Source organism: Streptomyces sp. NPDC025793 (assembly GCF_055558375.1).
The window spans coordinates 55648-109806 of the sequence record NZ_JBVHMR010000009.1; the positions used below are offsets into that span (position 1 = coordinate 55648).

At 71.8% G+C, this 54159-nt stretch carries 55 protein-coding genes and 4 pseudogenes (2 of these 59 cut by a window edge); 33 read left to right on the forward strand and 26 right to left on the reverse strand.

Annotated features, from left to right (window positions below):
• Positions 1-20, reverse strand: partial view of an acyl-CoA-like ligand-binding transcription factor gene (locus ACZ4MF_RS19110; RefSeq protein WP_467493141.1) — the start only. Its footprint begins 586 nt before the window's first position; 20 of the gene's 606 nt are visible here — the first part of the coding sequence; it begins with the start codon at positions 18-20; its stop codon lies off the left edge, out of view.
• A 327-nt stretch (positions 21-347) separates the two neighbouring features.
• Between ACZ4MF_RS19110 and ACZ4MF_RS19115 the strand changes: the two genes are divergently transcribed.
• The 7 genes and pseudogenes from ACZ4MF_RS19115 (at position 348) to ACZ4MF_RS19145 (ending at position 5065) form a co-directional block, all read left to right on the forward strand.
• Positions 348-1139 (forward strand): VOC family protein, encoded by a 792-nt coding sequence (locus ACZ4MF_RS19115; RefSeq protein WP_467493142.1) that lies wholly within the window; start codon positions 348-350, stop codon positions 1137-1139.
• A 24-nt stretch (positions 1140-1163) separates the two neighbouring features.
• Positions 1164-1430, forward strand: a pseudogene (locus tag ACZ4MF_RS19120) (helicase associated domain-containing protein); the annotation flags it as partial.
• 254 nt (positions 1431-1684) lie between these two features.
• A pseudogene (locus ACZ4MF_RS19125) lies at positions 1685-2086 on the forward strand (cbb3-type cytochrome c oxidase subunit I); the annotation flags it as partial.
• A 3-nt stretch (positions 2087-2089) separates the two neighbouring features.
• The gene (locus ACZ4MF_RS19130) at positions 2090-2443 is read left to right on the forward strand and encodes a hypothetical protein (protein WP_467493143.1); all 354 of its coding nucleotides are present in this window, start codon (positions 2090-2092) and stop codon (positions 2441-2443) included.
• A 273-nt stretch (positions 2444-2716) separates the two neighbouring features.
• The gene (locus ACZ4MF_RS19135; RefSeq protein ID WP_467493337.1) at positions 2717-3484 is read left to right on the forward strand and encodes a dienelactone hydrolase family protein; all 768 of its coding nucleotides are present in this window, start codon (positions 2717-2719) and stop codon (positions 3482-3484) included.
• A gap of 220 nt (positions 3485-3704) precedes the next feature.
• A complete protein-coding gene (locus ACZ4MF_RS19140) occupies positions 3705-4442 on the forward strand; it encodes a hypothetical protein (protein ID WP_467493144.1) in 738 nt (245 codons plus the stop codon).
• Positions 4443-4474: 32 nt separating this feature from the next.
• Positions 4475-5065, forward strand: a complete 591-nt coding sequence (locus tag ACZ4MF_RS19145) for a YdeI/OmpD-associated family protein (RefSeq protein ID WP_467493145.1) — start codon at positions 4475-4477, stop codon at positions 5063-5065.
• Positions 5066-5100: 35 nt separating this feature from the next.
• Here the strand turns inward: ACZ4MF_RS19145 and ACZ4MF_RS19150 are convergent, their stop codons facing one another.
• The gene (locus tag ACZ4MF_RS19150; protein WP_467493146.1) at positions 5101-6267 is read right to left on the reverse strand and encodes an FAD-dependent oxidoreductase; all 1167 of its coding nucleotides are present in this window, start codon (positions 6265-6267) and stop codon (positions 5101-5103) included.
• 1 nt (position 6268) lies between these two features.
• Entirely contained in the window at positions 6269-6739 is a 471-nt protein-coding gene (locus ACZ4MF_RS19155; protein WP_467493147.1) for a hypothetical protein, read from the reverse strand.
• A gap of 73 nt (positions 6740-6812) precedes the next feature.
• On the opposite strand from ACZ4MF_RS19155, the gene ACZ4MF_RS19160 reads away from it, so the two are divergent.
• Positions 6813-7406, forward strand: coding sequence for a PadR family transcriptional regulator (locus ACZ4MF_RS19160; protein ID WP_467493148.1), 594 nt, complete (start codon positions 6813-6815; stop codon positions 7404-7406).
• A 257-nt stretch (positions 7407-7663) separates the two neighbouring features.
• Entirely contained in the window at positions 7664-9514 is a 1851-nt protein-coding gene (gene ggt / locus ACZ4MF_RS19165; protein ID WP_467493149.1) for a gamma-glutamyltransferase, read from the forward strand.
• A 55-nt stretch (positions 9515-9569) separates the two neighbouring features.
• Here the strand turns inward: ggt and ACZ4MF_RS19170 are convergent, their stop codons facing one another.
• Positions 9570-10676, reverse strand: coding sequence for an NAD(P)-dependent alcohol dehydrogenase (locus tag ACZ4MF_RS19170; RefSeq protein ID WP_467493150.1), 1107 nt, complete (start codon positions 10674-10676; stop codon positions 9570-9572).
• Positions 10677-10701: 25 nt separating this feature from the next.
• Positions 10702-12159, reverse strand: coding sequence for an aldehyde dehydrogenase family protein (locus ACZ4MF_RS19175; RefSeq protein WP_467493151.1), 1458 nt, complete (start codon positions 12157-12159; stop codon positions 10702-10704).
• A 221-nt stretch (positions 12160-12380) separates the two neighbouring features.
• Between ACZ4MF_RS19175 and grpE the strand changes: the two genes are divergently transcribed.
• The gene (gene grpE / locus ACZ4MF_RS19180; RefSeq protein ID WP_467493152.1) at positions 12381-12932 is read left to right on the forward strand and encodes a nucleotide exchange factor GrpE; all 552 of its coding nucleotides are present in this window, start codon (positions 12381-12383) and stop codon (positions 12930-12932) included.
• Between the two features lie 514 nt (positions 12933-13446).
• On the opposite strand, the gene ACZ4MF_RS19185 is transcribed toward grpE, so the two are convergent.
• Positions 13447-14400, reverse strand: coding sequence for a DUF998 domain-containing protein (locus ACZ4MF_RS19185; protein WP_467493153.1), 954 nt, complete (start codon positions 14398-14400; stop codon positions 13447-13449).
• A gap of 358 nt (positions 14401-14758) precedes the next feature.
• On the opposite strand from ACZ4MF_RS19185, the gene ACZ4MF_RS19190 reads away from it, so the two are divergent.
• Positions 14759-15280: a GNAT family N-acetyltransferase gene (locus tag ACZ4MF_RS19190; RefSeq protein WP_467493154.1), complete on the forward strand. Its 522-nt coding sequence runs from the start codon at positions 14759-14761 to the stop codon at positions 15278-15280.
• Positions 15281-15789: 509 nt separating this feature from the next.
• On the opposite strand, the gene ACZ4MF_RS19195 is transcribed toward ACZ4MF_RS19190, so the two are convergent.
• Both ACZ4MF_RS19195 and ACZ4MF_RS19200 read right to left on the reverse strand, forming a co-directional pair.
• Positions 15790-16032, reverse strand: coding sequence for a Smr/MutS family protein (locus ACZ4MF_RS19195; protein WP_467493155.1), 243 nt, complete (start codon positions 16030-16032; stop codon positions 15790-15792).
• Between the two features lie 152 nt (positions 16033-16184).
• The gene (locus ACZ4MF_RS19200; protein WP_467493156.1) at positions 16185-16331 is read right to left on the reverse strand and encodes a hypothetical protein; all 147 of its coding nucleotides are present in this window, start codon (positions 16329-16331) and stop codon (positions 16185-16187) included.
• Positions 16332-16805: 474 nt separating this feature from the next.
• Here ACZ4MF_RS19200 and ACZ4MF_RS19205 point away from each other — a divergent pair, with 474 nt between their 5' ends.
• Positions 16806-17003, forward strand: coding sequence for a hypothetical protein (locus ACZ4MF_RS19205; protein ID WP_467493157.1), 198 nt, complete (start codon positions 16806-16808; stop codon positions 17001-17003).
• A 38-nt stretch (positions 17004-17041) separates the two neighbouring features.
• Here the strand turns inward: ACZ4MF_RS19205 and ACZ4MF_RS19210 are convergent, their stop codons facing one another.
• From ACZ4MF_RS19210 to ACZ4MF_RS19220, 3 genes and pseudogenes are all read right to left on the reverse strand, one after another.
• Positions 17042-17338: a hypothetical protein gene (locus tag ACZ4MF_RS19210; protein WP_467493158.1), complete on the reverse strand. Its 297-nt coding sequence runs from the start codon at positions 17336-17338 to the stop codon at positions 17042-17044.
• 234 nt (positions 17339-17572) lie between these two features.
• Complete coding sequence (locus ACZ4MF_RS19215; RefSeq protein WP_467493159.1) at positions 17573-17758, reverse strand: hypothetical protein; 186 nt, start codon at positions 17756-17758, stop codon at positions 17573-17575.
• A 40-nt stretch (positions 17759-17798) separates the two neighbouring features.
• A pseudogene (locus ACZ4MF_RS19220) lies at positions 17799-18779 on the reverse strand (serine/threonine-protein kinase).
• A 227-nt stretch (positions 18780-19006) separates the two neighbouring features.
• Here ACZ4MF_RS19220 and ACZ4MF_RS19225 point away from each other — a divergent pair.
• Together ACZ4MF_RS19225 and ACZ4MF_RS19230 are read left to right on the forward strand one after the other, a co-directional pair.
• On the forward strand, positions 19007-22138 hold the full coding sequence (locus ACZ4MF_RS19225; RefSeq protein ID WP_467493160.1) for a family 78 glycoside hydrolase catalytic domain: 3132 nt from the start codon (positions 19007-19009) through the stop codon (positions 22136-22138).
• Between the two features lie 131 nt (positions 22139-22269).
• Positions 22270-23544 carry an alpha/beta hydrolase family protein gene (locus tag ACZ4MF_RS19230; protein WP_467493161.1) on the forward strand — a complete coding sequence of 425 codons (1275 nt, stop codon included), beginning with the start codon at positions 22270-22272 and terminating at the stop codon, positions 23542-23544.
• Positions 23545-23555: 11 nt separating this feature from the next.
• Here the strand turns inward: ACZ4MF_RS19230 and ACZ4MF_RS19235 are convergent, their stop codons facing one another.
• Entirely contained in the window at positions 23556-25166 is a 1611-nt protein-coding gene (locus ACZ4MF_RS19235; RefSeq protein ID WP_467493162.1) for a purple acid phosphatase family protein, read from the reverse strand.
• A 271-nt stretch (positions 25167-25437) separates the two neighbouring features.
• Between ACZ4MF_RS19235 and ACZ4MF_RS19240 the strand changes: the two genes are divergently transcribed.
• Both ACZ4MF_RS19240 and ACZ4MF_RS19245 read left to right on the forward strand, forming a co-directional pair.
• Entirely contained in the window at positions 25438-25560 is a 123-nt protein-coding gene (locus ACZ4MF_RS19240; protein WP_467493163.1) for a hypothetical protein, read from the forward strand.
• Between the two features lie 266 nt (positions 25561-25826).
• Positions 25827-27566, forward strand: coding sequence for an ABC transporter ATP-binding protein (locus ACZ4MF_RS19245; protein WP_467493164.1), 1740 nt, complete (start codon positions 25827-25829; stop codon positions 27564-27566).
• A gap of 79 nt (positions 27567-27645) precedes the next feature.
• Here ACZ4MF_RS19245 and ACZ4MF_RS19250 read toward each other — a convergent pair whose 3' ends face one another.
• Positions 27646-28311 (reverse strand): nitroreductase, encoded by a 666-nt coding sequence (locus ACZ4MF_RS19250; protein WP_467493165.1) that lies wholly within the window; start codon positions 28309-28311, stop codon positions 27646-27648.
• Between the two features lie 291 nt (positions 28312-28602).
• Here ACZ4MF_RS19250 and ACZ4MF_RS19255 point away from each other — a divergent pair, with 291 nt between their 5' ends.
• On the forward strand, positions 28603-30027 hold the full coding sequence (locus tag ACZ4MF_RS19255; protein ID WP_467493166.1) for an alkaline phosphatase family protein: 1425 nt from the start codon (positions 28603-28605) through the stop codon (positions 30025-30027).
• A 56-nt stretch (positions 30028-30083) separates the two neighbouring features.
• On the opposite strand, the gene ACZ4MF_RS19260 is transcribed toward ACZ4MF_RS19255, so the two are convergent.
• Positions 30084-30704, reverse strand: coding sequence for a dihydrofolate reductase family protein (locus tag ACZ4MF_RS19260; protein ID WP_467493167.1), 621 nt, complete (start codon positions 30702-30704; stop codon positions 30084-30086).
• 76 nt (positions 30705-30780) lie between these two features.
• Complete coding sequence (locus ACZ4MF_RS19265) at positions 30781-31494, reverse strand: SDR family NAD(P)-dependent oxidoreductase (protein ID WP_467493168.1); 714 nt, start codon at positions 31492-31494, stop codon at positions 30781-30783.
• Positions 31495-31568: 74 nt separating this feature from the next.
• On the opposite strand from ACZ4MF_RS19265, the gene ACZ4MF_RS19270 reads away from it, so the two are divergent.
• The gene (locus ACZ4MF_RS19270; protein WP_467493169.1) at positions 31569-32435 is read left to right on the forward strand and encodes a helix-turn-helix transcriptional regulator; all 867 of its coding nucleotides are present in this window, start codon (positions 31569-31571) and stop codon (positions 32433-32435) included.
• 36 nt (positions 32436-32471) lie between these two features.
• Here ACZ4MF_RS19270 and ACZ4MF_RS19275 read toward each other — a convergent pair whose 3' ends face one another.
• Complete coding sequence (locus ACZ4MF_RS19275) at positions 32472-32744, reverse strand: hypothetical protein (RefSeq protein WP_467493170.1); 273 nt, start codon at positions 32742-32744, stop codon at positions 32472-32474.
• A 176-nt stretch (positions 32745-32920) separates the two neighbouring features.
• Positions 32921-33448 carry an NUDIX hydrolase gene (locus ACZ4MF_RS19280; protein ID WP_467493171.1) on the reverse strand — a complete coding sequence of 176 codons (528 nt, stop codon included), beginning with the start codon at positions 33446-33448 and terminating at the stop codon, positions 32921-32923.
• Between the two features lie 231 nt (positions 33449-33679).
• Between ACZ4MF_RS19280 and ACZ4MF_RS19285 the strand changes: the two are divergent.
• Positions 33680-34042: pseudogene (locus ACZ4MF_RS19285) on the forward strand (barstar family protein); the annotation flags it as partial.
• A gap of 25 nt (positions 34043-34067) precedes the next feature.
• Here the strand turns inward: ACZ4MF_RS19285 and ACZ4MF_RS19290 are convergent.
• Positions 34068-35126, reverse strand: a complete 1059-nt coding sequence (locus ACZ4MF_RS19290) for an alpha/beta hydrolase (RefSeq protein WP_467493172.1) — start codon at positions 35124-35126, stop codon at positions 34068-34070.
• 328 nt (positions 35127-35454) lie between these two features.
• Between ACZ4MF_RS19290 and ACZ4MF_RS19295 the strand changes: the two genes are divergently transcribed.
• The 4 genes from ACZ4MF_RS19295 (at position 35455) to ACZ4MF_RS19310 (ending at position 38067) form a co-directional block, all read left to right on the forward strand.
• On the forward strand, positions 35455-36447 hold the full coding sequence (locus ACZ4MF_RS19295; protein ID WP_467493338.1) for a SpoIIE family protein phosphatase: 993 nt from the start codon (positions 35455-35457) through the stop codon (positions 36445-36447).
• An 85-nt stretch (positions 36448-36532) separates the two neighbouring features.
• Positions 36533-36679 carry a hypothetical protein gene (locus ACZ4MF_RS19300; RefSeq protein WP_467493173.1) on the forward strand — a complete coding sequence of 49 codons (147 nt, stop codon included), beginning with the start codon at positions 36533-36535 and terminating at the stop codon, positions 36677-36679.
• Between the two features lie 207 nt (positions 36680-36886).
• The gene (map, locus tag ACZ4MF_RS19305) at positions 36887-37654 is read left to right on the forward strand and encodes a type I methionyl aminopeptidase (RefSeq protein WP_467493174.1); all 768 of its coding nucleotides are present in this window, start codon (positions 36887-36889) and stop codon (positions 37652-37654) included.
• 170 nt (positions 37655-37824) lie between these two features.
• Positions 37825-38067 (forward strand): hypothetical protein, encoded by a 243-nt coding sequence (locus ACZ4MF_RS19310; RefSeq protein WP_356031528.1) that lies wholly within the window; start codon positions 37825-37827, stop codon positions 38065-38067.
• A 262-nt stretch (positions 38068-38329) separates the two neighbouring features.
• On the opposite strand, the gene ACZ4MF_RS19315 is transcribed toward ACZ4MF_RS19310, so the two are convergent.
• The 3 genes from ACZ4MF_RS19315 to ACZ4MF_RS19325 form a co-directional block, all read right to left on the reverse strand.
• Entirely contained in the window at positions 38330-38788 is a 459-nt protein-coding gene (locus tag ACZ4MF_RS19315) for a DoxX family protein (RefSeq protein WP_467493175.1), read from the reverse strand.
• A 164-nt stretch (positions 38789-38952) separates the two neighbouring features.
• Positions 38953-40047, reverse strand: coding sequence for a MerR family transcriptional regulator (locus tag ACZ4MF_RS19320; RefSeq protein ID WP_467493176.1), 1095 nt, complete (start codon positions 40045-40047; stop codon positions 38953-38955).
• 141 nt (positions 40048-40188) lie between these two features.
• The gene (locus ACZ4MF_RS19325; protein ID WP_467493177.1) at positions 40189-41040 is read right to left on the reverse strand and encodes a LysR family transcriptional regulator; all 852 of its coding nucleotides are present in this window, start codon (positions 41038-41040) and stop codon (positions 40189-40191) included.
• A gap of 118 nt (positions 41041-41158) precedes the next feature.
• On the opposite strand from ACZ4MF_RS19325, the gene ACZ4MF_RS19330 reads away from it, so the two are divergent.
• Positions 41159-42139 (forward strand): MBL fold metallo-hydrolase, encoded by a 981-nt coding sequence (locus tag ACZ4MF_RS19330; protein WP_467493178.1) that lies wholly within the window; start codon positions 41159-41161, stop codon positions 42137-42139.
• A 410-nt stretch (positions 42140-42549) separates the two neighbouring features.
• On the forward strand, positions 42550-43689 hold the full coding sequence (locus ACZ4MF_RS19335) for an FAD-dependent oxidoreductase (protein ID WP_467493179.1): 1140 nt from the start codon (positions 42550-42552) through the stop codon (positions 43687-43689).
• A gap of 66 nt (positions 43690-43755) precedes the next feature.
• Here ACZ4MF_RS19335 and ACZ4MF_RS19340 read toward each other — a convergent pair whose 3' ends face one another.
• Positions 43756-44232, reverse strand: coding sequence for a MarR family winged helix-turn-helix transcriptional regulator (locus ACZ4MF_RS19340; RefSeq protein ID WP_467493180.1), 477 nt, complete (start codon positions 44230-44232; stop codon positions 43756-43758).
• A gap of 61 nt (positions 44233-44293) precedes the next feature.
• Here ACZ4MF_RS19340 and ACZ4MF_RS19345 point away from each other — a divergent pair, with 61 nt between their 5' ends.
• The 3 genes from ACZ4MF_RS19345 to ACZ4MF_RS19355 all read left to right on the forward strand — a co-directional run bounded on the left by ACZ4MF_RS19345 (position 44294) and on the right by ACZ4MF_RS19355 (position 47041).
• Positions 44294-45190 (forward strand): alpha/beta hydrolase, encoded by an 897-nt coding sequence (locus ACZ4MF_RS19345; RefSeq protein ID WP_467493181.1) that lies wholly within the window; start codon positions 44294-44296, stop codon positions 45188-45190.
• A gap of 184 nt (positions 45191-45374) precedes the next feature.
• Positions 45375-45620 carry an alpha/beta fold hydrolase gene (locus ACZ4MF_RS19350; RefSeq protein WP_467493182.1) on the forward strand — a complete coding sequence of 82 codons (246 nt, stop codon included), beginning with the start codon at positions 45375-45377 and terminating at the stop codon, positions 45618-45620.
• Positions 45611-47041, forward strand: coding sequence for an ABC transporter ATP-binding protein (locus tag ACZ4MF_RS19355; protein WP_467493183.1), 1431 nt, complete (start codon positions 45611-45613; stop codon positions 47039-47041). The genes ACZ4MF_RS19350 and ACZ4MF_RS19355 overlap by 10 nt, the downstream gene beginning before the upstream one ends.
• 65 nt (positions 47042-47106) lie before the next feature.
• Here ACZ4MF_RS19355 and ACZ4MF_RS19360 read toward each other — a convergent pair whose 3' ends face one another.
• Positions 47107-47520: an ArsR/SmtB family transcription factor gene (locus ACZ4MF_RS19360; RefSeq protein WP_467493184.1), complete on the reverse strand. Its 414-nt coding sequence runs from the start codon at positions 47518-47520 to the stop codon at positions 47107-47109.
• Positions 47521-47784: 264 nt separating this feature from the next.
• Between ACZ4MF_RS19360 and ACZ4MF_RS19365 the strand changes: the two genes are divergently transcribed.
• Positions 47785-48513, forward strand: coding sequence for an MgtC/SapB family protein (locus ACZ4MF_RS19365; RefSeq protein ID WP_356031495.1), 729 nt, complete (start codon positions 47785-47787; stop codon positions 48511-48513).
• Positions 48510-48788 (forward strand): hypothetical protein, encoded by a 279-nt coding sequence (locus ACZ4MF_RS19370; RefSeq protein WP_356031492.1) that lies wholly within the window; start codon positions 48510-48512, stop codon positions 48786-48788. Before ACZ4MF_RS19365 ends, ACZ4MF_RS19370 begins: the two co-directional genes overlap by 4 nt.
• Positions 48789-48837: 49 nt before the next feature.
• Here ACZ4MF_RS19370 and ACZ4MF_RS19375 read toward each other — a convergent pair whose 3' ends face one another.
• Positions 48838-50952 (reverse strand): glycosyltransferase, encoded by a 2115-nt coding sequence (locus tag ACZ4MF_RS19375; RefSeq protein ID WP_467493185.1) that lies wholly within the window; start codon positions 50950-50952, stop codon positions 48838-48840.
• 19 nt (positions 50953-50971) lie between these two features.
• On the reverse strand, positions 50972-51115 hold the full coding sequence (locus ACZ4MF_RS19380; protein ID WP_467493186.1) for a hypothetical protein: 144 nt from the start codon (positions 51113-51115) through the stop codon (positions 50972-50974).
• Positions 51116-51340: 225 nt separating this feature from the next.
• On the opposite strand from ACZ4MF_RS19380, the gene ACZ4MF_RS19385 reads away from it, so the two are divergent.
• Both ACZ4MF_RS19385 and ACZ4MF_RS19390 read left to right on the forward strand, forming a co-directional pair.
• The gene (locus ACZ4MF_RS19385) at positions 51341-52021 is read left to right on the forward strand and encodes a response regulator (protein ID WP_467493339.1); all 681 of its coding nucleotides are present in this window, start codon (positions 51341-51343) and stop codon (positions 52019-52021) included.
• Between the two features lie 7 nt (positions 52022-52028).
• On the forward strand, positions 52029-53147 hold the full coding sequence (locus ACZ4MF_RS19390) for a sensor histidine kinase (protein WP_467493187.1): 1119 nt from the start codon (positions 52029-52031) through the stop codon (positions 53145-53147).
• A gap of 31 nt (positions 53148-53178) precedes the next feature.
• Here the strand turns inward: ACZ4MF_RS19390 and ACZ4MF_RS19395 are convergent, their stop codons facing one another.
• Positions 53179-53700 carry a GNAT family N-acetyltransferase gene (locus ACZ4MF_RS19395; protein ID WP_467493188.1) on the reverse strand — a complete coding sequence of 174 codons (522 nt, stop codon included), beginning with the start codon at positions 53698-53700 and terminating at the stop codon, positions 53179-53181.
• Here ACZ4MF_RS19395 and ACZ4MF_RS19400 point away from each other — a divergent pair.
• Positions 53699-54159 carry the 5' portion of a helix-turn-helix domain-containing protein gene (locus ACZ4MF_RS19400; protein WP_467493189.1) on the forward strand. 145 nt of this gene lie beyond the right edge of the window, so only the first 461 of its 606 coding nucleotides appear in the window; its start codon is at positions 53699-53701; its stop codon lies beyond the right edge, outside the window. The two genes, ACZ4MF_RS19395 and ACZ4MF_RS19400, sit on opposite strands and share 2 nt — an antisense overlap.

Sequence of the window (54159 nt, forward strand, 5' to 3'; positions counted from 1 at the left end):
TTCCGCTCTCGCAACCCCATGGAACGACGATAGCCAGAGATGCGCGCCACGCAAAGATACGTGTCACGCAAAGATACGTTGCCTTGCAAGGATGCGGGACGCGCGAGATCGGGCTTGGGAGAAGGTCCGCATCGTGCGACGGACCGGCGCGTCAACGCCCGCGCGCATCGTTGCCGCGAACGGGCGACGTAGCCCTGCCGTCGGACGGGAAGTCATTTCGCGCGACTGTTCCACGGCCGGACATCAGCAGCGGACCTCCGGTCGCGGGCGGTGTCTCAGGCGGCGGGTCGCGGTCCGACGTACGGGTGCCGACCAGGCACCCCAGCAGAGAGAGTGGGGAGTGGCACATGCCCGAAGTCACCATTGCCTACCCGACCGGCGCCCCGTGCTGGGTCGATCTGATGCCGAAGGATCAGTTGGCGGCGCTGGACTTCTACTGCGACCTGTTCGGCTGGCAGGGACAGGCGGGGCTGGCCGAGTCCGGCGGATACGCGGTCTGCGAGCTGGGCGGCAAGGCCGTGGCCGGCATCGCCCCCACCCCTCCCCCGGCCTCGGCCACTGAGGGGACCTCGGCTCAACGCGCCATGTGGATCAGCTACTTGGCCACCGCCGACGCTGAGGCCACCCAGGACGCGATCACCGCCGCCGGTGGCACCCTGCTCATCCCGGTGATGGACGGCGGCGCGCTCGGCCGGATGCTGCTCGCCCGTGACCCGCAGGGCGCGGTGTTCGGGGTCTGGCAGCCCGGCGAGTTCTCGGGCGCACAGGTGGTCGACGAGTCCGGCGCGCTCGTCTGGAACGAGCTGCACACCGACGACGTCCACGCTGCCACGCGCTTCTACCAAGAGGTGTTCGGCACCGGCGTCGAACGGACGCCGGGGACCAACTCGCGCTGGGCCCTCCAGGCCGGCGGGCGGACCATCGGCGGCGTCACCCTGCTCGCCGACGACCCGCCGGACACCCCGGCACACTGGCTGACCTACTTCGCCGTCGACGACGTCGACTCCACCGTGGACGCCCTGGTCAAGCGCGACGGCACCGTCCGCACCGCGCCCTTCGACACGACCGCCGGCCGGATGAGCGTGGTCCGCGACCCGCAGGGCGCCCTGCTGGCCCTGCTCAAGCCGCCCACGCCGTAGCCGGCCCGGCGCCGCCTTTATGTCATGCACCGCCCATCGGCTCCGCGGCGACCGGCGCACTTCGACACCGCGTGGGAGGAAGGCCTGGCAGCGGCCCGGGGGTGGGCCGCCGACAACGGGCACCTCCTGGCTCCGCGGGACGCCACCCACCAGGGCTGCAAGGTCGGCATCTGGCTGAAGAACCAGTGGGCCGCCGCACGCAGGGCACGGCAGGACGTGCAACTCGGCGCCGACGGAGCCCGATTGACATCGACGGCCGGCGCGCTGTCGATGTCACGTCGCGAGCAGCTCGATGACATCGACCCCTCCTGGTGCCCCGCCTGGCCGGTGGAATGGCAACGCTGCTTCCATCTCACCCGCCGGCATCTCGAAGCCGGCGGCGAACTGCCGACCGCTCCCGGCCTGGTCCTGCTGCAGGGCGAAGACCTCGGGCGATGGGTGCGCGCGCAGCGGCTCGGCTTCGACAGGCTGAGCGCCGTACAGCAGTGGATGTGCGCACACGTCCTCGACATCGAGCCCGCCGTCGAGGACGAGAAGCCCGCGCCGAGCGCCTCGGCAAGATCACCTTCTGGACGCTCACGGTCGGCTTCCACACCACCTTCCTGGTCCAGCACTGGCTGGGCGCCGCGGGCATGCCCCGCCGTTACGCCGACTACCTGGCCGCCGACGGCTTCACCGCCCTCAACACCGTCTCCACGATCGGGTCGTTCCTGCTCGGTCTGTCGATCCTGCCGTTCTTCTACAACATCTGGAAGGCAGCGAAGTACGGCAAGCCGGTGGAAGTCGACGACCCCTGGGGCTACGGGCGTTCGCTGGAGTGGGCCACCTCCTGCCCTCCCCCGCGGCACAACTTCGTCTCACTCCCCCGTATCCGCTCCAAGTCCCCGGCCTTCGACCTGCATCACCCGGAGATCGCCGCACTCGAACTCGACGGGTCGGCGAGGTAGACCATGCCGCAGGCCGTTCTCGCCCTGGGCGCCACGACCGTGACCGCCTCCGGCTGCGTCTGGTACCTGCCGGCCCTCGCCGACCTGCGTGCGGGAGCCGACCGGCCCGTCTCCCGGCGCAGGGCGGCCGCGGCCTGCGTCAGCGGCTGGAGCACCGGCGGCGTGATCGCCGTCCTGCTGCTCCTGGCCGAGGCGTGGTGGATCCCCTGCGCCGCGGCCGCCACGGGCATGCTGCTCACGGCCGGCCTGTGGCTCGGTGCGGCGGTGGCACGGCGGACCGAGTCGCGCGAAACCGCCCGCCACTGGGGCGAGTTGAGCCCCGTCCGCCCCTCGCCCCCGCCCGACCGCTCCCGGTAGGGGTGTGACCGAGACGCGCGCCAAAGGGGCAACGGGATGATCTTGAAGCCCTGAGTGCCCGCCGGCCGTCACCCATACGGCTCAGTGTCGTTGGTGGTGACGTTGGGCGTCGTATGGGGCCTGGGGTGGGTTGTGACATCGATCGAACGGACCGCGTATCCGCGGTTCAAGCGGCTGATCGCCGCGCACGAGCTGCAGAGGGATACCCGCGCTGTTCTGCGAGCGGCAGAACACCAGCTGGACCGGGCTCGACGATCATTACAGTCCAGTCTCGTGACGACGATGACGACGCGCACGGTCGAGTATCCGGCCGACGGTTTGACGATGATCGGGCACCTCGCGCTCCCGGCCGGTGTCGACCGCCGGCCCGCGGTGCTGCTCGGACCAGAGGGCATGGGGCTCAGCGACGTCGAGCGCCGCCGGGCCGATGCTCTCGCCGAACTGGGATATGTAGCGCTGGCCTTCGACCTTCACGGCGGGCGCTATTTGGGCGACCCCGAGGAGATGCTGGCCCGTTGCCTGCCGCTGCTCGCTGATCCCGACCGGATGCGGGGCATCGGCCATGCGGCGCTCGACGTGTTGCGCACCGAACCGCGGACCGACCCCGACCGGATCGCCGCCGTCGGCTACGGCACCGGGGGCGCCGTCGGGCTGGAACTCGGGCGCGGCGGCGTCAGCCTGCGTGCGATCGGGACAGTCAACGCACTGACCACGGGCCGACCGGGCGAGGCGGCGCGCATTCGCTGCCCGGTGTGGGCCGGGGTCGGGTCGGAAGACCCGATCATGCCGCCCGCGCGACGGAACGCGTTCACCGCTGAGATGCAGGCTGCGGGCGTCGACTGGCGCCTCGCGGTCTACGGCGGCGCCTTGCACGCCTTCCACCACCCGCCGGTCGGCCACCCCATGGTCCCCGGCGTCGGCTATCACCCACGGCACGCGCAGCGAGCCTGGCGCGACGTCGTCGACCTGCTCGCCGAGTGCCTGCCCGTGACGGAGGATCTGGGGCATGACCCAGGCAAGCATGCCGGCCCCGGGCACTGACAGTCCCCTCCCCTCAAGTCCGCACAGCAGAACCGCATTCGGGCGGATGCTCAATCGCGGAAACGCGTTCGCAACTGCCGCAGCAAATGCCGGATTTACTGCGGCAGAGCCCCTACCGCGATCACCGCGACCTGCGGCGGGCCAATCCGGCCGCCGGGGCGAGGAGTACGCATTTACCGCGGCAGTTCCAGGAAGGCGGGGCGACGTGACGATCGAACCGGTGACCGAGCTCGGGAGCGGGGGCGCGCCTCGGTTGCCGCGCGCTCGGGTCGTACCTCTGTCCGTCCCGCCGTCGTCGTACACCGCGGCGGTCGAGCGGTACCTCACCGGCGCGGGCTCGCGAAGTCCTCCGCGGATGTACCGGATCTCGCTCACGACATGGGGGGATGCTCGCCGGCGAACCGGCGCCGCCGGACCCGCCCGCGGGGGCGCGAAGCCCCCCGTCTTCCCCGTCGCCGCGATCGACGGCCCGGCACTGCCGGAGGTGCTGGCCGAACTGGCGGCGGCGCGGGCGGACGAGATGGACGCTGACACCGTCGACCGGGAACTGTCCATCGCACGCAAGGCGATCGGCTGGTGGCAGCGCCAGGGCTGGATCGACGGCGACCCGACGATCGGCATCGAGCGGCGGCCGGCACCGCCCGACCGCACCAAGGCCCTCGCGGAGAACCAGATCGCCGCCCTGTGGCACCTCGGCGTCGCGCTGACGCTCGACGTGTGCCCGGAGACCGGCCGTGCCCGGCTCTCCTGCCGCCGCGCTGAGGAGATCTTCGAGGAGAACACCCGGCTGCCGGCAAACCCCCTCGCCTCACCCGACGACATCAAGGACCTGAAGATCATCCCGTTGCCCCTTTGTCGCGTATCTCGGTCACACCCCCGGTACGTCGTGGCCGTCCTCTTCGGCACCGGCCTGGTGGCCGCCACCGTGGCCGCGGTCCTCAGGGTGCCGGGTGGTTGACCCGGTCCCGGCCGTGGCCTTTCATGGCGGACATGGCTGAGGGATCACGCAAAGCGGCGGATCCGGTCCTCTTCTTCGCCACGCAGGAGGAGTGGGAGCGGTGGCTGGAGGAGCACCACGCGGACGTGTCGGGCATCTGGTTCAAGGTTCCCAGGAACGGCTCCGGGGCCGACGGCGTCGACTACGCGACGGCGCTGGAGTCGGCGCTCTGCTTCGGCTGGATCGACGGGCAGAAGAGGAAGCTGGACGAACGGCACTGGCTCCAGCGCTTCACCCCGCGGCGCCAGGGCAGTAGGTGGTCGCAGATCAACCGTGCCAAGGCGACCGCTCTGATCGAGCGGGGCCGGATGCGGCCCGCCGGTCTGCGTGAGGTGGAGCGGGCCAGGGCGGACGGCCGCTGGGAGGCGGCGTACGCGGCGCAGAGCAGGGCGACGGTGCCCGACGACCTCCGGGCCGCCCTGGACGCGGTGCCGGCGGCCCGCGCCTTCTTCGCCACTCTGGACAGCCACAACCGGTACGCGATCCTGCACCGGGTCGAGGCCGCCAGGAAGCCGGAGACCAGGGCCGCCCGCATCGCGAAGTTCGTCGCCATGCTGGCCGAGGAGAAGAAAATCCACCCCTGAGCCTGCCGAGGGCACTGCGCTCACCGGACGTGTCCTCACGCGGCGACGGGGTCGTCCCAGCGGATCCGGTGGTCGTACTGCCAGGCGGTCCTCTCGGGAGTGGCGAGGCGGGCGAACAGGGGCAGGAGCGCGTCCCGCAACACCCGGCCCACGGGTCCGGCCGCCTTGCCGCTGTTGGTGCGGGCGGCCTGGGCGATGACGCGCTCGACCCGGGCACGGCGGCAGCGCTCGTAGGCGGCGAAGGCCTCGGGGTGGGGCAGGTCCCGCAGCGCGCGGGCGAGTTCGACGGCACTCTCCGCGGCGAGGGAGACGCCCTGGCCGGAGCTGGGCGAGGTGGCGTGGGCGGAGTCGCCCACGAGCACCATGCGGCCGCGGTGCCACTGCGGGACGTGCGGGAGATCCTCCATGGGACCGGAGGTGATCAGGTCCTCGGGCCGGGTGCGCCGCAGCAGGTCCAGCGCGGGGACGGTGTCGTGGGCGAAGGCCCCGCCCAGCCGGCGCAGCCACTCCTCGTTCGAGGTCTGTCCGGTCTCCTGCCAGGTCAGGTAGGGGTGGGGCAGGTTGGCGAACCAGACGCCGGTGCCGTCGGCGAAGGTCTGGTAACCGAAGAAGGCCCGTCGGCCGAAGGCCATGTACATGCGCTCGCCGGTGGATGGCAGTCCGGCGCCCTCGACGCGGGCGCCGAAGCCGAGGAGTCCCGAGTAGCGCGGCCGGGGAGCCGCCGGGTCGATCAGCCCCCGCACGGTGGAGCGCAGGCCGTCCGCACCGATCAGGATGTCGGCCTCCTCGCTGGTGGTGCCGTCGGCGAAGACGGCCCGGATGCCGGTGCCGCTCTCGCGTACGTCGACCAGTCGGTGTCCGTGGTGGATCTGGACGTCGTGTTCCCGGGCGAGGTCGTAGAGCCGCCGGTACAGGTCGGCACGCCAGCTGAACTGCATGGGCTGACGGATCTCGGTGATCACCCGGCCCTTGTGGTTCTGGAGCACGATGGCGTTCATCGGGGCGCCTATCCGGTCGAGTCCGACCAGCCCGAGGGCGGCCCGGCCGTTGGGGGCGACTCCCAGGGCACCGCCGACGCCGTCGGCGGTGCCGGTGTGGGACTCGTGCACGGTGGCCTCGATCCCGGCCCGGCGCAGCGCGAGGGCTGCGACCGGGCCGGCGATGCCGCCGCCCACGACGATCGCGGTGCGGGTGCGGGACATGTCAGCGGGTCCTCTCGCGGGTGGGGTCGTCGACGGTGGGGAGGCCGCCGTCGCGGTGGGCGCGGCGTAGGTCGTTCAGGTAGGCCCGGGAGCACATGGCAGTGAGCTGGGCGGTGCCGCCGCGACGGATACGGATCTCGCCGTCGCCGACCGCTCCGGTCAGCAGCAGCCGGGCCGGACCGGCGCCGGCTTCCGCGTCCTTGACCCGGCCGCGGCCCGCGAAGGCGAGGCCCCAGCTGTCCACGGCGACGGCATCGGGCAGCAGCAGGGTGAGGGCGGCGGAGGTGAGGTCCAGCCGCACGGTGACCGGCTCGTCCCAGCCGATCCGCGGGGAGCGGAGGTCCAGGACGACGGTGGCGCGGCGGGCGCGTACGTCGAACTCGGTGGCCTCGGTCCAGTGTCCGAGGTGCTTCACGGTGGCGTGGTCCGCGTGGATGCGCTCGGCGGACGCGAGCGGGGTCGCTGTCGTCATGCGTTGATAGTTGCAATGAAACTAGTATCATGTCAACTAGTTCATCTGAGATCGGCTCGGGTAGGCTCCGGGCATGCGCAGCTCCCCTCTCGGTCTCACCGTTCTCTCGCTCCTGCACATGCGACCGCTGCACCCGTACGGCATCCAGCGGCTGATCAAGCAGTGGGGGAAGGACCAGGTCGTCAACGTCAGCCAGCGGGCGAACCTGTACCGGACCATCGACCGGCTGCTCGACGCGGGGCTGATCGCCGTGCGCGAGACCAGTCGGGACCAGCAGTACCCGGAGCGCACGGTCTACGAGGTGACCGACGCGGGTCGCGCCGCGACGCGGGAGTGGCTGCGGGAGATGCTGGTCGCATCGCGGTCGGAGTACCCGGAGTTCCCCGCCGCGCTCTCTTTCACCATGATGCTGCTGCCCCAGGAGGTCGAGGCCGACCTGTCCGCGCGTGCCGCCCAAGTACGGGCGCATCTGGCCGAGTTGGAATCCGCGGCCGAGGGCGCGCGCGGACTGTCGCTGCCGCGGGTGACGATGCTGGAGGACGAGTACCGCCGGGCCGTCCTGACCGCGGAGCTCGACTGGCTCGACGCGATCACGGCCGACCTCCGCTCGGGCGCGCTGACCTGGGACTTCGAAACGCTGGCGGCACTGGCCCAGGCCTCGTCCTGAACCGTTCGGCCCGGCCGGCCCCGACGCGTCGCCACACCGGGACCGCACGGGCGTCGCGGCGGTCCAGCCGTCCGGCGCGAGCCCGACTGCCCGTCACCAGTTGACCCGTGCCGCGGCCCTTACCCCGGGAAACCTCAGATCTACCGCAAACCTTGATCGACACGGTTGCCCGGCCCGCAGCTGTTTGCCAGGGTTTCGCGCACCCCCCACCTCCCCGTCGTCGACCCCCTCTCAGGAGGGGCGAATCCGGAGGACCCGTGACGACCCGTCGTACCCTGGTGACCGCCGCGTCAGCGGCTCTGTTCACCCTCCCCCTGCTCCCCCGCACCGCCGCCGCCTCGCCCTCCACCGCGCGGCGGGAGCCGTCGCCCGGTCTTCGGTCACCCGCGAAGCAGGCCGTCGCCGTCGGCAGCGGAGGTGCCGTCTCCAGCGTCAACGCGTATGCCACGCAGGTCGGTATCGACGTGCTGCGGCGTGGCGGCAACGCCGTCGACGCGGCCGTCGCCACCGCCGCCGCACTCGGTGTCGTCGAGCCCTACTCGGCAGGTGTCGGAGGCGGCGGCTACTTCGTCTACCACGACGCCCGCACCGGTGCGATCCACACCATCGACGGCCGGGAGACCGGCCCCGCCCGCATGCGGTCCGACTCGTTCACCGACCCTGCCACCGGCAAAGCGATCCCCTTCGACGAGGCCGTCAACTCCGGCCTGTCCGTGGGCATCCCGGGCACCCCGGCGACCTGGCAGCGGGCCCTCGACGCATGGGGCACCCTCTCCCTGGCCCAGGCGCTGCGCCCGGCGACCCGGATCGCGGACGACGGCTTCGTGGTCAACGACCAGTTCCGGGCCCAGACCGAGATGAACGAGGCCCGGTTCCGCGACTTCACCCCGACCGCCCAGCTGTTCCTGCCGAACGGCCAACTGCCCGTCGTCGGCACCCTCTTCCGCAACCCGGACCTGGCCCGCACCTACCGGGAGCTGGCCCGGGCCGGCGTGGCCGCGATGTACCACGGCGCCATCGGGCGCGACGTGGTGCGCACCGTCCAGCACCCGCCGGTGGCCCAGGGATCCACGCGCACCGTGCGCCCCGGACTGATGGAACGCTCGGACCTCGCCGCCTACCGGGCGATCCTGCGGGAGCCGACCCACACGACCTACCACGGCCTGGACGTGTACTCCATGGCACCGTCCTCTTCCGGCGGCACCACGGTCGGCGAGGCGCTGAACATCCTGGAGAACCTCCACCTGTCACCGGCCGACACGGTGCAGGCGCTGCACGACTACCTGGAGGCCAGCCGGATCGCGTTCGCGGACCGCAACCGCTGGGTGGGCGACCCGGCGTTCTCCGACGTCCCGGCAAGGGAGCTGCTGGCCAAGGAGTTCGCCAAGGACCGCGCCTGTCTGATCCGCCCCACCACGTCGCTGACCAGCCCTATCGCCCCGGGCGACCCGCGCAACCCGACGGGCTGCACCGCACCGGGCAGGGGCAGCCAGGAGCCGTACGAGGGGCCGTCGACCACCCACCTGGTGGCGTCCGACCGCTGGGGCAACGTCGTCTCCTACACGCTGACGATCGAGCAGACCGGCGGTTCGGCCATCACCGTTCCCGGCCGCGGTTTCCTGCTCAACAACGAGCTGACGGACTTCGACTTCACGCCCCTCCAGGCGGGCGTGCCGGACCCGAACCTGCCGGGCCCGGGCAAGCGGCCGCGCAGCAGCATGTCGCCGACGATCGTGACGCGCGACGGCAGGCCCGTGATCGCCGTGGGCTCGCCCGGCGGCGCCACCATCATCACCACCGTCCTCCAGACCCTCGTCAACCGCCTCGACCTCGGCATGAGCCTGCCGGAGGCGGTCGCCGCACCGCGCATCTCGCAGCGCAACCGCACCACGACCGAGGCCGAACCCGCCTTCCTCGACTCACCCGAGCGCTCCGCCCTGGAAGCCCTCGGTGAACAGTTCGTGCTCGCCCCGCCGGCCTTCACCCCGTCACCCGAGATCGGCGCGGTCGCCGCGCTGGAGTTCGGAGCCCGCGGGAAGGTCACGGCGGTGGCCGAGCCGAAGCGACGTGGCGGCGGCGCGGCGATGGTGGTCCACCCGACCTCCTGAGTCCTCTTCGGGCCCCCGGTCGGCGTGGCGTCTCGCCCTCGGCGTGCGCGGGTGTTCAGAAGGTGAGGACGGGCTTGATCGTCCTGCCCGCGCTCATGTCCCGCACCGCCTCGTCGATGTCCGTGAACGGATAGGTACTGATGAGACGGTGCAGCGGGAGCCGCCCCTCCTTGACCAGCCGGACGAGGGCGGGGATGAGGGTCTGGGTCTCGCTGTCCCCCAGAGTGAGGCCCACGATCCGCTTGCCCGGCAGCAACCCGTTGACGTCCAGGGCGACTTCGGTGCCGAAGGGCGGAGCGCCGACGACGACCAGGGTGCCGCGGGCCGCGAGCGCGTCGGCTCCCTGGCGCAGTACGGCGACGTTGCCCGTGGTCTCGACGACACCGTCGGCCCCCTGCCCGTCGGTCAGGAGGGCGAGTGCGTCGCCGAGGTCGCCATCGGCCGTGTTGACGGTGTGGGTGGCGCCCAACTCCTCGGCGAGCTTGAGGCGTTCGGTGAAACGGTCGACGGCGATGATCCGGGTCGCGGGGGTGAGGGCGGCGGCCATCACCGCGGACAGCCCCACGGCCCCGGCGCCGAGCACGACGAGTGTGCTGCCCGCGCGGGGAGTGAGCACGTTCCACACGGCGCCGACCCCGGTCTGCACACCGCAGCCCAGCGGGGCGACGGAGGTGAGCGGCACGTCGGGGTCGACCTTCACCAGGCTGCGCCGGTCCGCCAACGCGCGTTCGGCGAAGGAGGACTGGCCGAAGAAGTGCCCGCCGAGCGGGATGCCGGCGCGGCTGACGGTGCTGGTGCCGTCGGCGCGCCGGCCGCCGACGAGGTTCAGCGGGAGCCAGGTGGCACAGTACGCCGGGTGCCCCTCGCGGCAGTTGCGGCAGCCCCCGCAGGAGGTGAAGGACAGCAGCACGTGGTCGCCGGGCCCGACGTCGCTCACGCCTGGGCCTACGGCCTCGACGACACCGGCTCCCTCGTGGCCGAGGACACCGGGCAGCGGGAACGGCAGGCCGCCGCTCGCCACGCCGAGATCGGTGTGGCACAGCCCGGCGGCGACCATGCGGACGAGGGCCTCGCCGGGCGCCGGGGTGTCGAGTTCGACGTCCGCGAGGGTGAAGGGCGCTCCCCCGGCCTCGACCACGGCGGCACGCGTGGTGGTGGTCATGCGGTGAACTCCTTTGCTCGGGCGCTCAGTCGAGCGAGACGACGACGGACTTGACCTTGCTGTAGGAGGCGAGGGCCTCGGGGCCGTACTCGCGGCCGAATCCGGAGTCCTTGACCCCGCCGAAGGGGACGGCGGGGTCGAGCACGGCCCAGTCGTTGATCCAGACGATGCCGGCGTGCAGTTGCTCGGCGACGCGGTGGGCTCGGGCCAGCCGGCTGGTCTGAACACCCGAGGCCAGGCCGTACGGCGTGGAGTTGGCGAGCGCCACCGCCTCGCCCTCGGAGTCGAACGGCTGGACCGTGAGGACGGGGCCGAAGAGCTCCTCCTGGACGACACGGGACTCGTTGGAGAGGCCGGTGATCACCGTGGGCCGGTAGTAGTAGCCGCCGTTCAGGTCGAGGCGCTCGCCGCCGACGACCACCCTGGCGCCCTCCTTGCGGGCCAGTTCGACGTACTCCTCGACCTTCTTGAGGTGTTTCTCCCCCGCCATCGGTCCGACGACGGTCCCCGGATCGCGCGGATCCCCGACGGGGACCTGCGCGACCGCCTCGGCGAGGATGCCGACCAGGGTGTCGTGCACCGGCCGGGCGACCAGCAGCCGGGGGCCGGCCATGCAGAACTGGCCGGTGTTGAAGACGAACCCCTTGATGATCGCGCCGACCGCCTTCTCCAGGTCGGCGTCCTCGAAGACGAGGTGGGCCGCGTTGCCGCCGAGTTCCATCATGACGGTCTTGAGTCCTTCGCCCGCGACGCTCGCCACATGGCGGCCGACCGCGGTGGACCCGGTGAAGGCGACCTTGTCGATGCCGGGGTGGCGCAGCAGGGCCTCGCCCGCCACCGGGCCCGTGCCGGTGACGACGTTGACCACCCCGTCGGGAACGCCGGCCTCCTGCAGCAGGCGGGCCATGCGGAGGGCGCTGAGCGGGGTCTCCTCGGCGGGCTTGTGCACCACGGTGTTGCCCGCCGCGAGGGCCGGGGCCAGTTTCGAACCGGCCAGGATCAGCGGGAAGTTGAAGGGCGTGATGGCGGCGACGACGCCGAGCGGCTCCCGGCGGGTGTAGGCGAGGGCACTCAGGGGCGTGTCGCGGGTGGCGCCGTCCTGGCTCTGGGCGAGGGAGGCGTAGTACTCGTAGTCGTCGGCCGCGTTCGTCACGTCGACGGCGCCGCACAGGGAGATCGGCTTGCCGACGTCGAGGCTCTCCAGGGCCGTGATCTCCTCGGCGTGTTCCCGGATCAGCTCGGCGACGCGGTGCAGCACGCGACCGCGTTCGCGGCCGCTCATCCGCGGCCACGGTCCGCGGTCGAAGGCGTCCCTGGCCGCGCGCACGGCGGCGTCGACGTCACCGGCACCGGCCTGCGCGACGGTCGTGACGACCTGTCCGGTGGACGGGTCGACGACCTCCATGCGAGCGCCGTCCGCGGCCTCGCGCCACTGGCCGTCGATGAACAGGTGCCCGGGGTCGATGTCGAAGGTGGTCGTCATGGCCTGCTCCCCAGCGTTGATAGCCCGATCGCCAAAATTTCAACCAACAGGATTCCTGCTGGTCTGGAGTCTGATGAGCGACAGGTTTCCTGTCAATGGCTCGGGACTCCGCCCGCGGTGGCTCGCTACCGTTCGAGGGCCCTTGACATGACAACGCCCGCGTTCTATCCAGGCTGTGAGGAACGCGATCCGGAGGTGAGCCGACGATGGAGCGGGGCCGGTTGCCGGACCCGGCTTCCGCCCGGCTGCGCGGCCTGCTGGAGGAGCGCACGGCCGACCTGCAACGGGTGAAGGCCGAGTACGACAACTACCGCAAACGGGTACACCGGGACCGGCTGGCCTTGGGCGAGGCCGCCGTGGCCAACGTCCTGCGCACCCTGCTGCCCGCCTTGGACGCCGTCGACCGCGCCTGCGCGCACGAGGCCATGACACCGGGGTTGCGGGACATCGCCGACACCCTGCGAACACAGCTGGGATCCCTGGGAGTCGAGGCCTTCGGCGAGGAGGGCGACGCCTTCGACCCGGCGTGCCACGACGCCCTCACCCATCACGCCTCCCCGGACGCGGACCGGCCGATCTGCACGAAGATCCTGCGCACCGGCTACCGCCACGGCGCCCGACTGCTCCGTCCGGCCATCGTCGAGGTCACCGGGCCGCAGCCACCCGCGGCCAACCCGCTCGGGCCCGATCCAGGGCACCTGCCATTCGGCGCGACAGCGGACGCAGCCTGCCCGAGCCTCACGTGTGCAGGGCGTGATCATCGGCGTCATTGACGACCTCGGCCGGCGCCAGAGTGTGGAGGCATCGAGCATCGGCGCGGCCAGGCGCGGCCTCGCGTCACGGCCTCGCCCTCCTGACCGTCCGTCCTTCGCGGATACGGCGAGCAGGCAGAACGGAGCGGACGGCCCCAGCTCGACGCACGCCACGTGGCTGCCGGGCCGCCACCGCCATGAGGTCCCACCCGCCCTGGTGACCGCGCGTCGAGGCACGCGACGCCGGGGACACGGAGGCCGCCGCGCCGCACCCGGCACAGGGCCCGCCACCCGTTCCCCGTCGACCGCCCCCCGTTCCCTTCAACCGTCACCCGCCGCACCGCGGCCAGCGGCCAGCGGCACACACACGTCCCCGTGTCACATGGCCACCCGCTCCCACCGGACCGGCCGGACGACCAGCTCATCACCGTCGACCAGGATGCGTGCCCGGACTCCGCCGAGACACGGCGCCTCACCCTCCGGTGCGGCGCCCATGAGACCGTCCGTGGCGGCCACACCGCCGAGCCGTGGACGGCTACTGCCCGTCCTGGACGTCCGAAGAGGGGCGGGGCCGGGGCCGGTGGGACGGACGAGGCGGGCGGCCGGGAGTCACATAGCCGTGGACACGCGCGGACGGCGTATCGGGGAGCTGCGGGACGAGAGGTCCGGCGGCAGCGAGGGCGGCCTGCGCACGATCCCGGTCACCGCGGCCGGAATCCCCCTCCCGGCGCCCCGGCGGCGAGCCCGCACGGCGGGCCTCGACGGCGAGGAGGACGAACCAGACGGCGACGCTCACGAGGTGGATGCGCTGGGCGATGCCCTGGCCGCCGGGGTGCCCCAGATAAGGGCCTACGGTGGCGATCGCCGACGCCATCGACACCGGCATCAGGTACGGCGCCCACCGGCCCGCGACCTGTCCCGGACGGCCGGGAACAGCACTGGCCGTGACAGCGCGGTCCGGGAGAGCGCGGTCCTGGACAGGACGGCGCACCGCAAGGCCGAACAGCGCCATGGACATGAACAGCGCGCATTCGACCAGACCGCTGGTGGTGGTGTGCTGGAAGTTGTCGGGCGGGCAGCCGTGCTCCACCGACGGCGCGCATCCCATCGGCAGCAGCACGTCCAGCACGGAGCAGCCGCCGAACACCCCGACGGCGCTCCAGCCTGCCAGCGTCAGGCCCCATGGCGCGGAGCGCGCGGCCAGCGCCGCGGCGGCGATCAGTACGGCTGCGCAGGAAAGTTCCACGGTGCCGAACAGCAGCCGGTGCGGCTGATCCGCCGCGAAGGTCTCGCTGACATAGGAGCTGGCCTGCGGCAGACCGGTGGTCACGAAGAACTGGAGCAGCCAGTCGTTGTAGAGAACGGCAGCGACGCACAGCAGCGCCGACGCGGCCGTCGAAGCCGCGCCCCGCGCCGGACCCCTTGTCACATGAACCAATTCCGTCGAGCTCGCACCGGTGCCGTTGCCGTCCGAAAGTCGTACGGTCATTACCGTCATTACCGTCATTACCGCCAATACGGTACGCGACGGCGCTGCGGACACGAGGCATCGACGTGGGTGGTGAATTCCGGGCACGACCGCCGGCCCGGTGGCCCTCGGCTGGAAGGCGACCGACGACAAGGCCCTGCGCTCGGTGCGACTGCTGTCCCCGGCAGGTCCCGCACGTCCTCGCCGGCCTTCACTCCCGTTGCTCCTCCAGGAGACCTCCGCCACCAGAACCGGCACCTGGATGTCTCCGTCACATAGCCGGAACCAGAGCCGAGTTCATCATGCGCGGTCGCCCCGGCAGTCCAAAGTCCGCGGCTGCCGGGGCCATCTCATGAGGAGGTCGGAGTAGGGTCGCGGCATGAGCGACCTCACGGCCCGGACCATCAGCACCGCACGTCTGGACCTGTTGCCGCTGAGCGTCGAGCACGCCGACGAGATGGCCGAGGTGCTGTCCGATCCGGCCCTGCACACCTTCATCGGCGGTACGCCGGACACCCCGCAGGCCCTGCGCTCGCGCTACCGGCGCCTGGCCGCGGGCTCCCCCGACCCGGCCGTCTCCTGGCTGAACTGGGTGATCCTGCTCCGCGACGAGTCCTGTCTCACGGGCACCGTGCAGGCGACGGTCTCCCCTTCCGAGCACGGCCTCACCGCGGAGATCGCCTGGGTGGTGGGCACACCGTGGCAGGGCCGGGGCATCGCCTCCGAAGCGGCCCGGGGACTCGTCGACCTGCTCGGCCGACTGCCGGTGCACACCGTCGTCGCACACATTCACCCCGAACACCGGGCTTCCGCGACGGTGGCCACGACAGCCGGACTCACCCCCACCGACACCTGCCACGACGGCGAGATCCGATGGCAGCGGGACATGCACAGGGCTTGACTCAGCGGACGGCAGGCGAGAGGCGGCCGCCGAAAATCCTCTCGAAACACCGTTCGAGGACATGACATGATGCGCGGCATGACGATCAACCGAAAGGTCCATGCCGCGTAGCCGGCCGGGACAGCTCCGGGCCGGCAACTCCGGCCGCCGGACGCCGACTACGACGCCCGTCATCGACGGCTTGTCCTCACGCGCGCTCTCCGAGATCTCTTGTCTTGAGCGCACCCGCAATTATCTGTGCCCAGGAGACGTCAGCTCAGCCGTGCGCCGGTGGCAGAGATACGTCCATCGTCCCGCGCGTGAACTGTGGCGGGACCACGAAGGGGGAAACACGTACTGGGACTGCTGCGACAGTCCTCTCGAAGCCCGCGCTCTGCTCGACACCGTGATGCGGGCCCTGTCACCCCGAAGCGCTCGCGAACTGCGCCGCGTCATCGGCCGGTTCGACGCCGTCTGGAGCCGGGCGTCACCGCCGTACGACGCAAGCGGAGGGTAGAGCCGGAACCGGATCACCGGAAGTAGAGGAGAATGCGCCCGGTGTTGCCCGCGTCGACCTCGCGCCGGATGTACAGCTTCCGGATGTGCTTCTGGTCCAGGAACGCCAGCACGCGGGCCCTGAGCCGCCCGGAACCCTTGCCCGGGATGATCTCCGCGACGGATTCGCCCGCGTGGTTCGCCTTGAAGAGGAACTGACGCAGCGCCAGTTCGATGTCGCGGTTGTTCCGGAAGATGGGGTGGAGATCGAGCGACATCACAGGGAGCCTCCTGGTGCTGCGGGGCTTGCGCCGACCGCGGGGCGGACCGGACCGCCCTCGCGGCCCCCAGGAAGCCTCCCACGGGCACGTTCGATCCGACCTCCCCCGGCATCCACGGGCCGCCCCCGGAGCGCTGCGGACGTCTGTGATCAGTGCCCGGAATCTCGCGTCGGGTCGAGCGTCTCCTGATCCTGCCGGGGTTTCGTCGGCGGCGGGAACAACAGATCCTCGTACGCGTCCAGGGCGAACACGACGAGCATGACCATCACCGGCACAAGCAAGGCCACCACGATCATGACGCCTCCCGGCACAACAGTGGTCACGGGATGGGCAACGGATCCGCCTCCAGCTTGCCCCAAACGGGCGAACACGGCATATCGGATCGGCGGCGGCGTGAGCCGTTCGGGTGACCCCGTCCTCGGGCGGTACGACCGCCGGGCTGGTCACCGCCATGTCCCGCGCGCCCTGCGACCACGCCGTACCAGCTGTTCGCAAAGATCAATGCCAGGCGCACGGAGTCACCGCGCAGGCGGGAAAGATCGTTAAACATCGCCCGCGGCACATCCGCCGTACCGGCCGACGCACAGTCGGTGCGAAGTCGGCGCCAAGTCGGTGCGAAGTCCACGGGCGATACACCGACGGCCTGCTACCGAAGTCGCGGGGGGAGCGACTTTCGGCTGTCCGCCCCGATCGTTCCGCGCACTTTCGGCGCAGCCGTGCCGACGCCCGGCCGATGCGCGCGGCCACCTCCGCGGGCCACCATCGTGGGCATGAAGAAGGTGCTGGAAGTCGCCGGGTTCATCGCTCTCGTGCAAGGGGTGCTGGGCCTGGTGCAGGAGTTCACCCACTGGCACGCCGGCGTGGTGGAGCGTCTGTCGTTCCTCCACGGCTACGAGGCCGTGGTGAGCTTCCTGCTGATCGTGCTGGCCTGCGCGCTCTTCGCCACGGCCGAGCGGCTTGGGCACTGACGGCGCGCGGGGCCGGAACGCCGGCCCGGCCCGGGGCGTCAGGGAGCGCCGCCCGGCCTCGGGCCTCGGCAGCCGGGCCGGGAGGAGGCGTCGATGCCGACTTCGTAGCGGACCCGCGGGTTGGTCCTGTTGCCGCGTAGGTGGTCGCCGAAGAAGCGCTTCCCGTCGCCGTCGCCGCCGTGCGGGCTGGTGACGGTGTTGTTCCGTACGGTGATGTCGTGGCCGGTGATCTCGATGCCGGGCGCCTCGGGCCGGGTGACCCGGTAGTGCTCCACGATCACGTGACTCGCCTCGACGGTGATGCCTCCGACGGTGCGGCCGTGGCCGTCGTACACGGCCGGGTACGCGGCGGTGCCGCCGTGGGTGACGACGAGCCGGGTGCGCGCGGCGGCCGAGGCGGGGACCGGGTGCGCCGTGGTCGTCCCCAGGGCCGCGGCGGTGGCGAGTGCGAAGGCTGTCCAGAGCGCACGGCGGATGTGGTCGGCATGGCCGGGAGCGTAGGAGGGGACGGCCGGGAGGGGTCCCGGGCGGTCCGTGGCACCGGGGCTTCAGGTCCCGTCGGCTCGCCTTCAGGTCGCCTCGACGAGGCCCAGGTCCATCGGTACGAGCGTCGTGGACGCCAGCAGGGCGCGCAGGAGATGGTCGTTGAGGGCGTTGCCGACCGGTTCCCCGACCTCCTCGCGGGTCAGATACGGCACCCCGTCGCGGCGGCCGTGAGCACCCGGCGCCGAGGACGCGCCTTTCTCGGCAGCCACAGCGTGAGCGACGGCAGGGCCGGCGTGCGGCCGCCGGGTCTCAGTGTCTTCCGCGTGGCCTCCTGCGCGCCTTGGCCGAGGTGTTCCTGGCCGTACTCCTGAATGTGTGCCGGCGGGGGTGCGGCACGCGTGAGAAGGGTACGGGCCTCGGCGGCGTCGGGGCGTTTCCCGGGCTCGACCTCCAGGAACGCGGTGAGCGGTCCGGTGAGCGGGCCCGCCCGGGGGCGTGCACCTGCCCTTCGAGGGCGCGGGCGAGGTAGCCCATGACGTGCTCGAACTCCCCGTAGGGCGAACGGCCTTCGACCGCCGCGAACAGGCTGGCGTCGAGGGAGAACACGTCGGCCTTCGCGTCCGGCGCCCTGCCCTTGGCCACCTCGGGCGCGGGATAGCGGGGCTTGCCGCGCACCGTGCCCGTCGTGGTGTGCGTGCCGGTCTGGGTGACCTCTCTCCACAGGGCCCGCGCGATCCCGAAGTCCGTCAGCCGGGCCACTCCGTCCTTCGTGACCAGGATGTTCTCCGGTGTCACATCGCCGTGCACCACGCCCTCGTCATGGGACTTCGCCGGCGCCGCCGCGATCTGACCGCCGATCGAGCCGGCCTCTTGCGGGGTCAACGGTCCTCACTCGGCCACCAGTTGGGCCAGGCTGCGCGAGGGGACGTACTCCATGACGATCCAGCAGGCGTCGCCCTCGGCGACGCAGTCGAACACGGCCACCACATTGGGGTGGTGCAGCCGTGCCGCGTACCGCGCCTCCTTCGTCAGGCGCGGGGCCGCTCTGCCACCGTCCGGGCGGGTGCACTTGACCGCCACGCGCCGGTCCGGCAGTTCGTCCCGGACCTCCCAGACGACGCCCATCCCGCCCCGGCCGATGGGCTCATGCAGCCGATACCGGCCTCCGACCCTGTACCCGGTCTCCGGTGTCACCGGCACCGCCCCGCTCCCTGTCCCCACCGACACGCATGGTTCCGCACGGTGACAGAGTGGGCGGCGATCAGCCCCCGGAGGCGTCGGCCCGACCATCACGGGATCCCCTCAGGAGCGTTGACGAACCGATGCCGTCCGCCTGGGCGAGAGGAGGCGCTCCACTTTTGAACGGTTTCAATCGCTGACCCACCACAGGCATGTCCGTTTGATTCCGTCTCGTCTTCCTCCTGCTACAGCGCTAGACAGCGACCTCATCCGCCACTAGCTTCATCGGCCGATCGAGCTGAATCGATACAAACCTCGGACAGCCGAAGGGATACGGCATGAACGACGGAGTCGACGGCACGACGGGTGAGGGCGTACGACGCAGGACCGTTCTGGCCACCGCGCTGGGCTCGGTGCCGGTGGCCCTGGCGGGCGGCATCGGCGCAGCCGTTACGGCACGGGCGGCCGAACCGATCGCAGGAGGTACGCGGCTGGAAGGTCTCACGGTGGAGCACCGCACGAACCCGCTGGGCGTGGACGCGGCCCGGCCACGGTTCGGCTGGCGCATGGTCTCCTCGGTCCGGGGCCGGCGGCAGAGCGCGTACCGGCTCCTGATCGCCACCAGCGCCGAGCGACTGCGCGGCGGCCGGGCCGATGCGTGGGACAGCGGCCGCGCCGCATCGGCGGACTCGGTCGCCGTGGGGTACGCGGGCGTGCAACTGAGGCCGTCCACCCGCTACTTCTGGACGGTCCAGGTCTGGGACGAGGACGGACGGGCCGTTCCCGAGGCGCCGGTGGCCTTCTTCGAGACGGGTCTGCTGAGCACGGACGGGACGACCGGCTGGGAGGGCGCCCGCTGGATCACCATGGCGGGCAAGAAGCCGGACACCTCCGGTGCCCCGCTGCTGCGCCGCGAGGCCGCGCTGCGGGGGCGGGCGCGCGCGGCGCGGCTGTACGTGTCGGCGCTCGGCGTGTACGAGGCGTACGTCAACGGCCGCCGCGTCGCCGTTCCGCTCGCCGGCTCCCCCGGCGGATCCACCGAGGAACTGCTCACCCCGGGGTGGACGAACTACGACACCACCGTCAGCTACTTCACCTACGACATCACCGAACTCCTCGCGGCCGACCGGAAGATCACGCTCGCGGCCGTCCTGGGCAACGGCTGGTACAACGGCCGGGTCTCCGAGGGCAGCGTCTACTACTCCCAGGACGGCAACCCGCTCGCTCTGAAGGCCAAACTGCTGCTGCGCTACGCCGACGGCTCGACGCAGAGCCTCGTCACCGCTCCGGGCACCGGCTGGAAGGCGACGGACACCGGCCCCTACCGCGCCGACGACATCTACGACGGCCAGACCTACGACGCCCGCGCGGAGTTGCCCGGCTGGACGGACAACGGCTACGACGACTCCGGCTGGGCGGAGGTCACCGAGCACCCGCACGCCGCACGCTTCCCGGACGCCCGGCTCGTCGCCTACCCCGGCGAGAGCGCCCGGCTGACCCCCGAGTGGGACCGCAGACCGCACTCCGTCACGGTCTACAACGGGGTCGCGGGCCAGGACGGCAGCGCCAACGGCAGGGGTCACATCGTCGTCGACGCCTCCCGCACGGTCACCGACCCCGCCGAGGCCGCCACCGCGTGGGTGACCCTGGACGAGGGCGACACGGCGGTCTTCGACCTGGGGCAGAACATGGTCGGCGTGCCCCGCTACACCCTGCGCGGCCCGGCGGGCGCCCAGGTCGCCTTCCGCTTCGGTGAGATGCTCAACGACGCGAGCACGGGCGCCGACGGCCCGCAAGGCTCCGTCTACCGCGCCAACCTCCGCGGCGCCAGGGCCACCAGCACCTACACCCTCAAGGGGGACGGGCAGGGCGAGACCCACCAGGACTCGCTCACCTTCTACGGCTTCCGGTACGCCTCCGTCACCGTCACCGGCGGCCCGGTCACCGTCACGAGCCTGACCGGCAGGGTCGCCACCTCGGCCCTGCGGCGGATCGGATCGGTCGCCACCGACGACGCCATGGTCAACCAGCTGATCAGCAACGTCCATTGGGGCCAGCGCGGCAACTACCTGTGGATCCCCACCGACTGTCCGCAGCGCGACGAGCGCCTCGGCTGGACGGGCGACACCCAGCTGTTCTCCCACACCGGCCTGTACAACGTGGACGCCGTCGCGTTCCTCAGCCACTTCGAGGACATCCTCGTCGACTCCCAGCGGACCTACGGCGCGGACCACGCCCAGTTCACCCATGTCGCGCCCGGCAACCGGTACAACTCGCCGGAACCGGCGAGCGGTTGGTCGGACTGTGGCGTCGTCGTCCCCTGGACGGTGTGGCAGATGTCCGGCGACACCACCGTCATCGACCGCGGCTGGGCGGCGATGACGGCGTACATGGACTGGATCCGCGCACGCACCGGGGACAGTTACACCGGGCAGGGCGCGATCTACGGCGACTGGCTCGCCTTCCAGCAGACCAGCACCCAGCTCATGAGCGACGTCTACTACGGTTACAGCGCCCGGCTGATGGCGGACATGGCGGCCGCCACCGGCCGTACCGCCGAGGCCCGCGCCTACCAGGACCTCTTCTCGCACATCAAGCGGGCCTTCATCACCACGTACCTGAGCACCGAGGGCGGCGTCCTCACCGTGCGCTCCGGTCTCGGCGACGCCTCGCCCGTGACCCCGGGCGGCACCACCGGGACGGAGGACAACTCCCAGACGGCGCTGCTGTGGGTGCTCAAGCTCGGCTTCTACGACACCGAGGCCCAGCGCCGCCGACTGGTCACGCTGCTCGCCGAGAACATCGGCAACGACGCCGCCTACAAGGCGGCCCACCCCGGCAGCACGCGCGTGCAGTACGCCGAGAACACCCTCGCCGTCGGCTTCCTGGGCGTCAACGTCCTCGCCCCGGTCCTCACGGCCGAGGGCCGCGCCGACCTCGCCTACGCGCTGCTCCACCAGAACGCCATGCCGTCCTGGCTGTACTCCGTCGACAACGGCGCGACCACCGTCTGGGAGCGCTGGAACTCCTACTCCGAGCAGGACGGCTTCGGCCCGGTCGCGATGAACTCCTTCAACCACTACTCCTACGGCGCGATCATGGAGTGGATGTACGAGAGCATGGCCGGCATCGCCAAGGACCCGGCCGCCCCCGGCTTCCGCCACTTCTTCCTGCGGCCGCATCTCGATCCGACCGGGAGGATCACCCACGTCTCCGGCTCGCACCTGTCCCCCTACGGGGAGATCCGCAGCGAGTGGCGGACCGACCACCACACGCTCAGCCACCTGGTGACGGTCCCCGCCAACAGCACGGCGACCCTGTCCCTCCCCACCGCCGACCCGTCCGATGTCCGTGAGGGCAGGACTGCCCTGTCCGGTGTCCGGGGCGTCCAGTACCTGGGCTTCACGGACGGCACCGCCTCCTACCGGCTGCCCTCCGGACACTACGAGCTGACGGCATCGCTCGAATGATCCCTCCGGCGCGCCCGAAGACCGGTCTCGGCCCGCAGGCCTTGTCCGTCAGGGAAAAGTCGGTGGGACCCCGAGCGGTGATCCGGGGCTTCCCTGATGTACGGCGCTCGGCGCGGGACCATGCTGGCTGTATGACGAAGCGTCACCCGTACACACGTCGCCCGGCCCTATGGCTTCGCGCCTTTACCGCCTGCACCGTCGCCGCCCTCTGCGCCATGACGGCCGCCCTGCCCGCGCAGGCGGCCGTCCCGGCCGGCTCCTCTCCGCCCCCCGCCCGGAGGCCGACGCTGCCGGTCCCCTCCGGCCGGTACGGCGTGGGCGCGGTTCCCCTGCACCTCGTGGACCGCTCACGCCGGGACCCGTGGAAGGCCGGCCGCAAGCACCGGGAACTGATGATCACCGTCTACTACCCCGCGGCCCGGACCACCCACCATCCGCAGGCTCCGTACATGCTGCCTGCGGCCGCCGAGCACTTCGACAGCGTCACCGCAGACGGTCTCCTCGGGCTGCACACCACGGTCGGCCGCACGGACTGGGCCGGCACCGTCACCCATGTGGCGGCGGACGCACCCGTGGCCACCGGACGCGGCGGCGGTCTGCCGGTGGTGCTCTACTCCCCCGGTCTCGGCGAACCCCGCGCCTGGGGCACCACGTTGGCGGCCGATCTGGCGAGCCATGGCTACGCCGTCGTCTCCATCGACAACACCTACGAGTCACCCGAGGTCCAGTTCCCCGACGGCAGCCTGGCGACGATGTCGCCGCCCCCCGCTTCCGAGGCCGACCCCTTCATCCGCAAGTCGCTGGCCGTCCGGGTCACCGACACCGGCTTCGTCCTGGACCAGCTGCGCCTGCTGGACAGCGGCCGCAACCCCGACGCGGACGGCCGGCGGCTGCCCATCGGTCTGACCGGGGCACTCGACCTCTCCGAGGTGGGCATGTTCGGCCACTCGCTGGGCGGCACCGCCGCCGCCCAGTCGATGGACGCCGACCACCGGATCGCCGCGGGCATCGACATGGACGGCAACCTCACCAACTACGACGGCACGCTCATGCCGGTCGCCCGGCACGGTCTCGACAAGCCCCTCCTGCTGCTGGGCAAGGACGGCAGGACCGACACCGGACCTGGCTGGCGGGCGTTTCGCGAACACACTCCGGGCTGGACCCGTCAGCTGACCCTGCTCGGCTCGGAACACGCCTCGTTCACCGACGCCGAGGCGCTCGTCCCCCAGCTGCATCTGCGGCGCGCCGACCGGATCGACGACATCGGCACGATCGACCCGGGCACCGCGATACGCACCAACGAGGCCTACATCACGGCGTACTTCGACCACTGGCTGCGCGGCCGCTGCGGGAAGCTGCTGGAGGGGCCGTCGGCGCGCTACCCCGACATGATGTTCGTGCGCTGAGGGACGCGTGGCTACCCGGCGTCGCCGTCGGAGCGCCTGCGGTGAAGGGTGAAGTTCTCGAAGACCGACAGCTCGCCGTGCGGCTTGTTCACGTTGTAGTACGTCACATGCATCCGGGTGGTGTCGCCTGCGTGCCGGCCCGGGTCGACGGTGAAGGCCGCGAAGCCGTAGGGGTGTTCCACGTCCCGGACACCCATCCAGACGGCCTGCTCCTTGGTGTAGGCAGAGGTGCGCTTGCCGTTCGCGCCGGCTGTCGGCGACACCGCGGTGATCACTTTGGCGGTCCCGTCGGTGAAGAACTTCTGGTTCGTGGTCCCCGAGACCCCTCCGCCGCCGAGGATCATGTGTACGGTGCCCAGCCCCGTGTCGATGGAGTCGGTGCTCCCGGACACCGGGCGGGGCGTGAGTGTCTCACTGCCCGTGACGACTCCGCGGACGGCCAGCGAACGCTCGTAGTTGTGTTCGTGACCGCACAGGACCAGGTCCACACCGTACCTGTCGAACAGGGGACCGTACTTCTGGCGCAGGCCCAGGTCGGCGCCGTTCGCGTCCGAGGAGCTGATCATCACCTGGTGCATGGCGACGACCACCCAGTCGATGTCGCGGGAAGACCTCGCCGCCTTCAGTTCCCTCTCCAGGAAGGCGAGCTGGCGTCCGCCGGAGTAGCCGCTGATATAGACGTCGCCGCCGTCCTGGAGGCAGTTGTCGTCGTTCTGGAGCACGATCACCCGCACCGAGCCGACCGTGAACGCGTACCAGAGACCCGCGAGTTCCTCGTCGGTCTCGGTGGAAGGGAGGGAGAAGTAGGTCTGGTAGGCGCCGAGGCCGAGCGGGCCGTTGGCCTTCTCGATCTCATGGTTTCCGGCGGCCGGCATCCAGGGGCGGAAGCGCGCCGAGCGGGTGTTGTTGGTGAAGAAGTTGTTCCAGGTGCGCACCCGGTCGACATCGAGGTTGGCGTAGCACAGGTCGCCGTTGAGCAGATGGAAGAGCGGTGCGACCTGCTCGATGCCGGTGACGATGTCCTTGGTGGCGGGCGTCGAGTTCGCGTCGAGGGCCGCCGTGCCGTTGGCCGCCCAGGTCACCTGCGGAGCGGACTGGTCGCCGAAGCTGGTGAAGGTGAACGGCATACGTCCGCGGGGCGCGGTGCGGAACGCACCGCTGTCGGGCGTCGTCCCCTCGTGGGTGGCGAGGTAGAGGTAGTCGGTGCCGGGGGTGAGCCGGTTCAGCGAGGCGTGGTGGACGTAGACCGTGCGGCTGGACGTGCCGTCGACGTAACCCACCGTGCGGGCCGCCGCGCTGGACCCGAAGCCGTGTGCCAGCGTGCCGTAGTGGACCACGGGTCTGGTCACCGGCCGGTCGGTGATCCACGACACCGTCATCTCGGTCCGCGGGTCGGCCCCGAACGTCAGGTGGAGTCCCTGGATCGGAGGCGCGCCGGACGAGTCCGCGGTGCGGTGCAGAGCGGGTGCAGTGACCGGGTCGGCCTGCGCCGTGCCCGCTCCGAGCAAGGGAGTGACGGCCGCGCCGGCCCCCGCGGTGCCGAGGAGGCCCAGCGCGTGGCGCCGGCTGACCCCCTCGGATGCCTTCGACGTCCCGTCCGGTGTTTCGGCCTGTGTGGTCATGGAGCCCTCCCTGACGCGCAGTTGAGCTGACGACCACCGCACACTGACGCGCCTCGACGGCGCCCGAGTGAACACCGCATGGCCACCTGGTCATGACGTCCGCCAGGCGGATTCGGATATTCGGGTTCGGATTCGGTAAGGGAATATAGGTCAACGCTCACCTTCCTTCTTGAGCGAGGCACCGGGCGTCCCCGTACTCACAGGTGCGACACAAGGCGAAGTCGGCCGCGATCAGCGTCGGTCGACTGCCCGTCATGAAGGGATACCAACGATGTCCTTCGCGAAGATCACACTGGCCAAGAAGGCCAAGAAGAAGGAAAGCGGTGCCGCCGGCAAGGCCAAGCACCACAAGAAGCACCACCACCGCAAGCACAAGAAGGCCGCCGCCAAGTAGCCGCGCATCGCGGAATACGACCACACAGGCAGACCGTGCCGGGGTCCGCACGCACAGCACATGTGCACGACGGGCCCCGGCACGCCGTCGGACCGGGCAGCGCCCAGGAAGTGTCGGCCATGCACACCGCTGCACCCAGCACCATGCCCGTGGCCGGTCCCGGGGCGGGAGCCACGGCCGATGCCCTGTCACCGTCACCGTCTCCATCGCCTTCATCGCCCTCACCGCCTTCGTGGCCTTCTTCCGTGCCTTCGGCCCCCTCACGGATGCGCCACGCCCGAATCTCCCCGCTGGCCGCGTTCCGCACGTTCTGGCCGCTGGTCAGTGTCAACCGTGCGGCCGTACTGGTGTCGGCCGTGCTGCTGGTGGTCGCCGCCGGGTGCGACGCGGGCGCGATCGGCATCGTCGGGGTCCTCACCGACGACGTGCTCACCCCCGGCGACCTCGCCGCCTTCTGGGGGCCCGCCACCCTCTGGCTGGGGCTCGCCGTGGCCGGTGCGGTCGCCTCCGCGGCGGGCGGCTATCTCGCGGGCTGGACCAGCGAGCACTTCCTGCTCGGCCTGCGCGACCGGGTCTTCCAGCATCTGCAAGCGGTCCCCCCGGACGCCCTGGACCGCTTCGGCACCGGCGATCTGGTCGCCCGGCTGACCGGCGACATCGAGACCGTCGAGTCGTTGGTGGCCTCCGCGCCGGTCGAGCTGATCACGTCCGCCGCCGGTGCCCTGGTGTTCGCGGTGGCGGCCTTCTGGACGAGCTGGCAGCTGGCTCTGATCACCTTGTCCGCCGCCCCGCTGATCTGGTTCGGCGCCCGGTGGTTCGGGACGCTGATGCGCTCCGCCACCCGCGCCGAACGCGACAGCAACGGCCGCCTGGCCACCCTGCTGGAGGAGAGCCTCGCCAACATGCCCCTGGTGCAGGCCTATGGCCGCCAGCAGGCCGAGCGCGGCAAGGTGCACCGCGAGGGGCGCAACTGGATGCGGGCCGGACTGCGGCAGATCCTGCTGTCGTCGGTGTACGGCCCGATGGGTGAACTGGTCGAGACCGTCAGCGTGCTGGCCGTGATCGGCGCCGGAGCCTGGCAGATCTCCGAACACCACCTGAGCGTCGGAGGCCTGCTCGCCTTCGCCGCCTTCCTCGGCTATCTCCACCCCAAGCTCCAGGAACTCGGCGAGATCGTCGTCAGCGCCTCCTCCGCGACCGCCGCCTGCGAACGCCTCATCGAGGTGCTGCGCACCGGCACGGTCCGCGACGACGCCCCTCGGCCGGAGGCCCCGCCCCTCGCCGAACCGGTGCGCGGCGCCGTCACCTTCGAGGACGTCGGATTCTCCTACCCGGGCAGCGGCCGTCCCGTGCTCAACGGAGTGCGCCTCGACATCGTCCCCGGCCTGCTCGTCGCGGTCACGGGGCCGAGCGGCACCGGCAAGTCCACCCTCGGCAAACTGCTGCTGCGCTTCCACGAGCCGTCTCGCGGACGCATCCTGCTCGACGGCCGGGACATCGCCGGGCTCCCGGTCGACGAGGTGCGCCGACACATCACCCTGCTTCCGCAGGACAGCATGCTCTTCGACGGCACGGTCCGCGAGAACATCCTCTACGGCCGCCCCGACGCCACCGAGGCGGACATGATCGCCGCGGCCGTCGCGGCCGACGCGCACGGTTTCGTCAGCACGCTGCCAGACGGTTACGACAGCCCCGCCGGCAAACGCGGCAACCATCTCTCCGGCGGCCAGCGCCGCAGGGTCGCCCTCGCTCGGGCCATGCTGCGCACGGCGCCCGTGCTGATCCTCGACGAGCCCACGGCCGGACTCGACGACGACTCCACGGCCCGGATCATGGCGCCGCTGCGCCGCCTCACGGCCGGACGTACGACCTTCCTCATCACCCACGACCTGCGCCTGACGGCCCAGGCCGACCTCGTCCTCCATCTCACGGACGGCACCGTGGCCATGACGACCCCGGGCCTGTCGGCGAGAACGGGCCCGGAGCCAGAGCCCGAGGCCGCCTGAGAACGAGGGGACCGCGTGGGCACCAGGACTCGACCGCCCCCGGAGCCCGGCGAACACCGCGTGGGCGGGCGCCTCGCGGTCACACTCCGATGAAGCTCACGGTTTCCGCCATGTCCGCCCGCCCGGTACGCAGCCGTGGCACGCCTTCCTTCTCGAACCCCACCGAGACACCGCAGAACAGTACGAGCCCGTCGCCGGCTCCGACGGTCCGGTCGACCGTCTTGCGATACATGGTCCACATGACCTGGGGACAGCTGTGCAGCCCTTCCGCCCTCAGCAACAGCATGACCGTCTGCAGGAGCATCCCCGCGTCACCCCATTGTCCGGGCCCCATCGTCCGGTCGAGGTAGCAGAACAGCACGACCGGCGCCCCGAACGCCTCCGAGTTCAGCGCAGCGATCTTCTTGGGTCTGTCGGGGTCGTCGCGCTCGATTCCGAGCGCCGTGTACCGCTGGGCGGCCGCAGCGGTGAAACGGTCCAGATAGGGCGAGGTCAGTTCGGCCGGGTACATCGGATACTCCCGCTCGTCACCGGGGTCTCCCGCAAGCGCCCTGGCCGTCGCACGCCTCTTCAGTTCGGCCAGGGGCTCGCCGGCCACGACGTACACATGCCACGGCTGGAGGTTCCCGCTCGACGGAGCCCGCGTCGCCGCGGCCAGCACACGTTCGAGTACCTCTTTGGGCACCGGCTCATCGCTGAACGCCCGCACGGCCCGTCGACTGTCGACGGCCTCATACACATCCACCTCTTCCCTTCCTCCCGCTCGACCCGCCCCCCACCGTATTCGGCGGCGTCTTCCGCGAATTCGTGGGCACGGCGTCTGTCCACTCGCCCGAGAACGGACGACGACAACGGGGCGACGGGCGGGTGTGGGCGGTAACAGCTTGGCCAACCCCTTTCCGCGCGTTGGCCGCGAGTTCACCATTCACCCCTGATGTGCTCCTCTGTCCTGGGCAGAGAGTAATGGGCGGCCTCGCCCTTCGCCGGGGCCGGGGCTGTCCCTACGGAATCCGCTCTCGCTCAAGAAAGGGCATTCATGCCCGAGTTGACACGCCGTAGACTGCTCGGGTCAGCGGGCGCGCTGGGCGGCGCCGCGGCCCTCTCCCTCCTCCCGCCGAGCGTCCAGAAGGCCGTCGCCTCCGGACCCCCCACGCACGGCTCGCTGCACGACATCGAACACGTCGTCATGCTGATGCAGGAGAACCGCTCCTTCGACCACTACTTCGGCACGCTCTCGGGTGTCCGCGGCTTCAGCGACCCGCACGCCCTCAGGCTCGGCACCGGCCGCAGCGTCTTCTACCAGCCCGACGCCAAGAACCCGAAGGGCTATCTGCTGCCCTTCCACCTCGACACCCGCAAGTCGAGCGCGCAGGCCATCCCGTCCACCAGTCACGCCTGGTCCGTCCAGCACGAGGCATGGAACAACGGCAAGATGGACCGCTGGCTGCCCGCGCACCGCAAGGCCGACGGCGTCAACGGCCCTTACGTGATGGGTTACTACACGCGCGAGGACATCCCCTTCCAGTTCGCGCTTGCCGAGACCTTCACCATCTGTGACAACTACCACAGCTCGGTGTTCGGCCCCACCTGGCCCAACCGCCTGATGTGGATGACCGGCTCGATCGACCCCGACGGCACCCACGGCGGTCCGGTCATCAGCAACGACGCGCCGACGCCGTACCGCTGGAAGACGTACGCCGAGCGGCTCCAGGCCGCCGGTGTCAGCTGGAAGGTGTACCAGCAGGACGACAACTACGGCTGCAACATGCTCGAACAGTTCGCGGCCTTCCAGAACGCGAGGCCCGGCTCGGAGCTGTACGAGCGCGGCGTGCGCAAGCGGCCCGCGGGCACCTTCGAGGAGGACGCCCGACACGACCGGCTGCCCGCCGTGTCGTGGATCATGCCCACCAGCTACCAGTCGGAGCACCCCGACTACCTCCCCGCGGCCGGCGCGGACTTCGTCGCCTCGAAGATCGAGGCGATCGCGTCGAACCCGAAGGTGTGGCGCAAGACCGCCTTCATCCTCAACTACGACGAGAACGACGGTCTGTTCGACCACGTGGCCCCGCCGACCCCACCTCACGGGACCCCGGACGAGTACGTCCACGGCCTGCCGATCGGTGGCGGGTTCCGCGTCCCGGCCATCATCATCTCGCCCTGGACCGTGGGTGGCTGGGTCGCGTCCGAGGCCTTCGACCACACCTCCGCCCTGCGGTTCCTGGAGCGGTTCACCGGGGTGACGGAGCCGAACATCAGCGCCTGGCGACGCGCCGCCTTCGGGGATCTCACCACCGCCTTCCGCTTCCGCGACGCCCGCCCCCGCCCGCCCCGGCTCCCCCACGACACCGCCGAGCAGTTGCACAAGGCGAAGGAAGAGGTGGCCACTCTGCCGAAACCGAAGCTTCCCGGAGCCGCCCAGTCCTTCCCCCGCCAGGAGAAGGGCCACCGTCCGCGCATCTGAGAACGGCCGGAACACTCAGCCCCTGCCGCCGACAACGGCAGGGGCTGTCCTGCGTTTCACGACGAGGCCGGTGTGCGGACCGCCTGGCGGCGGGTGAGGTGGGTGAGGGTATTGCCGCCGGGAAAGGCGGTGCGCGCGACGACGTCGAAGACCGTCGGGTCGAAGGCGCCGTCGAACGCCGGAACCCCGGCGCCCGCGACGACGGGGTAGCTCTTGATCACCAGTTCGTCGATCTCGGGCAGAACGGCGCCGGCGAGCTTGCCGCCGCCGCAGAGCCAGATGTCCAGTCCGGCGCCGTCCTCTCGCTTGAGGTCGCGCACGAGGGTGAGCGGGTCGCCCGGTACGACGGTGACCGCCGGGTCGATGTCGGGCTTGAGGGTGCTGGACACCACGTACTGCCGCAGGTGCGCGTACGGACTGGTGACCCCCGCGTCGAGGGCGGGGCGATAGGCGCCGAGACCCATGACGATGGTGTCGAAGTGCCGGTTCGGCACGTCGGCCAGGCCGAGCGGGGCGCGAAAGGCGGTCGGGACCGTATCGGGGTACAGCGCATTGGTCCAGGCCGAGTAGGCGGTGGACTGCCGTTCGTCACCTGCGGGGAAGAAGTCGTACTCGCCGCCGGGGCCGGCGATGCGGCCGTCGAGCGAGACACCCACGTAGTACACGAGCTTTCGCATCTTCGGTAACTCCATTCGTATCACTTCTGATGTAGTGCTTTGAATGTAGTACTACATCTGAAGTGGTGTCAAGAGTTCACCAGGGCACCTGTGTGCCGTCCCAGGAGAAGAAGCCGCCGGTCGGCCCGTCGTCCGGCAACAGCGCCAGCCGTACGGCACCCCGTGCGCCCTCCTCCGGATCGCCGCCCCGAGCCCTGGCCCGCGGATTGAGATCGGTGGCCCGGGCTCCGGGGGCGAGCGCGTTGACCTTGAAGGGCTCGCCGAGTGTCTGCGCGTAGAAGACGGTGAGCGCGTTCAGCGCGGCCTTGGAGGAGCGGTATGCGGCGCCGTAGCCGTTGCCCGGGGTGAACTGGGGGTTGGGGCCGGTGCTCCACGACAGCGATGCGGTGCCGCTGGAGATGTTCACGATGCGCGGCCGGGCCGAGCGGCGCAGGGCGGGAAGGAAGGCGTTGGTGACGGCGACGACGCCGAAGACGTTCGTCTCGTAGGTCTGGCGGAGGTCCGCGAGGCGGGCCTCGGCGGGCGGGTCGAGCGTGACGGCGACACCGGCGTTGTTGACCAGCACGTCCAGCCGGTCGACACGGGCCGCGGCGCGTGCAATGCCGTCCGCGTCGGTGACGTCGAGGACGAGCGGCCGGGCGCCGGAGCCGATCGACGCGGCCGCGGCCTCCCCGCGCCCCGCGTCACGGGAGCCGACGTACACGGTGCAGCCCTCGGCGGCGAGCAGGCGGGCGATGTGGTGGCCGATGCCCTTGTTGGCACCGGTGACGAGTGCTGTGCGATTGTTCATGTCAGCCACGGTTCCCCGGCCGGCACCGTCCTGCCAGGGATCACCTGTACCAGGCAGGACGAGGAGGCAGCGGTATGGCGAGGCAGGAACTGGCCCGCTTCCTGCGGGAACGCCGGGCGGCCCTGAGCACGCGGGAGGTCGGTCTCCCGGAGGGTGCCCCGCGCCGTACGCCCGGACTGCGCCGGGAGGAGGTCGCGGAACTGGCGCACATGTCGGTCGACTACTACGTCCGGCTCGAACAGGCTCGTGGCCCCCGCCCCTCACCTCGCGTCCTGGAGGCGCTCGCCGGCGCACTGCGGCTCGAACCGGCCGAGCGCAGTCATCTGTTCCAGCTCGCGGGCGCGGCCGCACCGCCTGCCGCACGCCTCGTACGTCAGGTGCGGCCGCAGGTGGCACGGCTGCTCGAACGGCTGCCCGCGACCGCGGCGATCGTCACCGACGCCGCCTACGGTGTGGTCGCCTGGAATCCGGCGGCCCGGGCTCTGCTGGGCGACGACCTGGCCCGGCACACGACCAATCTGGCCCGGCGGCGCTTCCTCGGCACGGGGCAGACGTACGAGACCTCCAGCACACGGGAGTTCGGGTGCATCGCGGTGGCCCGGCTGCGCCGGGCGGCCGAGCGCTACCCGCAGGATCCCCGACTCACCCTCCTGTTGGAGGAGTTGCACGCGCAGAGCACGGAGTTCCGCAGGATCTGGCAGACCCACCCGGTGCATGCGCCGGGCCACCGGGCCAAGACCCTGGACCATCCGGAGCTGGGCAGGCTACGGCTCAACTGCGATGTGCTGCTGGTGCCGGAGGACGACCAGGAGGTGGTCCTGATCACCGGCGCCCCCGGCTCACGCTCGGCCCGCGTCCTGGAGTCCCTGGTACCGCACAAGGAGGATGCCACGTCCGCGCGGCGGGCCTGGAGGACGCGCTCGTCCACGCGCTGGGTGTGACGCGGGTACAGGAGCCACCTCTCGCCCCCGACCGGGTCAGGGGGCGTCGCCGACCCAGTCGAAGCGGCGCCGGTCGCCGGGGCGCGGGGCGTATATCGCACGGCCGCCCGCGCCGAACCGCCCCAACTCGGTGGCGAGGGCGACACTGGCGCCCAGGTCGTCCGGCGTCCGGCCGGTGATGTCGAGCAGCAGCCCGTCCAGCGGGCCGCCGACCAACTCGACGTAGCGCTGTCCCGGCCGCGGGCCCGGGTCGTCGTGGTCCTGACCGTAGACCCGGCCGCGCAGCAGCTGCTCATCCTCGCTGTCCATACCGGCCAGCCTCGCAGCCACCACTGACAATGCGGGTGCCGTCGTGGCCGGTCCACCCGCCGTCGTCGGCCTGACGAGTGGTGCATGGCCTGTCGTGGCACGGCTCGGCGGAGTTCCTCGGGGCATCGTCCGGGCCGGACGTGCAGGCGAGGCACGTCGGTGAGCGACGCGGGGGCTCACACCGGGGCGAGGCCTTCGCGCAGGCAGACGACCGTGTCCCGGACGGCTGCGGCACACAGGGCTCTGAGCGTTGCCGCGTGATCGGCGGTCATCAGCCGCTCCAGGCCGTCGAGATCGGTGAAGGTGTGGTCGTCGTGCTCGGGGCTCAGCCGGATCGGGGTGCCCTCGTCGAGGACCCCAGCGTGGAAGTAGCAGTCGAGGACCGGTCCCGTGCCGCCGACGTCGACACGGTGGTCGATACCGATGAGCCTCGGCACGACGTCCAGTTCGACACCCGTTTCCTCGCGCATCTCCCGGTGTGCGGCCGCGCAGGGATCTTCCCCGTGATCGAGCATTCCGCCCGGCAGCCACCACGTACCGGCACGCGGCTCATCCGGTCCGTAGCGGAGCAGGAGGACCCGGCCTCCGCTGTCGCGCACGAGGACGCACGAGGCGATGAGCGCCCGGGGCTGTGTCCTGACCCATTCCTCTCGTGGCAACCACGCCCCGGCGGTCGCGTCCACGGATACGTCACGTGCGGTCATCGGCACCCTCCAAGATCACTCTGCCCCGTCCCACCCGCCCGCACGCCCCGGCTCACGGGTGACGCACAGAACGTCTGTCGCACCGACGGCTGCCGCCTCGCATCGCCCGTCTCGCTTCGCCGTCGAGAACCGGTGGGAGGCGGACTTCGGCAGCGGGGTGCGTTCGGCGTGCGCTCAGTTCGGCTGGGCCCCCGGAACACGCCGAGCCGCGCGGCTGGATCGGCCGCCCGCGAGCACGCCCGGTCCGTCTGGGAGCGCCGGCTCGCCGGACCGCCGGACGCCCCGGGTGCCTGGGCCGGTCGCGCCTACACACACGACGGGCATCACATCAGCGACGAACCGGGCCTGTACCTGGCGCTCCGTGAGGCGGTGAACGGACCGGGCGGCTACTCCGGCCGCTGCCTGGCCGCGCTGGACGACTGCCTGCGCGGCAGGTTCGGCCACACCGCCCCGGCGACCCTGCTCCGGCGGAACGCCGCGACGGCCCGCGCGCACCTGTCCCGGACGCCGACGCCGTACGGCGAGCGCCGCGACCGCTCCGCCGACGGGGTCGATGCCCTGGCCGAAGGCGGCATGCACGTCACCCTGGCCTGAACGGCAGCTCTGACGGGGTCCGTGTTCAGGCCTTCGGTGCGGTGGTGTGGCGGCTCAGGAAGGTGAAGGCCGCCGGGTACAGGCGCGTCCAGGTGTTGTAATTGTGGCCGCCGCTCGGCAGCACCATGGTCTGTGTACGGACCATCGTCGGCGCGGCCTCCTTCACGAACTGCTCGATGTAGTGCGGCGGGCTGAGCCGGTCCTCGGCCGACGTGGCCAGGAACAGGTTCACCACCGCCTTGCTGCGCTTCACCATGTACGTGGGGCTGGTGCGTTCGCGGGAGGCCGGATCCGAGATCACGCTCGTGTCGCCGGTGAGCGGGTCGGGATCCAATGCGGCACCGGAGCCGAAGACCTTCGGGTACGCGAGCGGGAGCCGCGCGGCGCAGAAGCCTCCCGTGGAGAAGCCCATGAGACCCCACCCCTTGGGTCCGGCGATGGTACGGAACTGCTTGCTGATCAGCTCCGGCACGTCACGCGCCATCCACGTGGCAACCTTCCGGTTGGGCTGGTCGGTGCAGTCGGTGTCGACGCCGCCGGGGTCGACCACCGGCATGGCCAGGATGAAGGGGTGCGCGGCACCCGACGTGACCACGTTCTCGAAGTCCCCCGGCATGCCGCCGTGCTCCAGCCAGGACGCCGGGCTGCCCGGCACGCCGTGCAGCAGCATCACGACCGGGAAGCGCGTGTGACGGTACTGCGGCTGGTTGTACTGGGGCGGCGTCCAGACGATCACCTGTCCGGACAGCTGCGAGTGCTTGCCGCGGAAGTAGGTGTCCAGCACTCCTGTGGCACTGTGGGTGAACTTCGCACGGTCGGCCGGCGGGCCGGGCATGGCGACGGCGGCTCCGTTGTCGTTGCCCAGCAGGTCGTCCCAGGAGGCGTACAGACCGTAGTCGTTGTTGATCCAGGTGGCCATCACCGAGATCGCGGTGAGCTGGCACAGACCGATCATCACCAGCCGTAGCACCCACCGCACCGTATGGGGCCCTCTGAGCCGTGACCAGAGCACCATGGTGCCTGCCACGCACACGACGGTGGCCACGATCAGCAGGACGAAGAACGACGTCCCGGTCAGGCTCATGGACAATCCCCCCAGCAGGTGAATCTCGGACGGTTGTAGCCGCGCCACGGAATCACAGGTGAGCGCCGTTGATGAAACCGTGACCAGGGCACGGCCGGACGCCGTGGACCAGCATGAAGACCGATTCGCGATCAACTGGTGAGACGTCTGCGGCCGCCCGCGCGTTCCACGCCCGAGCCGGTCGGTGGGCCTGTCGCCTGCTTATGAGAGGCAATGGGTATGTCTGCGACGATGTGCCGTACCGGTCGGACGTGAGGGGGAGGGGGCGGGGGACGTGTCCGAACAGCGTCGTCGATCGAGGGTGCTGTCCGTGTTGCCCTTCGCGGTCATGGGCGCCGTGGCGCTGGCCGACGTCGCCACCGGACCGTCACTTGGTTTCCTGCCGCTGGTGGCCGTGGGGCCCGCGTTCGCCCCGCTGGTGGGCGGCTGGCGGCGTACCACCTGTGTCGGCGTGATCGCGCTGCTGCTGTGCTTCGCGCTGGGCTGGTACGACGACATGACCACGCCACGTCGTGGCTGGATGATCGTCGGCTCCGTCATCGGCGTCACCCTCGCCGGTCTGGTGGCCGTGTTCCTGCGCCGCGAGCGGGAGGCCGAACTGGACAGCGTCCGGTCGATCGCCGAGGCCGCGCAGCGGGTGCTGCTCAAGCCCGTGCCGAAGCTCGCCGGCCGGCTGCGGGCGGCCGTCTCCTACACGTCGGCCGTGGCCGAGGCCCGTATCGGCGGGGATCTGTACGAGGTCGTCGCCGCACCGCAGGGTGTACGGGTGATCGTCGGGGACGTACAGGGCAAGGGGCTGGAGGCGGTGGAGACAGCGGCGCTGGTCCTCGGCGCGTTCCGCGAGGCGGCCCTCGACGAGGCGGACCTGGTGGAGGTCGGCGGCAGACTGGCCCGCTCCGTCGACCGGCAACTGGACGGCGAGCGGTTCGTCACCGCCATCCTCGCCGAAGTGAGCGCCCACCAGGTCACGTTCCTCAACTTCGGCCATCCGGCCCCGATGCTGGTCCGCGACGACGGCACCCTGGATCTGCCCGAACCGGAGTCCTACGCGCTGCCCCTCGGCCTGGGCGCGCACGGCACCGCGGACCCGCAGCCGTACCGCGCGGCCTTCCTGCCCGGCGACCAACTGCTGCTGTACACCGACGGCATCATCGAGGCCCGCGACCGCGGCGGCCGTTTCTACCCGCTCGCCGAACGCGCCCATCTGCTCAAGGACCACGATCCCGAGGCCGCTCTGGAGACCCTTCGCCAGGATCTGCTCCAGCACGTAGGCGGACCTCTCCAGGACGACGCCGCGATGTTGCTGCTGCGCTACCGGTGAACGCCGTCGGGCACCGCCGGCGGCCTTGGCGGCGACCGCACGGGAGCAACACGCGCGGCGGTCGACCGATCCGTCCCCCCACCACATGAGCCAGGTCGGCATCGCCGTCTTCGCCCTGGTCGGCGTGGGCGGCGCGGTCTCGGGCACGCGGGCGCGCGTGCACACCGTCTTCATGACCACCGTCTGCGACGGGGTGACCGCGCCGTCGGTGATCAGGCCCGCGCAGCCGTAGCGCGAGACGTTCACCGCCACGACGGGATTGCCCGGCGCCGGCAGACACCGGATACAGGGTGCGGCGCCCCCCGCGCTCGACGCAGCAGTGCGCCGACCCGCTCGCCGCCGCGTTCCCGTTCTCGCGGTGTCAGAGGAGTTCTCACCACGACCGTGATACTAATACCGGTATAAGTATTGGAACGACGTGCTGCGGGGAGTCACGCACATGGTGGAGATCAAGACCGATGCCGCATTGGACGCGATGCGGGAAGCCGGGCGTGTGGTGGCCCGCGCCCTGGCCGCAGCCCGGGAGGCGGCCGGCGTGGGGGTGCCCCTGCGAGAACTGGACGAAGCGGCCCGGTCGGCCCTGGCCGAGGCCGGAGCCGGCTCCCCGTTCCTCGGATACCGGCCGTCCTTCGCCCCCGTGCCCTTCCCTGCCGTGATCTGCACGTCCGTCAACGACGCGGTGTCACACGGCATCCCCACCGGCTACCGGCTGCGCGACGGCGACCTGCTGAGCATCGACTGCGGCGCCGAGCTCGACGGCTGGACGGGCGACGCGGCCATCACCTTCACCGTCGGAACGCCACGCCCCGGCGACCTCGATCTGATCGACGCCACCCAGCAGGCCCTCGACGCCGGCATCGCCGCCGCCCAGGTGGGCAGTCGCATCGGCGACATCTCCCACGCCATCGACACCGTCGCCCGCAAGGCGGGCTGCGGCATGCCCGCCGACTTCGGCGGGCACGGCATCGGCCGCCGCATGCACGAAGACCCTCACGTCCCCAACCGCGGCCGCCCCGGCCGGGGCTTCCCCCTCCGCCACGGGCTGGTCCTCGCCATCGAGCCCATGCTCATGGCCGGCGGGCAGAACACCTACCGGACCGACATCGACGGCTGGACCCTGCGGACCACCGACGGCAGCAGGGCCGCCCACATCGAGCACACCGTGGCCATCACCGACCAGGGCCCCCGCGTCCTGACCCTGCCCTGACGCCTCCCGGACGCCGCCGTGCCCAGACTCAAGTGACGGCAGCCGAGGGTGTGTTGTACGTCCTGGCCGTGTCCCAACGAGCCGAGGCCGACGTGTCGGTTTCTGACCACCCGATCGGCCGGTGCGTCCGGCACTCCTCGCCGTGCTCGCGGCGTCTACGATCCGTGCCCGTGGCAGAGGTACCCGATGAGTTGATCAAACTGGAACGATCCGCCGAGGAAGAGCGCGCGAAGCTCGCCGGGCTCGACGGCGAGGAGTACGAAGCGCAGTTGCGTCGCTGGCGGGAGGCGGCCGAGGCGGTGCAGGCGGCCGTCACCGCGCATGCCGCGGCGACCGGAACCAGCCGGTTCGAGCTGGAGAAGTCCGTGAAGGAGGCTCTGCGGCACGCCCAGGAGGATCCGGCCGTCGAATAGCGGGCACAGCGCCGCTGCCGGGGTTCGTCACCCTCGGCGCGCGGCCCGAGTGTGGCGACAGCGGCCGGCGCATACGGGAGCCGGGCCGGGCATCGCTGCGGAACCCGATCGCCGCCCGCGTCCACCGCCCCCGTTCACCGTCCGCCGATCCAACGGCATCAGCCCCTCGGCCTGCTGTCGGCACGCGAGAGCCCTCGGCCTCGCCGAAGGGCTCTCGCGCCGTATGCGGGGTGGATGGAACGGTGCGTTCCGGTCGGACGGGCTACGCGATGGGCACCGGTGCCTGGCTCTCGTCCGCCGTGGTGATCGCCTCCCTCTTCACGAGTGCGTCGAGCGCGTAGGCGCCAGGGCCGAGGCAGGCGATCAGCAGGAACGTCCAGCAGAACAGGACGGCCGGCTCGCCCCCGTTGACCATCGGGAACAGCGCGTGCGGCTGATGGACGCTGAAGTAGGCGTAGGCCATGGAGCCGGAGCAGACGACGGCCGCCGCCCGGGTGAACAGGCCCAGGGACACCAGGACGCCACCCACCAGCTCGATGACCGCTGCCCACCATCCGGGCCACTGGAGGGTGGGCACGGCGCCGCCGCCGTGGGAGCCGCCCAGGACTCCGAACAGGGACGCCGCGCCGTGGCAGGCGAAGAGGAATCCGGTCACCAGCCGAAACACGGCCTGCACGACCGGGCGCGCGGTGCGTAACGTCGATGCGAGCGAGAAGTTCATGGGGGTCACTCCTCAGTTCGGGGAAACCTGGCGGCGGACTCAAGCTCCCGCATGGACATGACACTCCACATCTAGCGCGGCGTGCGGGTCCGCACCAGCAGCGGGAAGCTCTGGGTTTCCTCTGAGCCGGGCGCGACTTCCCGGATGGTGCGCGCGCCCCGCCGCTACCGCCGGCGCTCCATGACGTCCGCCACCACGCAGCTGACGTTGTCGGGACCGCCGGAACCGTTGGCGAGGGCGATGAGGTCGCGGACGGCCTGGTCGGGCTCCGCCGACTCGGTGAGCACCTGGCGGATCTCGTCGGCCGGTACGACGCTGGACAGACCGTCGGAGCAGAGCAGGTACCGGTCGTCCGGCCGGGCGTCGTGCAGACGCATGTCCGGGGTGCCGTCGGCTCCCCGGCCCAGCGCACGGACCAACAGCGACCGCTGGGGGTGGCAGGCGGCCTCCTCCGGGGTGAGATGCCCTTCGTCCACCATCGACTGCACCAGGGTGTGATCGTGGGTGATCTGGAACAGCTGCCCGTCGCGCAGCAGGTAGACCCGCGAGTCGCCGATGTGGACGAGAGCCATCTGCGCGCCGGTCCAGAGCATCGCGGTGAGGGTCGTCCCGGCCGCTTCGACGGAGGAGCCGCTGCCGGCGACCCCCTGCACGACCCGCCGGGCCCGGTCGACGGCGTCTTCGAGGACGTTGAGGAGGTCGCCGGCCGGAATGCCCTCGGCCGGAATGCCCTCGGCCGCCAGGCCCTTGAGCGCGTCGACGGCGGCCCTGCTCGCGGGTGCGCCTGTGCGGCCGCAGCCGTCGGCGACGGCGAGCAGGTGTGCGTCGGCGTAGACGGTGTCCTGGTTGCCGTCGCGGACGAGGCCGGCGTCGGAGTGTGCGGCGTACCGGATCTCCAGGGGGTTGGCGGTCACGGCCATGGTGGGCTCCTTCCAGGTCAGATGGCCGATGAGGAAGGTGGCAAGGTCCCGTCGTGCGGCGGTGTCGGCCTCCACCCGGGCCCAGAACGACCGGATCTCCTGGGCCGCCTGGTCTGCCTCCAGCGTGCAGACGCGCTGGATCCGGGCCAGGGGCATGCCCAGCCGCCGGAGCCAGGCGACCAGCCGGGCCCGGCCCAACTGGTCCGGTGCGTACAGGCGGTAGCCGGTCACCGGGTCGACGCGAGCGGGTGCGAGCAGGCCGAGTTCGTCGTAGAGACGCAGTGCCTTCGGGGAGAGCCGGGACGCCTTCGCGAACGCCCCGATGGTCAGCAACTCCATGCCCCGCCCCTCCTCGTACCGGGCACGTCGCCCGGCCCCACCGATGCTGTGGCCTCCCCCAGGGTGAAGGTCAACCGGCCCGCTCCGAGCGGACCGCGGCGCACCTACCGATGGCGTCGTCGCGCGTGCGGATGACGTCGTTCACGTCCGGTAGGCGGCCTGCGCAAGCCCGACGAACGAGTGGGTCAGCGGGTTCGTGTCGCCCTCGTTCGTCGCCACCACGACGCGGCTCGGCGGCATGTCGGCCAGCGGGACCACGGTCAGCTCCGCGGGGAGTTCGTGGCCGAGCGGGGCCATGCCGACCGTGCCGTTCCAGAGCACGGCGTGCAGGCACTCCTGGACGGCGCGCACCACCGGCCCCTGGCGGGATCGGCCGCCGTTCCAGTACGTCCGCCACGCCTCGTCCGCGTCCTCCGGGAACCGGAACCAGTGCCGGGCCGCCAGGTCGGCGAGGCACAGCTTCTCGCGTCGGGCCAGCGGGTCGTCGGCGCGCAGCACCGCTCCCACCGGGTCGGCCCGCAGGTCGTGCACGGTCAGTCCGGTCTCGTCGAACGGTGCGCGGGTCAGGGCGACGTCGACCAGTCCCGCGCGCAGCCCGCACGTCGGATCGGTCAGGTCGGTCTCGCGGACCCGGATGCCGATGCCCGGGTGCCGGCGCCGGTACGCGGCGGCGAGCCGGGCGGCTCCCCTGTCGGTGCCGTCGCCCAGGATGCCGACGGTGAGCGTCGCGACGCCCGCCGCCGCGGCCACGCGCACGCGTACCTGGTCGGCGTGGCCGAGAAGGGCGCGCGCCTCCTTCAACAGGGTCGTCCCGGCGGGGGTGAGCGCGACCCCCGTTGCGGCGCGGTGCAGCAACGGCGTACCCAGGCCGGTCTCCAGCTGTCTGATCGCCCTGCTCAGGGGTGGCTGGCTCATGTGCAGCCGGGCGGCGGCCCGGCCGAAGTGGAGTTCCTCGGCGACGGCCACGAAATATCGCAGCGTGCGTAGCTCCATGACCGGTGACGATACCCGTGCGGTATGGCGTACACCCAGCCGGTCTTGGACGGCCGCGACGCCACGGCGGTGGAATCGCCGTATGACACAGGACAGGGCACAGGACAGGGCACAGCGCATGACGCGGAACACGGCACAGGGCTCGGCGCGGGACACCGGGCAGGGCACGGGCCGGAGCCTGCCGGGAGACCTGGCGGGCGTGCACATCCCCGACCCCGCCGTGCGGGTCGCCGCCGCCCGGGAGATCGCCCCCGACCTGCTGGTGATCCCGAACCAGCGGGCCCAGTTGGTGCCCAACGTCGGTGTCATCGGCGGCACTCGGGCCGTGCTCGTCGTCGAGACCGGTCTGGGCACCGCCAACGCCGAGCAGGTCCTCGCGTTCGCGTCCGAGGTCGCCCGGGGCCGTCGGCTGTACCTGACCACGACGCACTTCCACCCGGAGCACGCGTTCGGTGCGCAGGCCTTCGCCGACCGGGCCACGTATCTCGTCAACCGCGCCCAGGCGGACGACCTCGCGGCGAAGGGACCGGCGTATCTGGAGATGTTCCGGGGCTTCGGCGGGCCGGTCGCCCACCGGCTGGCAGGCATCGGGGTGCCTACTCCGGACGAGGTGTTCGACGGCACGCACGACCTCGACCTCGGCGACCGTGTCGTACGGCTGCGACCCGCCGGCCGGGGGCACACCAAGGGCGACCAGGTGGTCGAAGTGCCGGACGCCGATGTGCTGTTCACCGGGGACCTCGCCGAGACCGGGCAGTTCGCGATCTTCCCGTGGTTCCCGCCGTACGACACGGACGTCTCCGGTGTCCGGTGGCTGGAGGTGCTGGAGCGGCTGGGCGCCCGCGGAGTCCGGACGGTGGTTCCCGGACACGGTGAACCCGGCGGCCCGGAGGTCCTCACGGCGGTCCGCGACTATCTGCGCGAGCTGCGCGACGAGACCTGGCGCAGGCGTGACTCGGCGATGAGCGAGGACGAGATCGTCGCCGAGGTGCGGGCGCTGCTCGTCGAACGGCATCCGGAGTGGGCCGGCCAGGAGTGGATCGAACGGGGCGTCGGGTGTCTGTGTGCCGAGCACCCGTCGCACGAGGTGTCACACTGACCCTCGACTAACGGCGTGTGAGCGGCACTTGAGCGCGGAGGGCGTGGTCACGTCGGCCGCGCCCCGGCTGGGTGGCCGTGTTCACGGCCGCACGCGGCACCCCCCGTGCGCGGAAGCCGGCGCCGGTCCGCCGCACGAGGCCGACCCGGTCGGCGGGTGTGGTGGTGGAGTCGGTCAGCCCGGCGACGGTGGCGCGCCGTCCACGGCGCCACGGTTGCCGACGAGCACGGGCCGGGCGAGCGCGGCCGGTGAGCCGGACGCCGTTCCATGGGGTGTCGGGACCGGTGTGCCGTGTCGGTGACCTGTCGGAGGCAGTCGGTCCGATGTCGGGGGTGCGTCGGCGGCGGCTGACACCTTCAGGGAGACGGCCGGCCGGAACTCACCGGGCGGCCCGATCCCAAGGAGCCATCATGCGGACTCACGTCACGATCATCGGTGCCGGACTCGGCGGCCTCACGCTCGCCCGCGTCCTGCACCTCCACGACATCCCCGCCACGGTCTACGAGGCGGAGCAATCCCCAGCGGCGCGTGCGCAGGGCGGTCTGCTCGACATCCACGACTACAGTGGTCAACTCGCCCTAGAGGAAGCTGACTTGATGGCCGAGTTCCGTGGTCTCATCCTGGCGGGCCGGCAGGCGCTACGGATCCTCGACCCGGACGGGACCGTACTGCTCGACAAAGCCGACGACGGCACGGGCGGACGCCCCGAGGTGCAGCGCGGCGAGCTGCGACAGATCCTGCTCGACTCCCTCCCGACCGGCACCGTCCGGTGGGGGCACAAGGTCAGCGCCACCCGGACCCTCGGTGCGGGCCGCCACGAGGTGACCTTCGCCGACGGCACCAGCGTCGTCACCAGCCTGCTGGTCGGCGCCGACGGCGCGTGGTCACGCGTCCGCCCGCTGCTCTCCGCCGCCACACCCCGGTACACCGGCAAGTCGGTCGTCGAGACCTATCTGTTCGACGCCGCCACCCGGCACCCGGCCGCCGCAAAAGCGGTCGGCGGCGGGTCGATGATCGCGGCCACGCCGGGCAGGGACATCTTCGCGCACCGGGAGCAGGACGACACCCTGCACGCCTACGTGGGGCTGTCCGAGCCGCAGGACTGGTTCGCCGCCGTCGATTTCAGCGATTCCGACGAGGCCACCGCGCGGATCGCGGCGGAGTTCGACGGCTGGGCACCCGAGCTCACCGCGCTCATCACCGAGGCCGACAGCGGGCCGGTCCTGCGCCCCCTCTACGCTCTGCCGACCGGGCACCGATGGGACCGGGTGCCGGGGGCGACGCTGCTCGGTGACGCGGCCCACCTCGCGCCCCCGAACGGCGAAGGCGCCAACCTGGCCATGCTCGACGGCGCCGAACTCGGCAAGGCCCTCGCCGCGCACCCCGACGACATCGAGGCCGCACTCACCGAGTACGAGCAGGCCCTGTTCCCCCGCAGCGTCGAGGCCGCCACCTTCGAAGGCGCCGACGCGCACGGGACCGACTCCGAGGGCAACCCGGGCCACGACCTGATCAAGATGATCAACATGCTCACCGAAAAGGGCCGGTGAACAATTGAAGGCCGAAGTGGCGCTCTCCTGACCATCAACTCCCGTAACTCCCGGTCCACCACGGCGTCAGCCGGTCGGTAGGCCGACGCCCTCGCGCTCCAACGCGGTGCGCAGCACCGACAGGACCTGTGCGGCTGCCGCCGTCTGAGGCCGGCCGAGAGCGCCTTCCAGCAGTTCGGTCAGGCGCTCGGTGAAGGTCTGCTCGGCGGCGTCGCTCAGGCGTGCGCCGTCGTCGGTGAGTGTCAGCAGCGACGAGCGGCGGTCGGCCGGATTCGGCTGCCGGGCGACCCAGCCGTGTCGTTCCAGGCGGTCGATCCCCTTGCTCGTCGCCCCGATCCCGATGGCGAACTCGGCAGCGAGGTCGGCCACCCGCGATCCGGGATGCTCCCGCAGGTAGCGCAGGAACTCGAACTGCGAGGTGACGATCCCGTGTCGCTCGCGCAGCCGGTCGTTGAGCGCGTTGTACAGACGCGTCTCGCAGCGGACCAGGTCGGCGAAGAAGGTACTGGGGTCGGCGATGGAGCCGCTTGATTTACATGCCACGGCATATACTGTAGCGGCATCTACTTGTGGCGCGGGAGATCCACCGGCGGAAGGGACACCGATGAGCAGGGAACAACGCGCGAGGATCGACGCGATGCTGCGCACACCACGGCCCGAGGGCCCGCAGCCGGTCGAGGAGATCCGGTCGGGGTTCGCGGCGATGATGGCCACGATGATCGTGCCGGACGGCATCCGGACCACGGACGTCACCCTCGGGTCCCGACGCACGCTGCTGGTCGAACCCCGGGACGCGAGCCCGCGTGCGGGCACGATCCTCTACTTCCACGGCGGCGGCCATGTGTACGGTTCGCCCGAGACCGCGCTGTCGCTGACGGGGAACCTCGTCGCCAGGACCGGCGTCAGGGCCTTCTCGCCGGACTACCGACTCGCCCCCGAGCACCCGTTCCCGGCCGCGATCGACGATGCGCTCGCCGCCTACCGCGCGCTGCTCGACGCCGGTGAGGACCCTGCGTCCCTCGCGTTCGCCGGGGACTCCGCCGGCGGCGGCCTCACCGTCACGACGTGCCTCGCGGCCCGCGCCGCGGGACTGCCGCCGCCCGGGGCGATCGTGGCCTTCTCCCCCGGGTTCGACGGCACCCGGAGCGGCGAGAGCATGGACACGAAGGCCGGCCTCGACCCGTTCTTCACACGCGAGGGCCTGGCACACACGGGTGCCATGTACCTCGCGGGTCAGGACCCGCACCAGGAGCTCATCAGCCCCGTGCTCCACGCCGACCTGACGGGTTTCCCGCCGATGCTGCTCCAGGTGGGCACCAACGAGGTGCTGCTGGACGACGCCACGCGCATGGCCGCACGCGCGAGGGAGGCGGGGGTGGACGTGATCCTGGACGTCACCGCCGAAGTGCCGCACGTGTTCCAGGCGTTCGCCGGTGTGCTGGACGAGGCGGACCAGGCGCTCGATCGCGCGGCGCTCTTCCTCACCCAGCACCTGGCATAGATCCAATATGTGCCGAACGGCCCCCGGCTCGCTTCCTTGCTCGCGGATGATCATGTCGTCGTCGACGGACCCCAGGGTGGGACGGAGACGGGCCGCCGTTGCTCCTTCTGCACGGAGCCGGACGCACTCCGGCCGACTGGGCCCCGTGACGCCGCGGTTGACGCCGCGTCATCGTGGCAACGCCATGGTCCTGCGGGCACACGGCCGTTCCGGGGCCGGTGCGTGGACGTTCCCCGCGGTGCTCGCCGACGTGACCGCGGTGCTGGACGCTCTCGCCGTCCCGCACGCCGTTCCGGTCGGCCACTCGCTCGGCGGGATGGTCGCCGTCCGGTACGGGCTGGACCACCCGGAGACCCCTGCCGCCGCAACCTCGACGGCCACGGACACGGCCGGCCCGAGCAGTACGTCGGGCCGGACGTCATGGTGCTGAACGTTCTGCGCGGCCTGCGCGCCGACCGCCGGGCCCGGGCGGGCCTTGCCCACCTGACCGCCGACACGCCCCGCCGGCCCGCCGACGGCGAGCTGCTGCTGGAGACCGCCGGCCTGACCAAGTCGTACGCCGGTGCCGACGGCGAGCTGCCCGTCCTGTCCGGCATCGACCTCCAGGTCCGCGCAGGCGAGGTCGTCGCCCTGCTCGGCAAGTCGGGCTCCGGCAAGTCCACCCTGCTGCGCTGCCTGGCCGGGCTCGTGCCCGCCAGTTCCGGCACCGTCGCCTACCGGGGCACCCCGCTCACCGGCGCCAATCCGGGTACGGCCATGGTGTTCCAGACCTTCGCGCTGCTGCCCTGGCTGACCGTCCAGCAGAACGTCGAACTGGGTTTGGAGGCCAAGGGAGTTCCGGCCGCCGAGCGCGCCGACGCCACCCGGCAGGCCATCGACCTGATCGGCCTCGACGGCTTCGAGTCGGCGTACCCCAAAGAGCTTTCCGGCGGTATGCGCCAGCGCGTCGGCTTCGCGCGCGCCCTCGTCGTGGAGCCGGACGTGCTGATGATGGACGAGCCGTTCTCCGCCCTCGACGTGCTGACCGCCGAGAACCTGCGCGGCGAGCTGATGGAGCTGTGGGAGTCCGGCCAGTTCCCGACCCGCGCCATCGTGCTGGTCACCCACAACATCGAGGAGGCCGTGCTGATGGCCGACCGGATCGTCGTCCTGGGCGCCCGCCCGTACGGCACGATCCGCGAGGTCTTCGACGTCGGCCTGGAGCGGCCCCGGGACCGTAACTCGGCCGCCTTCGACGACCTTGTCGACAGCGTCTACCGGACCATGACCGGCCGCCAGAAGGAGGGCCGCGTCCCCGGCCGTCAGGAGGCTGCGGAGCTGGAGAAGCGCACCCCCGCGAACGCCCCGCTGCCGCCGGCCAGTGTCGACGGGCTGTCCGGGCTCGCGGAGCTGGTGCTCGACCGCGGCGGCCGCTGCGACCTCGCCGACCTCGCCGACGAACTCGGCCTGGCGGTGGACGACTTGCTGCCCCAGGTCGACGCGCTCGACCTGCTCGGCTTCACCACGCTCAGCGGGGACGACCTGCTGCTGACCGACATCGGTACGGCGTTCGCGGGGGCCGACGTGCAGGAGTCGAAGAAGATCTTCGCCGAGGCCGTGCAGCGCGCCCCACTGGTCACGCTGATCACGCAGAGCCTGCGGAACAACTCGGGCGGCACCCTGCGCGCCGGCTTCTTCCGCGATCTGCTCGCCCACCATTTCACCGCCGAGCAGGTCACCCGCCAGCTCGAGACGGCCACGGACTGGGGCCGCTACGCCGAGCTGTACTCCTACGACGCCGAGCCGCAGGAGTACCACCTCGACGAGAGCGACGACACACGCCTGGCCGCGACCGGCACGCGGCGGGACTGAGCACGCGCCGCAACCGGCGGCACCGGCGTTCCGTGCACCCTGTTCCGCCGTGGGCGTTCCGTGGGTCAGTGTTCCGTGGCCGTGCGCCGGACCCCGGCCGCGCGTACGGGGGCACCACGCTCCTGCGCGACGACCGCCTCCCCTGCTCCGGCCGGCCCGACCTCCCCCGCGGCCGCGGCCTCGTCCGTGACCAGCACCGCGCTCTCCAGCAGCGCCCGCACCTGCGGACCCGTGGCCCGGTAGAAGATGCGCGTGCCCTCCCGCCGTGAGGTCACCAGTCCGGCCGAGCGCAGTTTCGCCAGGTGCTGGGAGGTGGCCGCGACATGCGCCTCGATCAGCTCGGCGAGCCTGCTGACCGGCAGTTCCCGCTCGCTCAGCGCCCACAGCAGCCGGTAGCGCGAGGGGTCGGCAACCGCCTTGAGCACGGCCACCGATCGCCCGGCCCGCTCCTCGTCCCACGACGCTACTTGCGCTTCCATGCAAGTATGGTAGCCGGTCATGCGCAGGACGTCCGGTGGCGTTCCGGAGCGGCACTAGTTGCACATATGTGCAAATATAGAGAGAGCGTCGAGGAGGAGGTGAGCGGCATGGATCCCAGCAGCAGTCCGGGCCCCGACCGGCCCCCCAGTCCCATGTCCCCCGACTCCTCGGGCATCCGGTAGCCCTCCCCCGGCGGTACGGCCGGGCGGACGGCCGCCATGCCCTCGACCTGTCCCGCTGCGGCGGGGCGAGGGGAGGTTCCCATGGCGAACCTGACCACTTTCGACTTCGTTCTCCGGCTCGCCGTCGGCGTCGCCTGCGGTGCTCTGATCGGCGTGGAGCGGCAGTGGCGCGCCCGGATGGCCGGGCTGCGCACCAACGCCCTGGTGGCCGTCGGTGCCACGCTGTTCGTCCTCTACAGCGAGGCCGTCGGCGACCCCGGCAGCCCCACCCGGGTCGCCTCCTACGTCGTCTCCGGCATCGGATTCCTCGGCGGTGGCGTCATCCTGCGCGAGGGCGGTGGCGTGCGCGGCCTCAACACCGCGGCCACGCTGTGGTGTTCGGCGGCGGTCGGCGTGCTCGCCGCCTCCGGCCGGCTGGCGCTGTGCGCGATCGCGACGGCCACCGTCCTCGGCGTGCACGCGTTCCTGCGCCCCGCGGGCCGGCTGATCGACCGCGTGCCGCAGCGCGACCCCGACAACGAGGGCGTACGCGCCACCGTCCACCTGGTCTGCGAGCGCGCCGACGAGACGCATGTGCGCGCGCTGCTGTCCCAGGCTCTCGCGGGCGACGGCCTCGCACCCACCGGGCTGCGGGTACGGCGCGACGACGAGGGCGGCACCAGCCTGCGGGCGGCCGTCGCACTGAACGGCGACCCCGCCCGGGCACTGGAACAGCTCATCGCCCGGCTGTCCCTGGAACCAGGCGTACGTGACCTGCACTGGCACCTGGACGACACCTCGCTCGACGCGGAGCGGGAGGCGGTGGCATGAGCGACCTCGACGCCCGGCGCGCCCGCCACGCCGTCCGCCGGGCCGCCCGCCAACTGGCCGAGGACGCCCCGCGGCTGACCGCCGGCTCCGCGAGCGCCCTGCGGGCGGGCCTCGCCACCCGCACCGCCCGTCTGCGCAGAGCCGCACTCGCCGCGTGGCTGACGGGCGTACCCGAGCACGTGATCGCCGCCGACGGACACGTGCCCGTGACGGTCGTGCACGCATGGGTGGCGGCGGGACACGCGCCGCGACACGCTGACGACGGACGGGGGTGACCGAGCACGACGCCGGGGACATTCCCAGGCCTGTGCGTGCACGCACGGCCTACTCCGGTGCGGAACTTCCGCCCGGGGCGAGGGAGCTGACGAGGGCGAGTTCGTGGTCCGGTGTCAGACAGGGCTCGACGGTCACGCGGCCTGCGGGCCCCGCGTACGAGGCCGTCGGGAACGAGGTGACGTCGCGCCGGTCCGCGAGGTCTCCGGTCAGCATGCCGAGCCGGACCTCGGGGCCGCCGTACGCGCTCAGGCGCAGCTCCCACCGTGCCTGACCGCCGGGATGGTGCTCGGCCACGGCGGCGAGGGGGATGCCGATCTCGAAGTCGCCGTACGGATCGACGTAGCACCGCCCGTCGAAGGCCCATGCGTGCCGGCCCCGGAGCCGGGCCCGGAACCGGTAGTGGTGGGCGCGGGCGACGCTGCCGTGGAGCGAGCCGGTCAGCCGGATGGCTGTGTCGCCGGCGGCGATCGACGACACCTCCGCATGGGCCGGTCGGTGCCAGGTGCGCAGGGCCAGGCCGCCGTCCGGTGCCTGGTACGGGATCCATGCGGTACATCCCGCGTCGGCCGGGCGGCGCGCGGCGGGGTCCAGGAGCCGTGCCGTCTCGACCGGCCCCGCGAGGACCGGGCGGGACCTGTTGCCGCTGACGTGCTGGACGAAGGCGTCCCAGTGTCCTTCGGTGAGGGCACGCGATCCCTTGTCCAGCTTCGCCTCCAAGGACGTTCCGGCCTCCGCCGCCCGGGGCTCCAGGCGCAGTCTCAGCACCTCGCCCGCCGCCGCTGTGCCCCGCAGGCGCAGGACGAGTTGCCAGGCGTCGGGTGCGAGGGCGGGGTCGGCGGTGCGGAAGGCGAGCGAGCCGTCGGGCAGGACCCGGCAGCCGACCCGGACCGGCGAGCCGAATCCGGCCAGGCCGACCAGTTCCAGCGCACGGCGCCACAGGGGGCGGCCGCCGTCGGTGTCACGGTGTGCCGCGCGCGGCCGTCGGCCGTGCCCGCCGCGGGAGGCCAGTTCCGGCGCGAGGTCGAGGAAGAGGGCGTCGTACTGCGCGGCGATGTGCCGGGGACGGAAGCGTACGGAGGTCCGGCGGGCCGCGGCGGCCATCCGGTGGCGCTCGGCGTCGTTCTCGATCAGGCGGCACACCGCGTCGGCGAGGGCGTCCTCGACGGCTCCCTCCGCCGGGACGAGCAGACCGTCCTCGCCGTGCGTGATGATCTCGCGGGGCGCGTGGTCGCGGTCGGTGCTCACCACGGGCACCCCGCAGCTCATCGCCGCCAGGAGGGTCGTGCCGGAGGGTTCGGTGCGGTGCGGCACGACGGCGATGGCGCCCTTGGCCCACTCCGGTTCCATGGGCGTGCGCGCGCCCATCAGCAGGACGTTGTCGTGCAGGGCGAGTTCGTCGATACGACGGCGCAGGCGGCCGCGCTCGCGACCGTGGCCGTAGACGCGCAGGGTCCAGTCCGGGTGTACGGCCACGACCTTGGCGAAGGCGTCGAGGAGCCGGTCGTCCTGTTCGGCCGGCGTGAGCCGTCCCGCTGCCACCACGGTCCGCGACGTCCCGGTCGAGGGTTCCGCACGGGGCTCGGGGGTGCAGACGGGGATGGCGGTGAGGCGCGTCGGCGCGCAGGGCAGGGCCCGGCGGTGGGCGCGCGCGTCCGCGGCGGACACGGTCACGTAGGCGTCGAGCAGGGGCACGGCCGCGTCGAGGTCGTCCCTGAGCGCGTCCGGGTGGAGGTCGCGGGCGGCGTGTTCCTGCCCGATGCGCAGCTGGTCGGGGCGGCCGTGCTCGGCCAGGAAGCAGGTCAGGTACGGGCGGGTCGCGATCACCACGTCGGCATCGCTGTCCTTCAGGTGGGCCGCGAGCCTCGCCTCGCCGAGTCCGCTGGGCGGCGTCGGGCCGTCGTGCACCGTGTCGTGGGGGCACACGGTGCCCGGGGTCCGCTGCTCGGCGGCGGTGCCCACGTAGTGCCGGGAGGTGGGCCGCAGGTCCACCAGGGCGCGCATCCGCACGCGGGGCGGGGGTGCCGGGCGGGGGTGGTCGGCGGTGCGGTGGCAGGAGACGATCTCCACGTCGTGCCGGTCGGCGAGGGCGCCGGCGAGGTTGATCGTGGCGCGGACCGTGCCACTGGTGCGGTAGGCGTCGTAGAGCAGGAAAGTGATCTTCATGGGTCTCTTCGTGGTGCGTTCAGCCGAACATTCCTGCGATCGCTGTCGCGGCGCGGTGGGTGAGGGCGGCGTACAGGTCGGGCCGGAGCACGCCCAGGACCGCGGCCGACGCCACGACGATCAGGAAGACGGCCTCCTTTCCGCCGCCGAGGTGTCCCCTCACCGGGCGTTCGCCGCCGGCGCCTCTGTGCTGTGCGTCATGCGTCCAGCCTGGGACCGGACCCGGCCGGTGCGGTATCCGTCGCCCGGCCGGGCCGCCCCCGCCGGGCGGCGGGAGGACACCCCCCGATCGGCTGGTTCCGCCCACCGGGGCAACCCTGGTGGTGGCCGGGCCCTCTTAAGGTCGTAGGCGTCCGGACAGGTCGGACAGGAGCGGGCCGGGGTGCATGTGATCCGGGTCGTGGTGGTGGACGACGAGGCCCTCGTCCGCTCCGGCTTCCAGCTCATCCTGAACGCCGCCGACGACATCGAGGTGGTCGCGACGGCCGGCGGCGCCGACGCCGTGGCCCGGGTCCGCGACGCACGTCCGGACGTCGTCCTGCTGGACATCCGCATGCCGGACGTCGATGGGCTCACCGTGCTGCGCGAGGTGCGGGGGCTCCCGGACGGGCCCGTGGTGGCGATGCTGACGACGTTCGACACCGACGAGTACGTGCTCGCGGCGCTGCGTCACGGGGCGGCCGGCTTCCTGCTCAAGGACACCGAGCCGGAACAGCTGGCCCAGATGGTGCGCACGCTCGCCGCGGGCGGCGTCGTCATGTCCCCCAAGGCGTCCCGTGCCCTGCTGCTCGGCCACCCCGGTGCCGAGGCGGTGAACGCCGAGGAGGCCGAGGAGTCGGCCCGGGTGGAGCGGCTGACCGCACGCGAACGCGATGTGCTGACACTGGTCGCGGAGGGGCTGTCGAACGCCGACATAGGGACGCGTCTGCATCTGAGCGCCGGCACGGTGAAGGATCACCTGAGCGCGATCTTCGCCAAGCTGCGCGTGACCGGCCGTATCCAGGCCGCGCTCATCGCCCAGCGTGCCCGGCTCCTGGACGAACGGCGCAGGCCGAGGGCCGAGCGGTGACCGGCCGGTGAACGGCCGCCGGACCGGCTGGGCACGGGTTCCGGCGCCCGTGCGGGACGCCGGGCTCGTCGCCGTGGCGGCCGGGGACGCCTGGCTCGCGGTCTCGGGCAGCTCGTGGCCCGAGGCGGGTCCCGCCGCTCTGGCCTGTGCCGCCCTCGCGCTGCGCCGCTGCGTCCCGCTCGTCGTCGTCCTGCTCACGGTGCCGGCCGCGGTGGTCGGGGACCTCGTCGTGGCCCCGCTCGCGGCCCTGTTCGCCCTCGCCGAACGGAGGCGCGACCGCCGCCTGTTGGGAGCGTGCGCCGTGCTGATGGCGGCGGCCTCCGCCGCGCCCTGGCCCTGGCACGACCCCGACTCGCGCGACCGTACCTGGACGCTGATCCAGTTCGTCTACACCCTCGCGGGCACCGCCGCGCCCGTACTGTTCGGTCAACTGGTGCAGGCGCGGCGGGACTTGTCCCAGCGCCTGGCCGAGATCGAGGAGGCCAGGGAGCACGAGCGGGCCCTGCACGCCCAGGCCGTGCTCGCCCGGGAACGCGCCCAGCTGGCCCGGGAGATGCACGACGTCGTCTCGCACCAGGTGAGCCTGATCGCCGTCCAGGCCGGTGCGCTTCAGGTCGGGGCCAGGGACACGGACGCCCGGGAGGCCGCCCGCACCATCCGTTCGCTGAGCGTCTCCACGCTGGACGAACTGAGGAACATGGTCACGCTGCTGCGCGCCTCCGGTGGCCGCGCCACCGAGCTGACACCACAGCCCACGCTGGCCGACATCCGCAAGCTGGTCGCGACGAGCGGCATCGACGCGGAGCTGACCGGTGTGCTGCCCGACACGGTCAGCACACCCGCCCAGCGGGCGATCTACCGCACCGTGCAGGAAGCCCTGACGAACGTGCGCAAGCACGCTCCGGGAGCCGGGGCGACCGTGGAGCTGTGGTGCGAGGGCGACGACGTCGGTGTCACCGTCACCAACAGCCGCCCCACCCGCCCGTCCCTGCCCCTGCCCGGCTCGCGGCAGGGCCTGGTCGGGCTGCGGGAGCGCCCCGAGATCCTGCACGGCACGTTCTCCGCCGGCCCGACCCCGGACGGCGGCTACGGGGTCCGTGTCCGGATCCCGGCCCAGCCCACGTGACGTCGTCACCGGCAGCACGTGCTCGACGGGCTCAGGACAGGGGCAGTCGCATGAGCGTCAGGTCGAGCCAGCGGCCGAACTTGGTGCCGACCTCCGGGAGCGTGCCGGAGACCTGGAACCCGAAGCGTTCGTGCAGCCGGATCGAGGGGGTGTTCCCGGCTTCGATTCCGGCGATCATCACGTGGTGGCCGACCTCGCGCGCGTCCGTGATGAGGGCGGTCAGCAGTGCGGATCCGATGCCGAGCCCGTGCCGGTCCTCGCGGACGTAGACCGAGTTCTCCACCGTGTGCCGGTAGCCGTCCAGCTCCCGCCAGGGGCCGTAGACGGCGAACCCGGCGACCTCGCCGTCGACTTCGGCGACGAACGCCGAGCCGCGCTCCAGATGAGCGGCGAGCCAGGTGACCGCCTGCTCCGGCGTCTGCGGGGTCCGGGTCCACAGGGCCGTCGAGTGCTCGATCGCGTGGTCGCGGATCGCGCCGATCGCCGCCACGTCGTCGGGCCGGGCGGGGCGCACCGTCACGGCCGACGCGCTTCTTGCGTATATTGAAGCCATGTCCAACATAGTAGATCCTCTGGTGGGGCAGATCGCGGCCCGCGTCCGCACCGAGCGGGAACGCCGCCGCTGGACGCTGGCCCAGCTCGCCGACGCCTCCGGCGTGTCCCAGGCGATGATCAGCCGGATCGAGCGCGCGGAGAGCAGCCCCACGGCGGTCGTCCTGGGCAAGCTGTCCGCGGCCTTCCAGCTCAGCGTCGCCTCCCTGCTCGCCCTCGCCGAGGGGACGCCGGAGGACACCGCGCGCGAGACCGCCGCGGGCGCGACGGGCGTGCGCCGGCCCGCGGACACGGCCGAGTGGCGCGACCCCGCGACCGGATACCGGCGCCGCCAGATCACCGGTCCGCGCTTCCCTGCGGAGATCGCCGAGATCCGGCTGCCGGCCGGCGCGCGTGTGCCGTATCCGGCCGCCGCCTTCGCCTTCGTCCGCCAGGTCGTCTGGGTCCTCGACGGCCGGCT

Bases quoted from the DNA above. Each gene is read 5' to 3' on its own strand.
- ACZ4MF_RS19195 (WP_467493155.1), bottom strand. From the start codon at position 16,032: ATGTCGCTCGATCTCCACCCCATCTTCCGGAACAACCGCGACATCGAA.
- ACZ4MF_RS19295 (WP_467493338.1), top strand. From the start codon at position 35,455: ATGGGCGCCGTGGCGCTGGCCGACGTCGCCACCGGACCGTCACTTGGT.
- ACZ4MF_RS19190 (WP_467493154.1), top strand. From the start codon at position 14,759: ATGAGCGACCTCACGGCCCGGACCATCAGCACCGCACGTCTGGACCTG.
- ACZ4MF_RS19375 (WP_467493185.1), bottom strand. From the start codon at position 50,952: ATGAAGATCACTTTCCTGCTCTACGACGCCTACCGCACCAGTGGCACG.
- ACZ4MF_RS19350 (WP_467493182.1), top strand. From the start codon at position 45,375: ATGGTCCTGCGGGCACACGGCCGTTCCGGGGCCGGTGCGTGGACGTTC.
- ACZ4MF_RS19325 (WP_467493177.1), bottom strand. From the start codon at position 41,040: ATGGAGCTACGCACGCTGCGATATTTCGTGGCCGTCGCCGAGGAACTC.
- ACZ4MF_RS19225 (WP_467493160.1), top strand. From the start codon at position 19,007: ATGAACGACGGAGTCGACGGCACGACGGGTGAGGGCGTACGACGCAGG.
- map (WP_467493174.1), top strand. From the start codon at position 36,887: ATGGTGGAGATCAAGACCGATGCCGCATTGGACGCGATGCGGGAAGCC.
- ACZ4MF_RS19170 (WP_467493150.1), bottom strand. From the start codon at position 10,676: ATGACCACCACCACGCGTGCCGCCGTGGTCGAGGCCGGGGGAGCGCCC.
- ACZ4MF_RS19130 (WP_467493143.1), top strand. From the start codon at position 2,090: ATGCCGCAGGCCGTTCTCGCCCTGGGCGCCACGACCGTGACCGCCTCC.
- ACZ4MF_RS19330 (WP_467493178.1), top strand. From the start codon at position 41,159: ATGACGCGGAACACGGCACAGGGCTCGGCGCGGGACACCGGGCAGGGC.
- ACZ4MF_RS19115 (WP_467493142.1), top strand. From the start codon at position 348: ATGCCCGAAGTCACCATTGCCTACCCGACCGGCGCCCCGTGCTGGGTC.
- ACZ4MF_RS19240 (WP_467493163.1), top strand. From the start codon at position 25,438: ATGTCCTTCGCGAAGATCACACTGGCCAAGAAGGCCAAGAAGAAGGAA.
- ACZ4MF_RS19155 (WP_467493147.1), bottom strand. From the start codon at position 6,739: ATGACGACAGCGACCCCGCTCGCGTCCGCCGAGCGCATCCACGCGGAC.
- ACZ4MF_RS19290 (WP_467493172.1), bottom strand. From the start codon at position 35,126: ATGAGCCTGACCGGGACGTCGTTCTTCGTCCTGCTGATCGTGGCCACC.
- ACZ4MF_RS19230 (WP_467493161.1), top strand. From the start codon at position 22,270: ATGACGAAGCGTCACCCGTACACACGTCGCCCGGCCCTATGGCTTCGC.
- ACZ4MF_RS19355 (WP_467493183.1), top strand. From the start codon at position 45,611: ATGGTGCTGAACGTTCTGCGCGGCCTGCGCGCCGACCGCCGGGCCCGG.
- ACZ4MF_RS19275 (WP_467493170.1), bottom strand. From the start codon at position 32,744: ATGGACAGCGAGGATGAGCAGCTGCTGCGCGGCCGGGTCTACGGTCAG.
- ACZ4MF_RS19300 (WP_467493173.1), top strand. From the start codon at position 36,533: ATGAGCCAGGTCGGCATCGCCGTCTTCGCCCTGGTCGGCGTGGGCGGC.
- ACZ4MF_RS19395 (WP_467493188.1), bottom strand. From the start codon at position 53,700: ATGGCTTCAATATACGCAAGAAGCGCGTCGGCCGTGACGGTGCGCCCC.
- ACZ4MF_RS19365 (WP_356031495.1), top strand. From the start codon at position 47,785: ATGGCGAACCTGACCACTTTCGACTTCGTTCTCCGGCTCGCCGTCGGC.
- ACZ4MF_RS19255 (WP_467493166.1), top strand. From the start codon at position 28,603: ATGCCCGAGTTGACACGCCGTAGACTGCTCGGGTCAGCGGGCGCGCTG.
- ACZ4MF_RS19270 (WP_467493169.1), top strand. From the start codon at position 31,569: ATGGCGAGGCAGGAACTGGCCCGCTTCCTGCGGGAACGCCGGGCGGCC.
- ACZ4MF_RS19205 (WP_467493157.1), top strand. From the start codon at position 16,806: ATGAAGAAGGTGCTGGAAGTCGCCGGGTTCATCGCTCTCGTGCAAGGG.
- ACZ4MF_RS19185 (WP_467493153.1), bottom strand. From the start codon at position 14,400: ATGACCGTACGACTTTCGGACGGCAACGGCACCGGTGCGAGCTCGACG.
- ACZ4MF_RS19370 (WP_356031492.1), top strand. From the start codon at position 48,510: ATGAGCGACCTCGACGCCCGGCGCGCCCGCCACGCCGTCCGCCGGGCC.
- ACZ4MF_RS19335 (WP_467493179.1), top strand. From the start codon at position 42,550: ATGCGGACTCACGTCACGATCATCGGTGCCGGACTCGGCGGCCTCACG.
- ACZ4MF_RS19200 (WP_467493156.1), bottom strand. From the start codon at position 16,331: ATGATCGTGGTGGCCTTGCTTGTGCCGGTGATGGTCATGCTCGTCGTG.
- ACZ4MF_RS19245 (WP_467493164.1), top strand. From the start codon at position 25,827: ATGCGCCACGCCCGAATCTCCCCGCTGGCCGCGTTCCGCACGTTCTGG.
- ACZ4MF_RS19160 (WP_467493148.1), top strand. From the start codon at position 6,813: ATGCGCAGCTCCCCTCTCGGTCTCACCGTTCTCTCGCTCCTGCACATG.
- ACZ4MF_RS19360 (WP_467493184.1), bottom strand. From the start codon at position 47,520: ATGGAAGCGCAAGTAGCGTCGTGGGACGAGGAGCGGGCCGGGCGATCG.
- ACZ4MF_RS19175 (WP_467493151.1), bottom strand. From the start codon at position 12,159: ATGACGACCACCTTCGACATCGACCCCGGGCACCTGTTCATCGACGGC.
- ACZ4MF_RS19150 (WP_467493146.1), bottom strand. From the start codon at position 6,267: ATGTCCCGCACCCGCACCGCGATCGTCGTGGGCGGCGGCATCGCCGGC.
- ACZ4MF_RS19280 (WP_467493171.1), bottom strand. From the start codon at position 33,448: ATGACCGCACGTGACGTATCCGTGGACGCGACCGCCGGGGCGTGGTTG.
- ACZ4MF_RS19260 (WP_467493167.1), bottom strand. From the start codon at position 30,704: ATGCGAAAGCTCGTGTACTACGTGGGTGTCTCGCTCGACGGCCGCATC.
- ACZ4MF_RS19315 (WP_467493175.1), bottom strand. From the start codon at position 38,788: ATGAACTTCTCGCTCGCATCGACGTTACGCACCGCGCGCCCGGTCGTG.
- ACZ4MF_RS19345 (WP_467493181.1), top strand. From the start codon at position 44,294: ATGAGCAGGGAACAACGCGCGAGGATCGACGCGATGCTGCGCACACCA.
- ACZ4MF_RS19265 (WP_467493168.1), bottom strand. From the start codon at position 31,494: ATGAACAATCGCACAGCACTCGTCACCGGTGCCAACAAGGGCATCGGC.
- ACZ4MF_RS19320 (WP_467493176.1), bottom strand. From the start codon at position 40,047: ATGGAGTTGCTGACCATCGGGGCGTTCGCGAAGGCGTCCCGGCTCTCC.
- ACZ4MF_RS19235 (WP_467493162.1), bottom strand. From the start codon at position 25,166: ATGACCACACAGGCCGAAACACCGGACGGGACGTCGAAGGCATCCGAG.
- ACZ4MF_RS19145 (WP_467493145.1), top strand. From the start codon at position 4,475: ATGGCTGAGGGATCACGCAAAGCGGCGGATCCGGTCCTCTTCTTCGCC.